Origin of the sequence: Streptomyces lothianensis (genome assembly GCF_047779955.1) — a bacterium.
GTDB lineage: Bacteria > Actinomycetota > Actinomycetes > Streptomycetales > Streptomycetaceae > Streptomyces.
On the sequence record NZ_JBLMKT010000014.1, the window covers coordinates 1 to 55,625 of the forward strand.

Below are 55,625 nucleotides of genomic sequence, written 5' to 3' on the forward strand. Positions count from 1 at the left end.
CGCAGTCCGCCTGAACCAATCAAGATCGGACTCTACGAAACTCGGGGCAGCTCACAGTGCTGGATGTCCGGAAGCCGGCCCAGTTCGTTGTGGTGTACCACCACGTGGCGGTCAACGCCGTCCGCCCGCGCCCGGAACACCAGTCGGGTGTGCACGCTCCGCTCCTCGCGGTCGGGTCCGACCTGGAATCGCTCGTGACAGCCCAGCCATTCGAGCTGGCCGTCGGCCGGCTGCTCGATCTGGCCGAGCAGCCGGCCGACGCTGCCGGGCACCGGGCAGAGATCGCGGTAGGACAGCGCGCCGGGGACGTGCCGGGCCCAGCGGCCGCGGGGGCGGGGCGGGCCGAGCTGGGCGACCAGGGATTCCTGCGGCAGGCCCAGGATCTGTTCCAGGGCGCGGACGGCGTGCAGCGAATGGGCGCGTTCCGGGCGGCAGCGTCCTCGCTGCCAGTTGGAGAGGCTGGCCACGCTGACCTGGATGCCGCGTTCCGCGAGCCGGGCGTGCAGTCTGTCGAGGCTGAGGCCGCGGGCCTGGATGGCCGTCCGCAGGGCCTCGTCGAAGGAGTCGGCGTACGGGAGCTCTGGCTGTCCGTGGCCGGGTGCGGTGCGCGTGCTGGTCACCATGTGCGGGGTCCTCCTGACGGCATACGTCCGCCCCCGGACGAGCACGAAGGTACCCGGGGGCGGAGACGCAGTCGAGATCGGCGGACCAACTAGTTCGCCGCTCAGGGATCAGAAGGTCAGGCTCCACGCGTCGACATAGCCGCTGTCGTTGACCGCTGTGTCCGTGACCCGCAGCTTCCAGACGCCGTTCGCAGTCTCCGCGGAGACGTCGACCGTGTCGGTCTCGTGAATGATGTCGCCGTCGTCGTCGGGGTCGGGGCTGCGCAGCCGGTAGGCCGTGCCGCTGGGGCCGATGAGGTCGATCCGCAGATCGCCGCGCCAGGTGTGGTGGACGTCTTGGTACACCGACAGGGACGTGGGCGCGTTTCCGCTGATCCCGCTCACGGTGATGGGTGACTCGGCCTGGCCCTGGTCAGGGATGTCGAAGTCGGCGGTGTTCTCGAAGAACCTGCCGGGGTCGCCGCCGCCTCCGTGGTTGATGAGGTTGCAGCACTGGTTGCCGTAGATGCGGACCCCGGCCCGCTCGGCGTACCCCTGGTAGGCCGACCAGCCTTCGTACCAGGTCCAGCCGCCGATCACCTTGCCCTGTACCGCCACCGGGGTGTTGCCGCCCGATCCCGACCACAGGGTCCAGTGCGTGTGGTCGCCGTTGGCCGAGCCGCCGCACGGGAGTTCCTCCGCGATCCTGCCGAGGTACTCGCCGTGGGCCACCGTGCTTCCCGAGGACTTGTTGGTGGTGTCGCGCAGGTGGTAGTAGCCGGTGGTGTAGCCGTTGTCGTGCATCACCGTCAGGTAGGGCCACCGGCCGCCGCTGGTGCAGTGCCGGTACAGCGTCCCGGCCCGCGAGGCACGCACGTTGCCGTCGCCGCCGTAGAAGTCGATCGAGTTGTACGGGCGGGACGTGCCGCTGTTGCCGTGCACACCCCAGTGGGCCCAGCCGGTGTTCTGCCGCCACGGCAGCGAGAGACCGGTGGCGGCGCGCGGCTCGGGTGACGAAGTACGGACGAACGGGGCGCGCTCGGAATCCTTGACCACCGCGGAGGGGGCGCGTTGCGACAGAGCGGCGAAGGCCGGGGTGCCCTGGAGGCCGACCTGCCAGGTGCTGCCCGAGCGCCGGGCGACGAACAGCGATACCACGGGGGAGGTTTCGACACCGCGGGGGATCAGGAACGCCGAACTTCCGAACGTCCAGGTCCCGTTGGCGGACCACCGCTGCGGCTCGACCAGGATATCCAGCTTCGCCGAGGCTGCCAGCCCGTAACCGCCCCTGGCCTGGGTGCCGAGCCGGTCCTGCATCGCACCGCTCACGGCCTGCTTCAGGTCGTGCTCCGGGGGCGGGGCCGGTGCCGCGGCCCCGGCACTGCCTGCCGGGAGCACGGAGACAGCGACGGCGAACGCCGCACCGAGGGCCGTCAGGACGGCACGTGTCCGTCTGTTCACGTTCGCTCTGTTCACGTTCGCTCCTTCTTCGGGGGTGGGGGACGCGCCTCGCAGCACGGCAGGCACCGCAGGCGCCGCCAGGTAATGTCCGCCGACCGGCAAGGCGGAGCAACGAGAGGAAGGGGCTGAGCGTGCAAAACCTGAATACCGCGCTCTAAACGCTGAAGAGCCGGCCGGCCCCGTCTCGGAGAAGCCGGCATCGTGCCTGGTGGGGGCGGGATCCAGCGTGTGCAGCGGGCCGATGCCCAAACCTGCCCAGCCAAGCGCCGCCGGCCCATTGAATCTTTAGGTTCGGAAGTCGGGCGGCACCCTCCCTGCCGAACCTGGAGAACCACGTGGAGGCTCAGAGCGGGGCGAGCATCATGAGGATCTCGTCGCGATCGTCGCTCGGGGTGAGCCGGAGAGCGCCGGGCCATCGGCCGGTCTCATGCCAGCCGAGCCGGCCGTAGAAGGCCTCCAGGCCCATGCCGCCGCGGGCCGCGAGGCGCAATTGTTCCAGACCCATCTCGTCCCTGGCGATTCTGCGCACCTCCTCCATGAGCGCCCGCCCGATGCCCAGCCCTCGCACGGCAGTGCGGGTCTGGACGTGGTGGAGGGTTCCCCAGTGCGCGATCAGTTCGAATCGGTCGCGGCGGACGTTGAGCCAGCCTGCGAGTTCGCCGTCCATGGTCGCCGTGACGATTCGGCTGGTGTCGGGGGCGAGCTGATCGATGAGGCGATCGAGGGCAGGCGTCACCGTGTCCACGTCGACGGGCGGGAAGGGGAAGCCTGCTGCACCGCCTGCGTTGGTGACCTCGACCCAGCACTCGGCAAGGGCGCTTCGGTGCTTGGCGGTGACGTCATCGGATGAGGTGAGCTGCTGAAACACGAGGGAGCCGGGAGCCATCCGGGAATCATGTCAGCGGCCTCCGACAGAAGGCCGAGGCAGGCCCTGCTGCTTGAGCAGGCCGGCTCCGGACACCACTCCCGGTCATGCCTCAGCGCTCCCCACGCCCGGCGATCAGGCCCGTCTCCCAGGCCCAGGCGGCTATGCCGACCCGGTTGCGTGCCTTCAGCTTTGCCTGGATGTTGGCGATGTGGGTCTTGGCCGTGCCTGCGGAGATGAAGAGTCTGGTGCCGATCTCGGCGTTGGTGAGGCCTTCCGCGACCAGGCGGGCTATTTCCTCCTCGCGGGAGGTCAGCGGTGAGGGGGCGGTGGGTTTCGTCGTGGGCAGGGAGCGCAGGAGGGTGACCGTGATCTGCGGGCTGATGAGGATGTCGCCCGCCATGGCGGCCCGTACGCCCTCGAGCAGCAGGCCGGGGCCCGAGCGTTTGAGGAGGAAGCCGCAGGCGCCGTCGCGCAGGGCGGTGCGGACGTAGTCGTCGTGGTCGAAGGTCGTGACGACCAGGACGCGCGTCGGGTCGGTGGCGTCCGGGCCTGCCAGGCGGCGGGTGACCTCCAGGCCGTCCGCGCCCGGCATCCGGATGTCGGCGAGCACCAGGTCGGGGCGGAGAGTACGGGCGAGGGAGAGGGCGGTGTCGCCGTCCGGCGCCTCGCCGACGACCGTCATGTCCGGCTGGGAGTCGAGGATCAGGCGGAATCCGCTGCGTACGTCCGCCTGGTCGTCGGCCAGGAGGATGCGGGTCGGGGCGGCCGGGGTGGTCATGACCGTGCCTCGGAATCTGTCGGGAGGTCTGTCGGGAGTACGGCGGTGAGTCGCCAGCCGTCCTGATACGGACCCGCCATCAGCGTGCCGCCCAGGGCCTCGGTGTGTTCGGTGAGGGCGGGGAGGCCCAGGCCGCCGCCTTCGCGGGGGCAGGGGGTGGAGTCCGCGGCATGGGTGCGGTTTGCGGGGTTCTTGGGGTTCGTGGGGTTGTTGTTTGTGATGTGGAGTTCCACCGTGGTGGGGGTCGGGGTCAGGGTGACCGTCGCATGGGTGGCGGCCGGGGCGTGTCTGCGGATGTTCGTCAGTGCCTCGGCCGTGATGCGGTACGCGGCAGCGCCCGCCTCGCGCGAGAGTCCGTCCGTAGCTCCGGCGGGCATGTCCAGGTGCGCGCGGGTGGTGCCGGCCGAGCTGAACTCGGCTATCAGGGCGGGGAGTTGGTCGATACCGGGCAGGGCGGTCGTGGTCGCCGTCTCAGGACCGTGCAGCATCAGGATCGTACGGTCCATGGAGGCCAGGGCGCTCAGGCCCGCCTTCTCGATGCGTTCGAGGGCCGGTACCGCCTGGGCAGGGTCGGTGGCCGCCAGGAAGCGGGCCGCCTGGGCCTGGACGACGATGCCGCTGATGTCGTGGGCCACGAAGTCATGCAGGTCGCGGGAGAGTTGAAGGCGCTGCACGCGGCGCGCCTCGGCGACCGCGAGCCGCCTGTGGTGCTCCTGACGGCGGGGGTAGGCGCCGACGGCCACCGCGGCCAGGGCGGGGAGCAGCCAGAAGGTGGCGATGCCCATGGACTCCAGGAAGGATTCGCCGGAGACGAGCGGGACCGGCCAGAGAGCGACGGCCAGAGCGGCCAGGGGGACGGCCACGCGGAGTTCGCGCAGCGGCGACCAGCGGGTCGTCGCGGCCAGGAGGAGCAGGAGGAGGCCCGCCTCGGCCATCTTCCAGGCGGAGTTGATGTGTTCCGCCGGGATGGCGACGGAGGTGAGCAGGGAGAGTGCCGCGCAGGCCGCCGTGGGGCGGGCCAGGCGGTGGAGTCCTGGCGGGGTGCGGCGGCGGGAGACAGCGCCCAGGGGGTGTCTCCCCAGGGCCCAGGCGATGGTGGCGGATGCGGCCACCGTCGTGACGCTGCCGAATGCGAGCTCTGCCACCGATGTTGTGTCCCCCATGCGGATCAGCGTATGGGCAGGTCGGGTGGTGGCGCCTCTGCCGATCGGCAGAGGGAGGCGCGGTGGCCGGACGCCGAGCGGGCGATCTTTATGCCGATCGGCGGATGGGCGGGGGTGCGGTGCCCGGGCGAGGCTTGAGCCGTTCGGTAAATGGCCCTGGGAACACAGGAGTTCAGCATGCGAATCAAGTCGGACGGAATGCGTATCAAGTTGATCGGGGTGGTCGGTGCGGCCGGTGTGCTCGCCACTGTGGCGGCGGGGCCCTCTCCCGCAGCGGGGCAGGGCACGCAGGCGGCGGTCGCCGAGAAGCCGGTGCGGGTCGCCAATGTTCATGGATCGGCGCGTATCCGGTACGTCGAATCGCCCGACGACGACATCCGCTTCACGGTCGACGCGGAGTCGGTGCCGTTCTCCCGGCCGCTGCCGCATCCGATGGCCCGCAACGGGATGGCCACGGATGCCCGGGGCACGGTGAAGTTCAGCCACGGCGTGCCGAACGGCGGCGAGGCCGCCGTCGCCGAGGCCCGGGTCGACTGTCTGGTGACCAGCGGGCGCACGGCCACGCTCACCGCCGTGATCACGAAGTCGAGCGTCGGGCGCGTCGGCAAGCGCATCGGCATCAGCGTCCAGCAGGGGCGCAAGGGTGAGCCGGACCGGCTCGGGTTCTCCTGGGGGGTCGTGAACGTCGACCCCGAGGGGAGCGACGAGGCGGGCGAGATCGTGGAGTCCGAGGTGGGTACGTGCATGGCTCCCGCGCCGTTCACCGTGGTCAAGAAGGGCGGCTTCAAGGTCGTACACGCCGATCTGCCGAAGACACCCGCGCCCGCGGCGGAGGCCCGTCGTGACTGACACGCTGGTCGCTCGTGGACCTGTGCGGAGGCGGAACACGCCGTCGGGCGTGGGCGGTGCGTCGTCGGCCGGATCCCTGCCGGACGGGCTGGACGGGCTGGACGGGCTGGACGGGCAAGGCCGGCAGGACGAGTTGGACAGGCAAGGCCGGCAGGACGAGCTGGACGGGCAGGGCGGGCCCGCCAAGCCGGTCGTCTCCCGGCCCGTCCGGTGGGCCGCGCACGCCGTGGCCCTGAGCGTGCTGCCCTCCGGGGTGTGGCGGTTCGCCATCGCCTTCGGGTGGGACTCCGGGTTCGACGGGTTTCTCGATCCGTCCCGCTTCCCCGGCAAGGGGTCCTTCTACCTGGTGGGGCTGAGCCTCTTCGCCGAGGCCCTCGCGCTGCTGACACTGGGGCTCGTCCAGCGGTGGGGCGAGGTGCTGCCGCGGTGGGTTCCCGGGCTCGGCGGGCGGCGGATCCCAACCATGGCGGCGGTGATCCCGGCCTCGGTGGGGGCGGCCCTCGTCACCTACCTGGGCCTCGTCGGGGCGTTCACCTGGAACAGCGCGGAGAACATGGGGGCGCCCGAAGCACCCGACGGAGTCCTGTGGTGGGTGATGACCGTCTGCTACGCACCTCTGGTGCTCTGGGGGCCCCTGCTGGCGCTCGTGACGGTGTCGTACTACCGGCGGCGGAACCGGGGGATGAACCGGGGGATGAACCGGCGGCGGAACCGGCGGAAGAACCAGGGTGGATGAACCGGCGGAAGAACGGGCGGAAGAACCGGGGCGGATGTACCGGGGCAGGCCCGAGGCCGAGGCCCGAGGCCGAGGCCCGGACTGCCGCCCCCGGCTCGTGCCTCGTGCGCTCAGTTCGGTCCCGACCAGTCGAAGGTGATGTGCTTGCTGGACTGGCCCTCGCGGCTCCAGCGGAATTCGAAGGCGTCGGCGTGGTCCTTCACCGCGCGGCCCCAGGTCGCGACCTGGCCCGGGCCGGTTTCCGAACCGGGGAGGTTGGTCGTCTGGACGCGTGCGCCCTCCGGTGTCGTCGGCCCTGTGAGGGCGACCGCGCTGGCCTCGACCCGGCCCGGGACCGCGGCCCGCCACTTGCCGAGGTCGTCGTCGACCTCGAACTCGATGGGGGCGAAGTCCATGCCGCGCATCTCGGCCCCGAACATCTCGATCATCTCCGTGGGCCAGCTGCCGGCCTGACCGCTGAAGATCATGTGCAGTGCTTCGCGCTGCTCGGTGTCGGCACGCTCGTCGAGGAAGACCGCCGCGTACGCATCGGAGTGCTCGCCCCATACGTTGCCGACGAAGGACGCCACCATCAGCACGTTGAGCCCGTCCATGACGACCTCGCCGTAGCGGCCCTCATTGATGTGCCAGGCCAGGATTCCGTCGCAGAACCCTTCGGTCGGTGGCTGCGCGAACGAACAGGGGCAGGGGACATTGCATCGACACGTGTCGAACCAGTCGCCGGACACGTGCCACTTCGGAATGGTCTGTGTCGTCTCGGACATCTCGCCGCCTCCTTGCACATGGCGCACACGGCTTTCGTACGACGCCGGGCCGTGCGGGAGGGGATCCGAGGGGAGAGTGCGATCGGGGGATTGCGCCGGTGCCGAACTCCGCCTCGGGCCCGGCAATCGCGTCATTAATCCTTATTGTCCCACCGGATACGGCAGCGGGCCAGGGCAGCGGACCACCCACGGCCTCCCCTCCGCCCGGCCACCCACGGCCTCCCGTCCGCCCTCCCTCCGCCCTCCCTCCGCCCTCGCCCCGCCCTCGCCCCGCCACCGACGCGCACCCCGCCGTTACCCGTGGTGGGCTGGAAGCATGAGGCCACGACGAGAACGGCTCACCCCGCCCCTGCGGTCCGGTGATCTGCTCCCGCCCCGGCAGCTGGCCGCCGCCTGGTTCCTCATGACGCTGATCGCCCTGCTCGCCTGGGTTCTGGTGATCGCACAGGCGGACGGCATGGGCACGGACGGGGACATGGGCATGGGCATGGGAGCGGGCGCGGGGACGATGGGCATGAGCCTGTCGCTGTTCCTGCTGCTCTGGGTGGCCATGATGGCCGCCATGATGTTCCCGTCCGTGGCGCCGGTGGCCGTCACCTGGGCCCGGGCCATCGGCCGGCAGGCATCGGGGGCCGCTCGGCTGCTGCGGACCACCCTGTTCGTGACCGGGTACCTGCTCGCCTGGGCGGTGTTCGGCCTGCTCGTCTACGGGCTGCTCGTCCTGTTCGGCGATCTGGTGCAGGGGCATCCGCAAGCCGCGCGGTGGATCGGCACGGGCGCCTTCCTGGCCGCCGCCGTGCAGCAGTTCAGCCCGCTGAAGAACATCTGCCTGCGCCACTGCCGCAGCCCCATGAGCCAGCTGGTGCGCTACGCCGGCTTTCGTACGCGGGCCAGGGACCTTCGCGTGGGGATCCACCACGGGCTGTACTGCGTCGGCTGCTGCTGGGGCCTGATGATCGTCCTGATTCCGCTGGGTTCGATGAACATCGCGGCGATGGCCGCGGTGTCGGTGATCATCTTCGTGGAGAAGCTGTGGCGCCTGGGCCCGCTGTTCGCCTCGGTGGTGGGCGTGGTGTTCCTGGTCCTGGCCGTCCTGACCGCACTGGGTCTGCTGCAGGACGTGCTGCTGCCCGGGCTGCGGGGTGCCTGACGCGCACCCTGCTGCCTGGGCTGCGGGGTGCCGATGACGCCGTACGGGGCGAGCGTGGCGGAGCCGAGCAGGGCCGGGGTCAGCGGGAGCCGGCGCGGGACGGGCCGGCCATCCGTTCAGCAACGCGTGGTGCAGGCGGGGGAGTTCGCGCGGGGCTTGGGCGGGGGGTGCCCCTATCTGTTTCTGGAGTATGGACTTCGGGGGTGCCCGATGCCCGGTGCCCGGTGGTGTGCGGCGGATCAGGCCCGCGTGGTCCGCTTCAGGAACGGGAGGAGGGCCGCGGCCGTCTCCGCGGGGAACTCCGCCTGCGGGTAGTGGCCCGCGCCCTCGAGGAGGACGATCTCGCAGGGGCCGCCGAGGGTCGAGGCGAAGGTCTCCGCCTCGGCGCGCGGGCTCTTGAAGTCGGGGTCCTTCGCGCCCATCAGGATCAGGGCGGGCTGCTGGACGCGGGGCCGGTCGGCCGCCGAGTCCTTGGCGCCGGGGGCGTTCACCGCGATGAAGGCCTCGGTGCGGCCGGCTTCGCGCAGCCGGGACTTGACCGTACGCAGGTGTGCCTTGAAGTCGGCGGGCTTGGGGCCCTTGTGCAGGGAGGCGTAGAAAAGGCCCCAGAGGAACGGGGAGCGCAGGGCGCGGCCGGTGAGCCACTTCGTGAACGCTCCCTGCTGCGGTTCCGCGGCCCATGGGGAGAGGGCCACGACTCCCGTGATGTCGTCGGGGAGTTCGGCGGCGGCGGTGACGGCCGAGTCCGGCGAGAAGGACTGGCCGACGACGGTGGCCGGGCCGCCGCCGAGGTGGCGGATCAGGGCCACGTAGTCGGCGCCGACGGCCGAGGTGGTGTACGAGCTCCAGTCCGTTCCGCTTTCGCCGTGGCCGCGCAGGTCCATGGTGGCGACGCGGTGGCCGGCGGCGACGAGGTGCGGGACGAGGTGGCGGTAGACGGCGCGCACATCGCCCATGCCCGGCGCCATGACGACCAGCGGGCCCTCGCCGGTCACGTCGTAGGCGATACGGCCGCTCGGGGTGTCCAGGTACTGCGTGGCGGCCGGGGCGGTTGAACCCTGCGTCCCGTTCGCGTTCGCCTGGTGGCTCGTACCGGTCATGACGACTCCCTCGATCCGCTCGACCCACTGACTGGCTAACTATGTTAGCCACAAGCTAACGCCGTTAGCCATCGGGCGTCAACACCCCGCTCGCCATTTACGGAGGTGATCATGGCCAGCTAGCGTCAGCCGCACGCAGACCCAGGGAGGGCCCGATGGCGAATCCGCCTGCCAGAAGCGCCGAGCAGCGCAAGAAGGACACGTTGAAGCGGCTCGAGCACGACGTCGATCTGTGGGTGGCGAGCGCGGATCCGCAGACGGGGGCGCCGTATCTCGTACCGCTGTCCTTCGCCTGGGACGGCACGTCCCTGCTCTTCGCGACCAAGGCCACCAGCCCGACGGGCCGCAGCCTCGCCGCTTCGGGACGTGCGAGGATCGGCCTAGGACCGACCAGGGACGTGGTGATGATCGACGGCCCGGTACTGACGCACACCGCCGAGGAGCTGGGCGAGGAGACGCACGCCTGGTTCGCGGAGTCGAGCGGCTGGGATCCGCGTGCGCAGTCCGACGCGGACGCGTACCGGTGGTTCCGGCTCACCCCCCGCCGCGTCCAGGCCTGGCGCGAGTCGAACGAGCTCGCGGGCCGCACGCTGATGCGGGACGGGGAGTGGCTGGTCTGACCGGCCCGCCCGGTCAGCCGTCACCCTTCGGCTTCCGGGCCGGACCGTCCCTCCTTGCCGAGCGGACCATCCCTCTTGCCGGCCGGACCGTTCCCCTTGCCGGCCGGACCATCCCCCTTCCGGGCAGGCTCGTCGCTCTTGCGGGCCGCCCCGCCCGCCTTGCGCGCGGGCTCGTTGACCTTCCGCCCCTCCGCCATCGTCGCCACCATCCGCTCGATGCGCGCCTGCCGGGTCTTCTCGGTGCGCGCGGTGATGAGGCGGTGCAGCACGGCGTAGCGGTCGGAACGGCCGAGCGAGTCGAAGAGCGCGCGGGCCGCCGGGTTCGCGTCGAGGGCGGCGATCAGCTCGGCGGGCGGCTCGGCGTTCTTCGGTGAGGCGTACGCCGCCTCCCAGCGGCCGTCCGTCCGCGCGGCCTCGACCTCCGCGAGGCCGCGCGGACGCATCCGGCCGGCATCGATGAGCGCCTGCGCCTTGCCGACGTTGATCTCGGACCAGATGGAACGCGGGCGGCGCGGGGTCACCTTCTGCAGGTAGTACGTGGCGTCGTACGAGCGGCGCTGACCGTCGATCCAGCCGAAGCAGAGCACCTGCTCGACGAGTTCCTCCCAGGTGAGGCTCGGGATGCCGGTGTGCTTCTTGGCGATCTTCACCCAGAGCGCCGTACGCTCCGTGTGACACTCCTCCAGCCAGGCCTCCAGCTCGCCCGCGCTCGCGGGGACGATGACTTCCACTCCGTCGTCGTAAGTCTCCATGGCCCGAAGGCTAGTTGGCCTATAGGTCAGTTTCTGACCTATAGGCCAACTTAGGCCAACTGGACAGCACATCGGGACGTCCGGGACTGGCGCCCGGAGCAGGCGCCGGAATCGGACCGGGCGCCGGAATCGGACCGGGCGCCGGAATCAGGCGAGCTTCGCCGCGATCTTCGCCAGCCGCTCCCCCTGGTAGCGGGCCGCGTCGAGCGTCGAGTCCGCGACGTCACCGCTGCTGCCCACGTGCACCGTGCCGTACGGGTTGCCGCCGGCCGCGTAGACCGCGCCGTCGGTGAAGCCGGGCGAGACGATCAGGGAGCCCCAGTGGTGAGCGGTGTTGTAGAGGGCGAGCAGCGTGGACTCGTTGCCGCCGTGCGCGTTGTGCGCGGAGGTGAAGCCGGTGAAGGGCTTGTCCTGGAACGTGCCCTCCTGCCACAGGCCGCCGGTCGAGTCGAGGAGCTGCTTGAGCTGGCTGGCGATGTTGCCGTAGCGGGTGGGCGAGCCGAAGGCGTACGCATCGGCCCAGGCCAGGTCGTCGAGGGTGGCGACGGGCACCTCGTCGGATACGGCGTCGATGTGGGCGCGCCAGGCCGGGTTGGAGTCGATCGCCGCGTCGGGGGCGAGTTCGGGCGCCCGCCGCAGCCTCACCTCGGCGCCGGCCTTCTCGGCGCCCTCGGCGAGGGACTTGGCGAGCTGGTGGACGTTGCCGGTGGCCGAGTAGTAGACGACGGCGACCTTGGGGGCGGTGCTGGACATGACGGGTGACCCCTTCCCGGGCACGGAGTAGGCGGTACGCAGGTGGCGGTTCGCGGTAACGGGTGCGCCGCCGGTCGAGCCGGGAACCGGATTCACATCCGGTTCGGCGCGGGCTCCAGTTAAGCGGATGGGTATCCACTCCGCAAGAGGAAGTGGATACCTTTCCGCTTCTCCGTGCGTCCCGTAATCTGCGTATATGAACGAGCCGCCGCGCATCCCCGCCGAGCCGCCGCGCATCCCCGCCGAGCCGTCGAGCTCCGCACTCCCGCCCACTGCAGGAGCGGCGCCCGTCCTGCCCATGGCCGGGCAGTCGCCCCTTCTGCCCCTGGCCGGTCAGGCGCCCCCCGAGCGCGCCGATGCCGCCCGCAACCGGCGCCGGATCCTGGACGCGGCCCGGCGGATCGTCGCCGAGCAGGGCGCGAAGGCGCTCACGATGAACGGGGTCGCGCACGCGAGCGGGATCGGCGTCGGCACGGTCTACCGGCGCTTCGGCGATGTCTCGACCCTGCTGCTCGCCCTCCTCGACGACGGGGAGCAGCGCTTCCAGGCCGCGTTCATGAGCGGGCCGCCCCCGCTGGGCCCGGGCGCCCCGGCCGCCGAACGGCTGCGCGCCTTCCTGCACGCGTACGCCGCGTACATGCTGGAGGCGGAGGAGCTGATGCTCGCCGCCGAGAGCGCCTCGGCCGCCGCCCGCTACCAGAGCGGGCCGTACCGGATCGTCCATACGCATGTGCAGCTGCTGATCCGCGAGGCCCGGCCCGATCTGGACGCCCCGGTCCTGGCCCATCTGCTGCTCGGCGCCTTCCAGCCGAGCCTGCTGTGCCTGCTGCGCAAGGAGCTGAACGTGTCCCTGGAGCGGCTCGAAGCCTCACTCGACCAACTGCTCGGCCCCATCGGCTAGTCCGGGCCCGGGCTCGGACCCGCGCCCGCTCCCCCGGGAGTCGGCGGCGGTACGGGTACGGGCCGCCCAGCGCGAGACCGGCCCGAGCGCGTACGAGGCGAGCGCCAGCAGACCGCCGGTGAGCAGCCAGCCCGCCGTGCCCAGGTCGATGAGCAGCAGGGTCAGGAGCAGCGGCCCGGCCGTACGGGCGATCGTCACGCCCGTACCGAAGAAGCCCTGGTACTCGCCGATCCGTCCGGCCGGAGCGAGGTCGAAGCTGAGCTGCCAGGCACCCGCCGACTGCCACATCTCGGCGATCACGAGGAGCACCGCACCGACGACCAGGACGGCCGCCGCCACCCACGGCGTACCCCGGGCCGAGAGCGCGAACACCGCACAGGTCGGCACCATCAGCAGGCCCGAGCGGCGCAGCGCCCGGGTGGCGGTGGCCAGCCCCGTGATGCCGGTGGCCATCCTGACCTGGAAGAGCATCACGGCACCGCAGTTGAGGATGAAGAGCGCGGAGACCAGCCACTCGGGGGCGGTGGTGCGCTCGGTGATCCACAGCGGGATGGCGATGCTGAGCAGCGGCATCCGCAGCAACAGCACCGCGTTCAGGAGGGTGAGCACGGCGTACGGGCGGTCGCGCAGCACTTGGAGGGTGGCACCCTGCACGGGTGGGGCGGGCGGCGGCGCGGGCAGCCGGAACAGGACGAAGGCGCAGAGCAGGAAGCTCACCGCGTCGAGGGCGAAGACCGCGAGATACGCGCTGTGGCCGCCGACCGAGAGGGCCACCCCGCCGAGTCCGGCGCCGATGGTCAGGCCGCCGTTGCCGGTGGACTGCAGATGGGCGAGCACCCGGGTGCGCTCGGCCCGGCCGACAAGTCCGGCGAGCAGCGCCTGGCGGGACGCGGCGAGACCGGACTGGGCGGTGGCGTAGACGCAGGCCGCGCCGACGAAGGCCGCGAAGTCCCGGACGACCAGGAAGGACGCGACCGAGACGGCGGTCGCGAGCGCCAGCAGCACCGCGGTGCCCCGCGGGCCCCTGCGGTCGGCGAGGGAGCCCAGCGGGGCCCCGACGATCGAGCCGACCGCCCAGGCGACGGTCAGTCCGAGGCCGATACGGGCGGGGGAGAGGCCCACGACGTGCGTGAAGTACAGGGCGGAGGTGACGTAGTACGCGCCGTCACCGACGGAGTTGCTCAACTGGGCCAGGGCAAGGGTGCGTTGCGGGCCTCGGGGCGGAAGCAGGGGCGTCATGGCCGCCACGGTAGGCAGCGAGTGGCTCCCTGCTGTAGGCCAATCTGTGGCTCTCTCCGTGGGCCAATCGGATGCGCCCCGCAGGACCGCGGGGCAGCACGACGAAGCCGCCGTGGAGGAGGTGAGGTCGGGCGGCGGGGTGTGATGCACGGTCAGCAGCGTGGCCGCCCCGCCGACCGCCCCCGCGCACCGTCGGACCCCCGCTCCGCCGACCGCCCCCGCGCGCCTGCCGCCGCGCCGCCGCGCCGCCGCGCCGTCACGCCGTCACGCCGTCACGCCGTCACGCCGTCACGCCAGCTCACGCGCATACGGCGGCTGGGCCCCGGCCCGGGTGCAGCTGACCGCAGCGGCGCGTGCGGCGAAGCCGAGCACGTCACGCCAGGCGTCCGCGTCCAGGGTGCCGGTGAAGCCGCCACGGCGCCCGAGTTCGTGCAGCAGCGCCGCGTACGCCGTATCGCCGGCCCCGATCGTGTCCACCACCGCCACCCGCACCCCGGGCACCGAGCACTCGCCGCCTTCCGCCGGGAACACCGTCAGCCCGTCCGCGCCCCGCGTCAGCACCACCGCCCGCGGCCCGGCCGCCAGCCACCGCCCGACCGCCTCCCGTACGGGCCTGCCGTCCGCGAGCCAGGCCGCGTCCTCCTCGGACAGCTTCAGGAGGCGTACGGAGGGGAGCCGGCCCAGGAACCGGGCCCGGTAGGCGGCCGGGTCCGGGATCAGACCGGGGCGGATGTTGGGGTCGAGCGCGGTGAACACACCGCGCCGCGCGGCGGCGTGCAGCAGCCGGTCGTAGGCCGTCGCGCCCGGTTCGAGGACGAGCGAGCAGGTGCCGAAGCAGACGGCCGACACGCCCTCGGGCACCGCGACCGGGGCGGGGAGGCCGAAGAGGCGGTCGGCCGTCCCCTCCACGTAGAAGGAGTACGAGGCCGAACCGGACCCCCCGTCGACCTGGGCCACGGCGAGGCTGGTGGGTTCGGGCCCGCGCTGCACGAGCGAGGTGTCCACGCCGTCGGCGTGCAGCGCGGCGAGCAGCGCCGCGCCGAAGCGGTCGGTCGAGACACGGGAGCAGAAGGCGGCCGGGGAGCCGAGGCGGGCCAGGGCGCGGGCGGTGTTGAAGGGGCCGCCGCCGAGCCGGGGTGCGAGGAGGGGGAGTTCCCGGTCCGGGGCACGCTCGGGGACCAGGTCGATCAGAGCCTCCCCTGCTGAGACGATCACAGGCCTCTCCTCCCCCACGGCCCCCGCCTCCGAAACGGCTCCCGTCCCCCGAAAGGCGCACCCTGCTGCAGAGGGGCGGTGGGCCGCCGGACACCCCCTTGTGGGCGTCCGGCGGCCCACCCCCTGACGCCCGCCCGTCTCGCCCCCCGTCGGCCCGGACGCCATGATGACCCCATGACGAACGAGCCCGCCGAGATCCACCTCGCCCAGAACTCCGACGCCGACGAGCTGCTCGGGCGCAGTCCGCTGGCCGCCCTGGTCGGGATGCTGCTCGACCAGCAGGTGCCGATGGAGTGGGCGTTCACCGGCCCGTACACGATCGCCGGGCGGATGGGGCGGGAGGATCTCGACGCGCACGAGATCGCGGCGTACGACCCGGAGGCCTTCGCCGAGCTGTTCAGGACAAAGCCCGCCGTGCACCGCTATCCGGGCTCGATGGCGCAGCGCGTGCAGCAGCTGTGCCGGTACCTCGTCGACGAGTACGACGGTGATGCCACCGCCCTGTGGTCGGACGTGAAGGACGGCAGGGAGCTGCTCGCCCGGCTGAAGGCGCTGCCCGGGTACGGGGAGCAGAAGGCGAAGATCTTCGTGGCGGTCCTCGGCAAGCGCTACGGCGTCGCCCCCAAGGGCTGGCGCGAGGCGGCCGGTTCGTACGGCGACAAGGGCTCCTACCGTTCGGCCGCCGACATCACGGGGCCCGAGTCGCTGGCCAAGGTCCGGGCGTTCAAGCAGGAGATGAAGGCGGCCGCGAAGGCGGCGAAGGCCGGCAAGTAAGCCGGCAAGTAAACGGCGCTACGCGGGCCGTCCCTCCCACACACAACGCGCTGGTGGCCCCGTATGCCGAGAACATGCGGGGCTAATCCGACTAAACCGAACACGAGTTGCACACGACCCCTTTCCGGGGGACCCATCGGTCGCTACCGTCCCTCCCACCTCGTTCGCACTGCCTCTGGGGAAGGGACCTCTGTGAACGCAACACCTCGTTCGCGCAGCACGATCGCCGCCATCGCCGCCGTCGCGCTCGCCACACCCCTGCTGCTCGCCTCCGCGGGAACGGCCACCGCCGACCGCGATCACGGGCGCGACAAGCCGGCCAAGGACGCCCGCAAGCTCTCCCGTGAGCTGGTCAGGGACGCCTCCGGTGCGGGGGCGTACCGCCACCTTGCCGCGTTCCAGGCCATAGCGGACGCCAACGGCGGCAACCGTGCCGCCGGTACGCCGGGCCACGACGCCTCGGCGGAGTACGTCTACGACTACTTGAAGAAGGCCGGCTACGACGTCAGCTACGACGCCTTCGAGTTCGTCTACAACGAGACGCTCGCCGAGCGGCTCTCGGTCGTCTCGCCCTCGCAGCGCGACGTCGACATCATCGCCATGTCGTACACGGCCTCGTCCCCGGTCGGCGGCATCACCGCCCCCGTCGCGGCGGTACCGGTCGACGAGGACGGGACCACCGGCTGTGACGCCGAGGACTATGCCTCCGGCACCTTCACCGGCAAGATCGCGCTGATCAAGCGCGGCGGCTGCACCTTCGCCCAGAAGCAGGCCACGGCCGCCGACGCGGGCGCGACCGGCGCCATCATCTACAACAACACCGAGGGCACGCTCAACGGCACGCTCGGCGACCCGGACGCGGGGGTGATCCCGACCGGCGGCATCACCCTGGCGGACGGCGAGGCGCTCGCCGCCGAGGTCGCGGCGGGCGAGGTCACCGTCGACCTCGAGATCCGCGAGCTGCGGGAGACCCGCCAGACGCGCAACGTCATCGCGGAGACCCCGGGCGGCAACTCCGAGAACACCGTGATGCTCGGCGCCCACCTCGACTCGGTCACCGAGGGCCCCGGCATCAACGACAACGGCTCCGGCTCGGCCGGCCTTCTCGAAGTGGCCAAGGAGCTCGCCGAGGCGACCGGGCAGGGCAAGGGCCAGGGCAAGCACAAGGGCCAGCAGCCGCACAACAAGGTCAGGTTCGCGTTCTGGTCGGCCGAGGAGCTCGGCCTGATCGGCTCGGAGAAGTACGTCGAGAAGCTCTCCGAGGAGCAGCTCGCGGACATCCGCCTGTACCTGAACTTCGACATGATCGCCTCGCCGAACTACGGCCAGTTCATCTACGACGGCGACGACTCGGACGGCGAGGGCGCGGGCCCCGGCCCCGAGGGCAGCGCCCAGCTGGAGCGCGACATCAACGCGTTCCTCGACCGGGAGGGCAAGCCCTACGAGGGCACCGACTTCTCCGGGCGCTCGGACTACGGCCCGTTCATCGAGGTCGGGATCCCGTCGGGCGGCACGTTCACCGGCGCCGAGGGCATCAAGACCCCGGCGCAGGCCGAGAAGTTCGGCGGCGAGGCCGGGGTGGCGTACGACGAGTGCTACCACGCGGCCTGCGACGACCTCGGCAACATCAGCATGGAGGCGCTCGACACGAACGTCGACATCATCGCCAACGCGGTCGGCACCTACGCGCACGACCTCAGCTCCCTGACCCGCCCCGTGGAGCCGGTCTCCACCGAGGGCTCGGGCGACGGCAGCGGCGGCGGCCTGCACGCGGGCCACGGCCACGTCAGCGAGTGAGGCACCGTTCAGCGGACACGCTGAGCTGCGCTCCGCCGAGCGGGCGCGCTGAGTGACAACCGTCCGGCCCGGACATCCCGTACGCGGGTGTCCGGGCCGGACGTTGTTGTGCCGGACGGTCCGCCCCGGGCGCTCCGCGCCGCGCGCTGATCTTCTCGTAGGCCGACTCTGGATCGACCACCTCGGCATAACGGGAGTAGAGCAGCGAGGACTTCACCGCCCGGTCGAGCGCGGCCGCGTCGACCGGCCCCATCAGGGACTCGGGCGCCCGCAGCCGGGTCGCGGCCACCGGAGTCGGTGTGCCCTTCCGCTGAGCACGGTGACCACCGCCTCGCCGGCGCCGAGCCCTTTCAAGGCTCTCGGCCCACTGACAACACTGACAACACCGATTACTCCTCGCTCTCCGGCGTCGGCGCGGGCCCGGGTGGAGCCGGATCCGGGGCCGGAGCCGTCGGGGGCCCCTGGGGCGCGGGGGCCGGGTCCTTCGCGGGAGGCGGGGTCGGAGCCGGACCGGGAGGAGCCGGGGCCGGGCGGGCCGGTTCGTTCGGCGGCGTCGGGTCGCTCTCACTCATGTCAGGCCCCTGTTCCCGGTTGTGAGGTTCCGATATGCCCCGTTCCGGGGCGTCATTTCCCAGCCTCGCACTCCGTCGCCATGGCTGCGCCCGGAGCCCCCAGCCCGGTAGGCTTTCCGTGTGATCTTCAAGCGCATCGGAAACGGCCGGCCGTACCCCGACCACGGCCGGGAAAGCACCCGGCAGTGGGCGGACGTCGCGCCGCGCCCGGTCCGCCTCGATCAGCTGGTGACCACCAAGGGCCAGCTGGACCTGGAAACCCTGCTCGCCGAGGACTCCACCTTCTACGGCGACCTCTTCGCGCACGTCGTGAAGTGGCAGGGCGACCTCTACCTGGAGGACGGCCTGCACCGCGCCGTCCGCGCGGCCCTGCAGCAGCGCCAGGTGCTGCACGCCCGCGTTCTCGAGCTGGGCTGACACCGGTCACTCCTGCCGACACCGGTCACTCCTGCCGACACCGGTCACCCCCTGGACCGACACCGGCCGCCGCCGTCGGCATTGCCCCTTTCGGGTCGGGTTCGTCCGCCACCCATTGATCATCTAGTAGGCAGACCAAGCACACGGCATTACGCTGCGACCATGAGCATGCTGACACCCCCCGGCATGGGCGGCGAATACCGCATCACGGGGGACAAGTACCCGCGAATGCGCCGCCCCCGGCGGCGCCGCCGGATCGTGCTCGCGATCGTCGCCTGCACCGCCGTCCTCGGGCTCCTCGCTTACGGGACCATCGAGCTGATCGGGGTCTTCAACGGCGAGAAGTCAGGCGGAAAGAGCGACCGGAACGTCGCTGCCGACAAGACCCCCGACTGCAAGCCGGCCGCCGCCACGCCGAGCGCGTCGAAGACGCCGGCGAAGGCGCCGAAGCCGATGGTGCTGCCGGAGCCCAAGGACGTGCAGGTCAACGTCTACAACGCCACGAACCGCGGCGGCCTCGCCGGGGAGACGGCGGACGAACTCAAGAAGCGCGGCTTCACCGTGGGCAAGGTGGGCAACGCGGAGAAGAAGTTCGACGGGAAGGTCGAGGGCAAGGCCATACTGCTCGGCCCCAAGTCCGCGCTGAAGAAGGGCATCGTCGTCCTCGGCACGCAGGTCGAGGGCGCCGAGGCGCGCACGGACGCACGCGAGGTCGCGGCGATCGACCTGATCCTCGGCGACGGCTTCACGTCCCTGGCGACGAAGGCGGAGGCGAAGCAGGCCATCGAAGCCCTGACGAACCCCGCGCCGCCTTCGCCGGCCACCCCGAAGGGCTGCTGAGGCAGCACCCCGGGGCCACCTGACGTACGGAGTGCTGCCAGGGGGTGTCCGGCGTCGGGGAACGCGGCACTACCCGACGTACGGAGTGCTACTCGGCTGCCCCGTACATACGGTCCCCGGCGTCACCGAGACCCGGCACGATGTAGCCGACCTCGTTCAGCCGCTCGTCGACCGCCGCCGTCAGAACCGTCACCGGCGTGCCCGCCAGCTCGCGCTCCATCACCTCGACGCCCTCGGGCGCCGCGAGCAGCACCACCGCGGTGACATCGTCCGCGCCCCGCCGGATGAGCTCCTTGATCGCCGCGACCAGCGTGCCGCCGGTGGCGAGCATCGGATCCACCACGTACACCTGACGCCCGGAGAGGTCTTCGGGCATCCGCGTCGCGTACGTGGAGGCCTCGAGGGTGTCCTCGTTGCGCACCATGCCGAGGAAACCCACCTCGGCGGTCGGCAGCAGCCGCACCATGCCGTCGAGCATGCCGAGCCCGGCGCGCAGGATCGGCACGACCAGCGGGCGCGGGTGCGAGAGCTTGACCCCGGTGGTCGGGCCCACGGGCGTCTCGATGTCGACCTGCTCGGTGCGCACGTCCCGCGTCGCCTCGTACGCGAGGAGCGTCACGAGCTCGTCGGCGAGCCTGCGGAAGGTCGGCGAGTCGGTGCGCTTGTCGCGCAGTGTGGTGAGTTTGTGCGCGACCAGCGGGTGGTCGACGACGTGCAGGCGCACAAGAGCCTCCAGAAGCTCCGGTCACGGTTCCGTAGTGGGGCGGCGGCCGGGGCAGCGACCCGGTACCAGGTTACCGGGGCCCACAGGGCCCGGCTCGCGCCCGTGTTCGTACGGCCGCCGCGGGTCGTGCCCCGGGCGCACCCTGATCACATCCGTTCGCGTTCGCATCAAACCGGCCATCGGAGGGAAACTGCAGGGGCAGGAAATGCCTGGAGGTGGTGTGGCCGATGCAGCAGGACGAGCCGCAAAACGAGCCAGGGGACGAGCCGCAGGGCGAGGCACCGGACGAACCGCAGGACCCACCGGCGGCCGCATCGCAGCCCAAACCGCCGGACTCACGGGCCGAACCGCAGCCCGAACCGCCGGACGAGCCGCGGGAGACCGACGCCGAGCGTCGCAGGCGCCGCGCCCGGTTCCTGCGCGAACTCCCCCAAGCTCTCGACTTCGCTCGAGCAGGGGGGACCCCCTTCGAGGCGAAGGAACTGCGCGACCGCGTCCAGCCGCGCCGCGCGCGGGCCGCCCGGATGCGTCAGGCGATGCGTATGCGCACCTTCCACTGGTGATCCGGCGAGCCCGCGCGAGGAAACCCCGGACACAGCGCCCCGAAGACCTCTCGAAAAGCCCTTGTTTCTGCCACGATTCCGATTGGGCGGGGCGGAAGTCGACTCCCCGTCCGCCACACTCCGCCGGGGAGACCCCCGACCGGCACGCCTCAGACCAGTGGGAGAGTCACGGTGTACTTCGCCGCACTGCTCGCGCGCACCGAAGACGGGTGGGAAGCGAGCGACACGGAGCTCGACGATGTGGAGACCCTGTCGGATCTGACCGAACTGGCCCTGGAAGCCTCGGTCGGTGACGTCGACGACACGGTGCTCGTCTTCATCGAGCAGGAAGACGCATGGTTCGGCCTCGTCCGCGTGGACGGCGAGGACGACCCGAGGATCTACGTCTCGAACGCGGCGGCCGCCAGCCGCAGCAGCTACGGCGAGATCCTGCTCACCGACGAACTGCTCGGCCGCGAACCCGGATCGGGCGCGGACGACCTGAACAGCCTCACCGACCTCGACGGCACCGAGGACGGCGAACCCGAGCGCGACGGGGACGAAGCCGACGACGGCGCCGACGCGCACATCCCCGCGAGCCCGCTCGGCGACACCCTGATCCTCGACGACCTGGGCCTGACCGAGAAGGAACTGCTCACCCTCGACACGGATGCCCTGAACACCATCGCCGAGGCCCTCGGCGCCTCGGAAATCCTGGAAGCGGTCCGCTGACCGCCCTCCCCACGGACCTCACGACGCCCCCAGAAACAACTGTGACCACTACTACCGATCCCGTACGAGACCGCTGGCGGCGGGCGATGGAGCACGCCCTGGAGGAAGCCGAACTGGCCCTCCAGGGCGGCGATGTCCCCGTCGGCGCCCTCGTCCTCGACCCCGGCGGAAGCCTGCTCGCCGCCGGGCACAACGAACGCGAGGCCACCGGCGACCCCACCGCCCACGCCGAGATCCTGGCCCTGCGCCGGGCCGCGGCGAAGAGCGGACAGTGGCGGCTCGCGGACTGCACCCTCGTCGTCACGCTCGAACCCTGCGTGATGTGCGCGGGCGCGCTCGTCCAGTCCCGTATCGCCCGGGTCGTCTACGGCGCGCGCGACGAGAAGGCCGGAGCGGCGGGCTCCCTGTGGGACCTCGTACGCGACCGGCGCCTCAACCACCGCCCCGAGGTGATCGCGGGCGTCCTCGAGTCCGAGTGCTCGGCCCGCCTCACCCGCTTCTTCCGCGAGCGCTGAGACCGGCTCCCGGGCCCTGATCACGCGAGCGCCGAAGCCTTGATCAGCGGTGTGGCGCGGCTCACCACGCTCCGGACGGGAACCGATTTCGGACCACGGGCCCCTTTGGGCTAAGCTCTCTCTCGGTAGCGTGTCCGAGCGGCCGAAGGAGCTCGCCTCGAAAGCGAGTGTGGCGCAAGTCACCGTGGGTTCAAATCCCACCGCTACCGCAGAAGACGAAGGGCCCGGCTCAATGAGCCGGGCCCTTCGCGCTGTTCGGAACCGGTTGCTGCTGGGTGCGGTTCACTGCCGGGCGCAGTTCACGGCCGCGCCCGGTCAGCTGCCGGGTGCGGGGTCAGACGGGGGCCGGGGTGTCCGCAGGCCGGTCCTGTTGCTTCGGCTCGGCGTCCATCTGCCGCCATACGGGGAAGAACGCCGGGCACAACGTCACCACGAGGTAGACCCCGCCGAGGATCAGGAGGGCGGCGGTCAGGCCCGCGGTATCCGTGAGGAGTCCGCTGCCGAGGACGCCGAGCGGGATGGCCCCCAGGACACCGGCCGTGGTGAAGCCCTGGACGCGGCTGCGCAGCTGCTCCGGGACCGTCTCGTAGACCACGGGCGCAAGGAGCGGGTTGAGCGCTCCGGCCGCCAGGCCGGCGATCACGGTGATCACGATCAGCGAGGCCAGGTCGGGGAACAGGGCGGGGACGACGAGCCGCGGGGCGCCGCAGATCAGGAAGACCACCGTGTAGACGGGCCAGCGGCGGAAGCGGTGCGCGATATGGCCGTACAGGAGGGCTCCGGTGAGTGCCGCCGCGCCGCTGATGCCGGAGACCAGGCCCAGGGCGGCGGGGCTGCCCAGGTTCTCGCGGACGTGCACCGGGAGCATCACCGCGTTCCAGCCGTTGTTGAGGGCGTTGGTCATCATGATCATCAGCACGATGGCGAGGAGCAGCCGGGTGCGGCGGACGAACGCGAAGCCTTCGCGCAGATCGGCGCGGTAGCGGCGGAGGCCCAGCCGGGGTGTGTCCTTCTGCGGGGCGGCGGCGGGCAGACCGCGCAGGCCCGCGGCGATCAGTACGGCGGAGAGCAGGAACGTCGCCGCGTCGATGAACAGCACCATGGCCGGCCCGAGCACGGCGATCAGGAGCCCGGCCAGCGGGGCGCCGAGCAGCCGGGCCAGCTGGCGGGCGCTCTCCAGATAGCTCGCCGTCCTGGCGACGGTCACCCCCGCCCGCTCGGCCAGATGCGGGGTCAGGACGCTGCGGGACGTGTCACCGGGCGAGACGCACAGCCCGACCACTGCCACCAGCAGGCACAGCATCCAGAACCTGAGCAGGCCGGTCAGATGCAGGAGCGGGACGAGTCCGATGGCCGTGGCGGCGATGCTGTCCGCGCCGATGCTGACCCTCCGGCGGCCGAACCGGTCCAGGAGCGGGCCCGAGAGCAGTGAGGCGACCACCATCGGCACGCCCTCGCAGAAGGCGACCAGGCCCGCGCGTGCCGCGCTGCCGGTGGTCGCGAGCACGAACCAGGGCACGGCGAGCAGGCTCATCGCGGTGCCGGCGGCGGAGACGGTGTTCGCGGCGAGCACGCTCACCAGCGGACCTCGGTCGTTCCCCACGGCGGTCCCCCCTCGGGACGTCATTCGGATTCCCGCGGGAATCCGTGCAGGTGGATACGGACCTTGCGGGCGTGCTCGGTGTGCTCGTCGACCTTGTCCTGGTAGCTCACGATCAGTTCGTGGATCTTGTCGCGGAGCTCCTCGGCGAGGTCCGGGGTGAGGGTCAGCGTGTAGTCACTGAGGGTCCACCGGCCGCGCCATTCCTCGGGCCAGGAGTGCATGGTGGCCAGGGCGGTACCGAGCTCGAGGGCGTGCTGGGCAGCCAGTTCGTGCAGATACAGACTCATTGCCCCGCGGACCTCGGGGTCCGGGTGGTCCAGAAAGTCCTCGATGCGGTCGGCCCTGATGCCCCGGTGCACGGGCCGCCACCACCGCTCCCTTCCCTTTCCGCGCTCCGGGTCGTCCTCGATGAGACCCGCGGAGGCCAGCTGACGCAGGTGGTAACTGGTCGCTCCGCTGGACTCTCCGAGCCGTTCGGCGAGCTGAGAGGCGGTGGCGGACCCTTCCCGGCGCAGTGCGTCGAGCAGACGCATGCGCAAGGGGTGCGCCAAGCCTCGCAGGGAGGTCGGGTTGAGGGCGTGCAACTGCTTCTCGGGTTCGGGCATGGGACAACCGTAGAAGTTGCAAAGCTTCTTTGCATAGGGGTTTTGCAAAATCTCTTTGCGACTTGCCGGGGCCTGCCGCGGCCTGCCGGGCCCCCGCCTGGGACCTAAGACCCGGCAAGCCGGGCCCTTTGCGGCGCCGCGGCCGCCTCCCGAGGGCGCAGGATGGTTCGTGAGCCCGGCGGATCTGGCAGGAATCCGCGGGGCCCGGGACCCGGCTCCACTGCGGGGTCCGCGCCGCGGGCTTCCCCCTGAACGCGGCGCGGACTGAAGAGCCCGGTCCTCGTGGGGGAAGCGGCTTGTCCCCCCGATGCCGCTTCCCCCTCCTCCCTCTCCCGTGGATAGACTCACCCGACTGCGCGTGGGGACAGAGGCAGGGGAGGCCGGACGTGGTGCAGGCGAAAAGGGTCGCGCTCTACATCGTGGTCGTCTTCGTGCTGTACACGATCATCAACTCGCCCGAGCGTGCGGCCGACCTCGTCCAGGTCGGCTTCGAAGGCATCTCCGACGCCGCGAAAGGCGTCGGCGACTTCATGTCGGAGCTCGTCAACTAGGCATCGGCCGACCGGGTCCCGGTCAGCCTGGACACCCCGCCCTCCACTCGAACGTGGGGGGCGTTTTTGGTTTACACGCCAACTTGCCCTGCAACACGGAGTTATTCGGTGCTTGCACACAGTGCACATGTCTTGTGATGCTATGACCGCTTTTGCGAAATGTTGATCGGTTACATCGATAAGGGGTGGCGTTGACCTTGCCGGCCAGTACTGCACCCCAAGTGCCGCCTCAGGACACCCCGGCCGCCGCCACAGCCGGCACCGCGGCCGACACCACAGCGGCCGCCCCGGACAGCGGGGAACGCCCGCTGTCCCCCGCGAAGAAGCGCACCGCGGACACGAGGGCCCTCACCCAGGTGCTGTTCGGCCAGCTCAAGCAGCTGCAGACGGGCAGCCCCGAACACACCCGCGTACGGGCCGCCCTGATCGAGGCGAACCTCCCGCTCGTGCGCTACGCGGCCGCCCGCTTCCGCAGCCGCAACGAGCCGATGGAGGACGTGGTCCAGGTCGGCACCATCGGCCTCATCAACGCCATCGACCGCTTCGACCCGGACCGCGGCGTGCAGTTCCCGACGTTCGCGATGCCCACGGTGGTCGGCGAGATCAAGCGGTACTTCCGCGACAACGTCCGCACCGTCCACGTACCGCGCAGACTGCACGAGTTGTGGGTGCAGGTGACCAGCGCGACCGAGGATCTGACCACGTCGTTCGGGCGCTCGCCGACCACCGCCGAGATCGCCGAACGGCTGCGCATCACCGAGGACGAGGTGCTCGCCTGCATCGAGGCCGGCCGCTCGTACCACGCCACCTCGCTGGAGGCGGCACAGGAGGGCGACGGCCTGCCGGGCCTGCTCGACCGGCTCGGCTACGAGGATCCCGCGCTCGACGGAGTGGAGCACCGCGACCTCGTACGGCATCTGCTGGTCCAGCTCCCCGAGCGGGAGCAGCGGATCCTTCTCCTGCGCTACTACAACAACCTGACGCAGTCACAGATCAGCGCCGAGCTCGGTGTCTCGCAGATGCATGTGTCAAGGCTCCTCGCCCGGAGCTTCGCGCGCCTTCGATCCGCAAACAGGATCGAAGCGTAGCTGGATCGGGTAACCCTCTTTCGGCCCATCCCGGCGACGGAAAAGCCGCAGAACCCCCTTTACCTGCGCAGATCCGAGCGCAACTTGTCGACAAGTCACTACAGCGCGTTGCCGACATGTGACATTCTGCGGGAACCGCGTTTGCCGCGGCCCCACGACCGGTATTCAGGTGGAGGCTGCGTTCCTCGAAGCCGGGAACGCCTGCCGCGACCGTCCGCGACCCAAAGGGGGTGGCATGTCCGCAGACCAGGGCAGCTCGAAGGTGCTCACGCGCAGTACGACGACCGCAGCCGAGGTGCTTGACCGCGCGGAAAGCCCCGCCGCAGGCCCTCAACTCCTCCCCCAGCCCACGGCCGGGAGCCACCCGCACAACGCGGCGGCCCCCACCGGGGCCCGGCCGGAGGCCATCGACACCCGCACCCTGTCCCGCTCCCTCTTCCTGCGGCTCGCCACGCTCGGCGAGGACAGCCCGGAGCGCGCGTACGTACGCGACACCCTCATCGAACTGAACCTGCCGCTCGTGCGCTACGCGGCCGCCCGCTTCCGCAGCCGCAACGAGCCGATGGAGGACATCGTCCAGGTCGGCACCATCGGCCTGATCAAGGCGATCGACCGCTTCGACTGCGAACGGGGCGTGGAGTTCCCGACGTTCGCGATGCCGACCGTCGTCGGCGAGATCAAACGCTTCTTCCGCGACACCTCCTGGTCGGTGCGCGTGCCGCGCCGGCTACAGGAGCTGCGCCTGGCCCTGACCAAGGCAAGCGACGAGCTCGCCCAGAAGCTCGACCGCTCCCCGACTGTGCCCGAACTCGCCGCCGCGCTGGGCGTATCGGAGGAGGACGTCGTCGACGGCCTCGCGGTCGGCAACGCGTACACCGCCTCCTCGCTCGACTCCCCCGCCATGGAGGACGACGGCGGCGAGGGCTCGCTCGCGGACCGGCTCGGCTACGAGGACACCGCCCTCGAAGGCGTCGAATACCGCGAGTCGCTCAAGCCGCTGCTCGCCAAGCTGCCTTCGCGCGAACGGCGGATCATCATGCTCCGCTTCTTCGCCAACATGACGCAGTCGCAGATCGGCGAGGAGGTCGGGATCTCCCAGATGCACGTCTCCCGACTGCTCACGCGCACGCTGGCCCAGCTGCGGGAAGGACTGATCGCGGACTGAGCGGGAGAGGGGACTGAGCGGGGAGAGCGGGCTGAGCCGGGAGAGCGGATCGACCGGGCAGCTCTGACCGAGCGGGAGGCGGGGCGCCGCTGCGCGCCTCCGGGAGTTCAACCGCTCCCCGGACTTCCTAATTGACGCACCGTCAGACACACTGGCGCGATGAGCGCCAGGAGTCCCCTCCGTCGTCAGCGCCGCCGCGGCATGGCCGTCGCGGCCTCCGCCGCCGTGGCCTGCCTGGGCACCCTGCTCGCCGCCTGCGGCGGCGGTGCGTCCGGCGAGGGCTACGTGGCGGTGGGCGCGGCCGGCACCGGGCCCGGCCAGCGGGTCGATCCGGTGAAGCCCACGGAGGGCGTGGAGTTCGTACCGCTGGACGGCGACGGGAGTGGGAGCGGCGAGGGTGACGGGGGCGGCGGGCAGCCGTCGTCCGGTTCACCGTCGGCGGCCGGATCCGGTTCAGGGTCCGGATCCGGCTCTGGATCTGGATCGGGGTCGGCCTCCGGCGGTTCGGGCTCCGGAGCCACGGGTTCGGGCTCGGGCGCCACGGACCGTACGGGCTCCGGCTCGGGAGGCACGGGTTCCGGTCCGGGCGGCTCGGAGGGGGAGTCGCCCGACGGGAGCTCGGGCTCCGGCACCTCGGGCTCCGGCGGTGCGGGCGGGTCCGCGGCGGGCGGCGGCTCCGACTCCGGTGGCACGTCGGGGAGTTCGGGCTCCGGCTCCGGCACCGGGAGCCCGGCGGGCCCGGCGGAGCTGAAGATCCTGGGCGAGCCCGTACTGACGGCTGCCGACGAACGCTGGTGCCAGAAGGTCACCGTCGAGTTCCACAACTCCGGTGGCACCGCAGTGCGTTCGGGCGAGGTGACCTTCGAGACGCACATCATCGGCGCACTGGGCGTGGACTGGGCGACGGTCAGGTCCACCCAGGCTCTGCTCGCCCCGATCGCCCCGGGCGCGAAGGACAAGCAGACGTACACCGTCTGCGTGGCCGCATGGCGCGTCCCCCTGGGCATGCACCTGGACACCCAGGACGTCTCCGCGACCTGGGAGTGACGCGGGGGGCGGTGGCGCGCCTCGGCCGAACCGGCGCGAGCCGGACGGAAGCCGGGACGGCCCCCGGGGACGGCCCGTCCCCGGGACGCAGAGGCTCAGGCCAGCGCCAGCCAGGCGACCGCGGCGAGGACGGCGACGGCCGCGATGACGCCCGCGATCAGGGCAATGCGGGGGCCGGAGGATGCCGCGGCGGGCTGGGCGCCCCGGCCGGGGCCGCCTTCGTCGACGAAGGCGCGGAACATCTGGGTGCTGCCGGCGGGGTCGTGGCTCTCGGGACCGTGGGAGGCCTGGGGGTTGTGTGCCATGCGGGGACCATAGCGAAGTCCGGGAACAGGCCCAACCCCGGGCGCCCGACTCGCACCCCGCCCACACGTCACGCGCACTCCACCCCTTTTACCTGACCATTACCAGACCTTTAAGCCCTTTCATCCGATTTTCCTTTGCCTGCAGCAACCATCTTGTTCTATCGTTGCCCTAAGCAACGAACTCGGCAGAGGTCCCGAATCCGGACGTCCAGGGCCCAGGTGTCCAGACCCCAGAGGTCCAAGACCCCAGAGGTCCCGGAGCCGGCGGCCCGAGCCCAGGAACCCACGAGAGGTACCAGGTGGCCACCCCGAAGCAGTACGAGGAGCTCGCCCGGCAGCTCAGCGCGGTCAACGCGGTGAAGCGGGACCTGCACCGCGCGCTGCCCGCCGACTGCCCGCCCGGCTCCGCCGCCGTCCTCGCCGCGCTCGACAAGCACGGCGCGATGCGGATGAGCCGCCTCTCCGAGCTGCTCGCCATCGACATCTCGGTGACCAGCCGGCATGTGGCGCATGTGGCCGAGCGCGGCTGGACCGACCGCGAACCCGACCCCGGCGACCGCCGCTCGCGCATCCTGCGGCTCACCCCGGCCGGCAAACAGCGCCTCGACGAACTCGCCGAGCGCTATACGCAGGCCCTCGCGCACTGCCTCGGCGACTGGTCCGACGAAGAACTCACCCAGCTCAACGCGCTGCTGGGCAAGCTGCACACCAGCTTCGGCGCCTGCCGCGGCGCCACACCCCTCGTAGCCGCGCACGCCGCGCCCCACGCGCACGCCGCGCCCCACTCGACCGCCGCACCCCACGCCCACGCACACGCCACGTGACCACACCCGCCACACCCACCCCCTCGAACCACAGCCCCAGACACACCCCCAGCACGAGCACCAGGAGAAGGACTTCCATGGCAACGACCACACCCCCCGGTGTGCGAAGCAGCGGCCACGCCGGGCAAGGAGCCGGCCATCCGCACGGCGACGGCTCGCCGATGACGCACCGCCAGATCATGGAGGCGCTCTCCGGCCTGCTGCTCGGCATGTTCGTGGCGATCCTGTCGTCCACGATCGTCTCCAACGCCCTGCCGCAGATCATCACGGACCTCGGCGGCGGCCAGTCCGCGTACACCTGGGTCGTCACCGCCTCACTGCTCGCCATGACGGCGACCACGCCGCTGTGGGGCAAGCTCGCCGACCTGTTCAGCAAGAAGCTGCTGGTCCAGCTGGCGCTCGTCGTCTATGTGGCCGGTTCGGTCGTCGCCGGGCTCTCGACCAGCGCCGGAATGCTGATCGCCTGCCGTGTCGTCCAGGGCATCGGTGTCGGCGGTCTCGCCGCGCTCGCGCAGATCGTGATGGCCGCGATGATCTCTCCGCGCGAACGCGGCCGCTACAGCGGCTACCTCGGCGCCACCTTCGCCGTCGCCACCGTCGGCGGACCGCTGCTCGGCGGTGTGATCACCGACCACTGGGGCTGGCGCTGGTGCTTCTACGCCGGTGTGCCGCTCGCGGTGATCGCCCTCATCGTGCTGCAGAAGACGCTGCGGCTCCCGGTCGTCAGGCGCCAGGTGAAGATCGACTGGACCGGCGCGTTCCTGATCTCGGCGGCGGTCTCGCTGCTGCTGGTCTGGGTGACCTTCGCCGGTGACAAGTACGACTGGATGTCCTGGCAGTCCGCGGTCATGGTCGGCGGTTCGATGGTCCTCGGCGTGTTCTTCCTGTTCACGGAGAGCCGGGCGAGCGAGCCGATCATCCCGCTGCGGCTCTTCCGCAACCGCACCATCACCCTCGCCTCGTTCGCCTCGCTGTTCGTGGGTGTGGCGATGTTCAGCGGCACGGTGTTCTTCAGCCAGTACTTCCAGCTCGCGCGCGACAAGTCGCCCACGATGTCCGGGGTCATGACGATCCCGATGATCGTCGGCCTGTTCGTCTCCTCGACCGTCTCCGGCCAGATCATCACCAAGACGGGCCGCTGGAAGGGCTGGCTGGTCAGCGGCGGTGTGCTCGTGACCGCCGGTCTGGGGCTGCTGGGCACGATGCGGTACGACACCCCGTACTGGCATCTGGCGGTCTACATGGGTCTGATGGGTCTCGGCATCGGCATGATGATGCAGAACCTCGTGCTCTGCACCCAGAACCAGGTCGACCCGGCCGACCTCGGTGCGGCCTCCTCGGTCGTCACCTTCTTCCGCTCGCTCGGCGGCGCGATCGGTGTCTCCGCGCTCGGCGCGGTCATGGCCACGCGGGTGACGGGCTACGTCGAGGACGGTCTGGCCGAGCTCGGCCCGAAGGCCGCCTCCCTCGGCCACGGCGGCACCGCCGGGGGCGGGATCCCGAACCTGGACGAGCTGCCGCCGCCGATCCGTACCGTCATGGAGACGGCGTACGGGCACGGGGTCGCCGATGTCTTCCTGTACGCGGCACCGGCGGCGCTGCTCGCCTTCCTGATCACGCTCTTCATCAAGGAGGTGCCGCTCAGGACGGCAGCGGTGTCGCAGGCACAGGCAGAGGCACAGGCAGAGGCACAGGACACGGCCGTACCGCAGGCGCGGGAAGCGGTGCCCGCGGAGAAGTGAGGCGAGGGTGGAGGGGGAGTCGCCCCTCCACCCACGCCATCGGCGTCTCGATCCCCGCGACCTCGCCCGACAGGACTGGGCGAGCGCCCGCAGGTCACACCCCGGGGCGTGACTCGTAGGTCACGTCCCCGGGGCGGTACGGCGGGTCACGCCCTCTTCATCCGGCCTTGGCGGCCGTGAGGTCGTACAGCGTCGTGCCACCCACCGTGACCTGCTCGAAGGTCGCCTCGACCCACTCGGTGACCTGGGTCGAGGCACTGTTCGAGCCCACGCCCGGGCCGGCGCCCATACCGCCGCCGCCCACGAAGTAGTGGATCCGGCCCTCGGCCACGTACTGCTTGAACCGGGCCAGGCTCGGCGACGGATCGCTGCCGTTGAAGCCGCCGACGGACAGGACGGGACGCTCGGTGGCGAGCTGGTAGGCGGCCTGGTTCTGGGAGCCGACGGCGGCGGCGACCCAGGTGTAGTCGGCCGCGTTCTCCAGCAGGGCGGACCTTGTCTCATCGTCGACGTTGGCGCCATTGAGGAGACCGCCCATGCCACCGCCACCCCGGCCCATGCCGCCGCCCCTGCCGTCGGCTCCGTCTCGGGCGCGTTCGGTGCCGTCGGGGGAGCCGCCGTTCTGCGTTCCGCTGCCGGGAGCCTGGGCGCCGCCCGGCGCCCCGCCGTCGCCCGGCAGCTGTCCGTCACCGGGCATCCCCTGCCCCTGCCCCTGGCCACCCGTCTGCCCCTGCGTGGGAGGCGCCATCCCGCCTCCGCCGGGACCGCCGTCACCGCGGGCTCCGCCACCCGGACCGCCCCCGCCCGGCCCTCCGCGACCACCCGTCACCGAGGGCCCCGCCGTCACGATCGAGCCGCCGTGTCCTTCGCCGAGGGTCGTCAGGGTGTACGCGGTGGGGCCCGCCAGGCCCGCGAAGAGCCCAAGACCCACCGCGGCCAGCGCCACTTGCCGGCCGAGCCGGGCGGCGAGCAGCACGCACACCGCGCCGAGCGCACCCGCCACGAGGACCGCCCACCGCAGCCATGGCGCGTATCCGGTGGAGCGGCCGAGCAGCTCATACGACCACCAGGCCGTACCCGCGACCGTCACGGCGAGGGTCGCCGCGGCCCCCAGGCGGCCGCGTTCCTCCCAGAGCATGGCGGCACCCATGCCGATCAGCGCCGCGATGTACGGCGCGAGCGCCACCGTGTAGTACTCGTGGAAGATCCCCTGCATCCAGCTGAACACGGCCGCCGTCGCGAGCAGCGATCCGCCCCAGGCCAGCAGGGCCGCCCGCGCCGGGTCGGTGCGAGGAGCGCGGCGGGTCAGCCACAGGCCGGCGACGAGCAGCACCAACGCGGCCGGAAGCAGCCAGGCGATCTGGCCGCCGATGTTGCCGGCGAAGAGCCGGTCGATCCCCGTCTCGCCCCAGCCACCGCCGCGCCCGCCACCGCCTCCACCACCGACACTGCCGGTCTCCTCGCCGTTGAGGCGGCCGAGTCCGTTGTAGCCGAAGGTGAGTTCGAGGAAGGAGTTGTGCTGTGAGCCGCCGATGTACGGGCGCGAGGACGCGGGCCACAGCTCCACGATCGCGACCCACCAGCCGCCGCAGACCACCAGGGTGAGGGCGGAGAGGGCGAGTTGGCCGAGGCGCTTGCGCAGCGGCACCGGCGCGCACACCGCGTAGAGCACGGCGAGCGGAGGCAGGATGAGGAAGGCCTGCAGCGTCTTCACCAGGAAGGCGAAGCCGACCGCGGCCCCCGCCCACAGCAGCCACTTGGTGCGCCCGTGCTCCAGCGCCCGCAGCACGCAGTACACGGCCACGGTCATCAGGAACGCGAGCAGCGCGTCCGGGTTGTTGAAGCGGAACATCAGCGCGGCCACGGGTGTCAGCGCGAGGACCGCGGCCGCGATCAGCCCGGCCGCCGCGGAGAAGCGGCGGCGCACGGCCGCGTACAGGACGGCCGCCGTGCCCACGCCCATCAGGACCTGGGGCAGCAGGATCTGCCACGAACCGAGTCCGAAGGCCCGTACGGACAGGGCCATCGGCCAGAGCGCGGCCGGCGGCTTGTCCACGGTAATCGCGTTCGCCGCGTCCGAGGAGCCGAAGAAGAAGGCCTTCCAGCTCTCGCTGCCCGCCTGGACGGCCGCGGAGTAGAAGGAGTTGGCATAGCCGGAGGCGCTGAGGTTCCAGAGGTAGGCCGCGCCGGTCAGGAGCAGCAGCGCGAGGAAGGCGGGCCGGGCCCAACGCGGGTCGTCGGGCCTGCCTGTCCACAGCCTGTGCAGAACGGATGCCGCTGCCGTGCGGCGGCGGGCCGTCGGCGCGGTCGGGACGGAGGGCGTGAGAGCGGTCATCGGCGTTCCTGTGGGGTCTCGGGCGCGGAGGTCGCGGAGATGGCGTCCGTGCGGCGGTCCGGGAAGACCCAGATCCGGAAGAGCAGGAAGCGCAGGACGGTGGCGGCGAGGTTGGCCGCGATCAGGACGGTGAGTTCGGTGGTGTGCGAGGGCGCGCCCGCGGCGGCGCCGAGCGCGGCGAGCGAACCGCTGGTCAGGGCGAGCCCGATGGCGAAGACCACGAGCCCCTGCGCCTGGTGGCGTACGGCGCGTTCCGGGCCCCGGATGCCGAAGGTGAACCGGCGGTTGGCGGCGGTGTTGGCGAACGCCGAGAGGAGGAGGGCGGCGGCGTTGGCGGCCTGGGCGCCCAGGCCCGTACGGAAGGCCGTGTAGAGAAGCAGGTGGAGGAGGGTGGAGAGGGCGCCGACCACGCAGAAGCCGAGCAGCTGGCGGGCGAGTCCGCGCGGGACGCCCGGCAGCGCGCGGTCGCGCGGGTCCTCGCCGAAGGGGCGGGCCAGCCGGTCGAGGGGGAGCGTCCCGACGGCGAGCGCCCGGCCCACGCGCCATACGCCCTTGAGGTCATCGGCGGCCGTACGCACGATCCGGACCGTGGAGCGCGGATCGTCCACCCAGTCCACGGGCACCTCGTGGATCCTGAGACCCGCGCGTTCCGCAAGGACGAGCAGCTCCGTGTCGAAGAACCACCCCGAATCCTCGACCATCGGCAGCAGCCGCTCGGCCACATCCCGCCGGATCGCCTTGAACCCGCACTGCGCGTCCGAGAACCGCGCCTGCAGCGATCCGCGCAGGATCAGGTTGTACGTCCGCGAGATGAACTCCCGCTTCGGCCCGCGCACCACCCGCGCGCTGCGCGCCAGGCGCGAGCCGATCGCCAGGTCGGAATGCCCGGAGATCAGCGGCGCGACCAGCGGCAGCAGGGCGTTCAGGCCGGTGGACAGATCGACGTCCATGTACGCGAGGACCGGCGCGTCGGAGGCCGACCAGACCTCGCGCAACGCCCGGCCTCGGCCCTTGCGCTCCAGGCGGTACGACCTCACCTCGGCGAACCGCTCCGCCAGGCGGGCGGCGATCCGGGCCGTGGCGTCGGTGCTCGCGTTGTCGGCGACGGTGATCCGGAAGCCGTACGGGAAGGTCGCGGCGAGGTGGGCGTGGAGGCTGCGGACGCAGGATTCGAGGTCCTTCTCCTCGTTGTACACGGGGATGACCACGTCGAGGACCGGCGGTCCCTCGGCCTCGGCGGGCAGATGGCAGCGGGCCGGAAGGGTCGGCGGGCGGGGTTCGCTTGGCATGCGGCGAGCCTCGCCAAGTGCCCTGTCACGGCGGTGTGCTGCGGCTATGTCCGGGCTGTGAGGTGCTCGGCGGGCGTGGTCGTATGCGTTGTCGTAGTCGCATCCGCGTCCGCATCCGCCTTCGGGTCCGCATCCGTCTCCGCATCCGCCTTCGGATCCGCGACCGGATCCGCCTTCGGCACCGCGTCCGGATCCGCCTTCGGCAGGTCGACGATGAACAGCGTGCGCCCGGGCGCACTGTCCACCCGTACGCTCCCGCCGTGCGCCGTCACGACGGCGCGGACGATCGCGAGCCCGAGCCCCGTCGAACCGGCCACGGCAGCGCTTTTGTTCACGGCGCTTCCGTTCACGGCGCTTCCGTTCACGGCGCTTCCGCTCACAGCGCTTCCGCTCGCAGCGCCGCCGTTCGCGCGGGCGCGGGAGGCGTCGCCGCGGGCGAAGCGTTCGAAGACATGCGGCAGCAGCTCCGCCGGGATCCCGGGCCCGTCGTCCTCCACCTCGATCCGCAGCCGCTCCCCGTCGCGTACGCGCGTGGTGACACGGCTGCCGGGAGGGGTGTGGGTGCGGGCGTTGGCCAGCAGGTTCACCAGGACCTGGTGGAGGCGGGCGGGATCGGCCCGTACGAGCGCGGGTCCGGCGGGGAGTTCGAGGAGCCAGACGTGCTCGCTCCCGGCCGCGCGGGCATCGCTCACGGCATCCACGACGAGCGGGGAGAGGTCGGTCGTCTCGTACGAGAGGGAGGGCGCGTCGGCGTGCGCCGGGGAGGTGCCGTCGGCGTGCGCCTGCGGCGTGACCTGCGCGAGCAGGTCGTTGTCGAGCCGGGCGAGCAGCAGCAGGTCCTCGACAAGCCCGGTCATCCGGGTCGCCTCGGACTCGATCCGCCCGAGCGCCCTTCGCGTGTCGGGCCCGGTCTCCTCGTGGCCGCGGCGCGTGAGTTCGGCGTAGCCGCGGATCGAGGCGAGCGGGGTGCGCAGCTCGTGGCTGGCGTCGGCGACGAACCGCCGTACCCGCGTCTCGCTCTCCTGGCGCGCGCTCAGCGCGGAGTGCACATGGCCGAGCATCCGGTTGAGCGCGGCTCCGACCTGTCCGACCTCGGTACGGGGGTCGGCATCGGGAACGCGTTCGTGCAGGGCGGGTTCGCCGCTGTGCAGAGGGAGTTCGGAGACCCGGGTGGCGGTGGCGGCGACCCGGCGCAGCGGCCTGAGCGCCACCCCGACAAGGACCGCACCGGCGATCCCGGCGGCGACCAGACCGGCCGCCGTCACACACAGTTCGACGACGATCAGCGTACGGACCGTGCCCTCGACGCCCTCGGTCGGGACACCGACGAGCAGCTCGGTCCACTCGCCCTTCATGTACATGACGCGGTAGTCGCCGAGCCCCGGCAGCGAGACGGTGTGCGGTGCGCCGTCTCGCGCCACACCCTGGAGCGCGGCCTTCTGCTCCTCGGTGAGATCGGTGAGCCGGGCCTCGAAGCGGGCGGGCGTCTCCTCGTCGCTGACCGCGGCGCGGTCCACCCGCCCGTCCGTCAGGGTCGCGCCGAGCGTCCCGATGTCCTGGCCGGTGCGGCCGAGGAACGACAGCGCGCCGTTCGGCAGCGCGTCCTTCGAGAGTGCGCCGGGCGGTGGCGGCTTGGCCGCGCGGTCGGCGATCTCCGCGAGCTGCACGTCGAGGCGCTCGTACAGGTAGGAACGCAGCGCGACCGCCGTCACCGTGCCGATCACCGCGCACACCACGGCGATCAGCGCGACGGCGGAGACGACGAGCCGCGTCCGCAGCGAACGCGGACGTCTCACGGCACGCCCGCGGAGGCGGGCTCCGGGGTTCCGGCGGGCCGGGCCGGGCGGGGAGCCGTTCCGGGCTCGGCGGGCTTGATCAGATAGCCGGCGCCACGCCGGGTGTGGATCATCGGAGCCCGGCCGGCATCGAGCTTCTTGCGGAGATACGAGATGTAGAGCTCCACGACGTTCGCCTTGCCGCCGAAGTCGTAGCTCCACACGCGGTCGAGGATCTGCGCCTTGCTGAGCACCCGGCGCGGGTTGCGCATCAGATACCGCAGCAGCTCGAACTCGGTGGCGGTGAGCTGGATCTGCTCGCCGCCGCGGGTGACCTCGTGGCTGTCCTCGTCGAGGGTCAGGTCCCCGACCGTGAGCAGCGACTCGCTGCGCTTGGCGGCCGCGCCCGAGCGGCGGATCAGCCCGCGCAGCCGGGCCACGACCTCCTCCAGGCTGAACGGCTTGGTGACATAGTCGTCGCCGCCCGCGGTGAGCCCGGCGATCCGGTCCTCGACGGCGTCCTTGGCGGTCAGGAACAGGACCGGGACCTCGGGCAGGTCGGCGCGGACCCGCCCGAGCACGGTGAGGCCGTGCATATCGGGCAGCATGACGTCGAGGATCACGGCATCGGGCCGGAAGGACCGCGCGGCACGCACGGCGCTCACACCGTCGTGCGCGGTCTGCACCTCCCAGCCCTCGTAGCGCAGCGCCATGGCGAGCAGCTCGGTGATCGCCGCCTCGTCGTCCACGACGAGCACCCGGGCGGGGGAGCCGTCCGGTCGGAACAGTTCGGTGCGTGCATCGCTCTTGATGAGGGCCATGGCGAAGAGGCTGCTGCGCTCCGCTGAGAGCCGTCTGACCCGAATCTGTGAATTCCCTGAGAAAACGTCGAGTGGTGCCCTGCCGGAGGACACCCTTTCGTTTCGTTCGTTTTGCCGTAGGCTACGAGATGGAGGCCCACCATGACGATGATCACTTCCGAGCTGACGGTCCTGCCCCCGAAGCAGCCGCTGGACGACCTCACCGCAGCCATCACCCCCAGCGCGACCCTGGTCGGCCCGGACGGACGCGCCATCCCCTTGCCGGACGAGGTCGTACACGTACTGTCCCTTGTCGTGACCGCGATGGCCAACGGCCAGGCCGTCACCATCGCACCGCACCACCAGACCCTGACGACCGCAGAGGCCGCGAGGATCCTCGGCATCTCGCGCCCCACCTTCATCCGGCTGCTCGACTCCGGTCGCATTCCGTACGAACAGCCGGGGCGCCACCGTCGCGTCCTGCTCCGTGATGTGCTCTCCTACGCCGACACGCGCCGCCACCAGAGGGAGCAGGGGGTCGATGCCCTGGTGGACCTCGGCGAGGAAGCGGGTCTGTACGCGGCGACCGACACCCCGCGGCGCACCCGATGACCGGAGTCGTCCCCGCAGCCTGCTCGACACCTGCGTCCTGTATCCGTCCTATCTGCGGGACACGCTCTTACGCCTCGCCGCAACCGGCCTCTACCAGCCGCTCTGGTCCGCCGGCATCCTCACCGAACTCGAACGCAACCTCGTGGAAGCCGGCATCGACCGGGCAGCGGTGCGACGGACCTTGACCGCGATGGACACCCACTTCGAGGACGCCGCCATCACCGGCTACGAGGACCTCATCGATGCCATGACCTGCGATCCGAAGGACCGCCACGTGCTCGCGGCGGCAGTGCGCGGCGAGGCCGACCACCTGGTCACGTTCAATCTCAAGGACTTCCCGCCCGCCGCCATGGCACCCCACCAAGTGGAGGTCATGAGCGCGAACGACTTCCTGCTCGGTCTCACCGAGGAGACTCCGGGCACGGTGTGGCGCACCCCGGCCGAGCAGGCCGCCCGCTACAAGCGCGAGCCGAAAACACCCGGCGCCCTGCTGACCGCCCTCGAACGCGGCGGAGTGCCGCGCTTCGCCGAGGAACTGCGCCGGTTCCTGACGTGACCCGCCCACAGCACCCTGCGCGCGGGCCGCCCGTCCCGCCACCGCATCCCCGTGCACCACCACGCCATAGGACCCATCCTGGTACCCATGACTGACAACGCCGTCCCGGACCGGGCACTGACCTGGCAGGTGACGCGGACCGGCGGCTTCGAGACGGCCTGGATCCGCCCGACCGGCCCGCGCTCCTTCTCGGTACGCGGCCGCGCGGTCGCCCTGCTCCCCCGGCCGCACTGGATCTCGTACGCACTCGAAACCGGCCCCGACTGGGTCACCCGCACCCTGAACGTCACAGCCGAAACCTCCCGGCACACCCGCCACTTGGAACTGACCCGCTCCCCGGACGGCCACTGGACGGCGAACGGCACAGCACTCCCGTGGGCGGGCCCCGGCACCCTGGACTGCGACCTCGGCCTGTCCCCGCTGACCAACTCGATGCCGGTACTCCGCCACGCGCTGCACCGCGGCCCCGGCAGCCACGCCTTCGCCATGGCCTGGATCTCGGTCCCCGACCTCACGGTCCACGCATCACCGCAGACCTACACGCACACGGGCCCGGCGCCGGCCGGCACCCGCGTCCACTTCGCATCGGGCGACTTCGCGAGCGAGGTGGAGTTCGACGCGGACGGCCAGGTCGTCAGCTACGAGGGCCTGGCCCACCGCCTCGCCGAGCCCTGACCCGCACCGAGGCCCGCCTCGTACCAGGACACGCCCCGTGCCGAGGCGTACCCCGCACCGAGACCTGGCCTCACCGCGGCATGACCTCACCGCCACCTGGCCTCACCGCGGCATGGCCTCACCGGCACCTGGCCTCACCGGTACAGGACCTCACCGAGACGCGGGCTCACCGCGACGTAGTCGGCCTCACTGAGCCGTGCCCAGAGCGGCACGCACCGCAACCGCCGTCTGCTTCGCGTCGTACCCCTCGGGCACTCCGCCGACGAGAATGATGTCCCCCTCTGTATGCCGCCTGCGCAGCGGCGCGATCTCCTGATACGCCGCGGAGTCCCACCACGCCCGGGCCTCGTCCTTCCCCGGGAACCCGATCATCACGACGTCCTCGTCCCAACTGCCTTCGAGCACTTCATGCGTCGCGAAATGGATGAGAAAGCGCCCGCCGTACGGCTCGAGGGTCGCGGGCAGCCGCTCGATGTACTCGGCGATGTCGGCGTGCATCGACGCCTTGCGCAGACGGGCGATGGCGTAGGCGGACATGAGGGCCTCCCGGGCTTGTGTCGTGTCCCAACGGGTTACGTGGAAGAGCCTGCCAAGCGGCGGCCGGACAGTCGATTACCTGTCAGGTCATCGGAGCACGGCGGGCAGGCACCGCCGCCCTGGTTGCTCGACCGGGGCGTTCCGGCGGATGTGGCCGACCGGGTGGCGGCGTTCCGGGAGCAGTGGGGCGGCCCGCTCCTGTCGCCGTCCCTCAGCAGGACGGCGGGCCGAAGCACTTGGACACCGACTCACCCGAGGGGGTCAAGCTGATCATGAAGGCCACGGGCGATGACTCCTTGCGGCCGCGTGCGGTGGCTCCTTGCGGCCGCGTGCGGTGACTCCCTGCGGCCACGTGCGGTGACTCACGCCGCCGCGGCGCGGAACGTGCTGGGGCTGAGGCCCTTGCGGCGTTTGAAGGCGGCGCTGAAGCCGAAGGCGTCGGCGTAGCCGACGGTCTTGGCGATCTGGGCGATGCTGAGGTCGGTGTCGGCCAGCAGTGCCTCGGCGTCGTCCATGCGGCACTCGGTCAGGTAGGCGAGGGGCGGACGGCCCATCAGTTCGGTGAAGCGCCGGGCGAACAGTGCCCGGGAGACGCCGGCTCGGGCGGCCAGCGACGCGACCGTCCAGCTCTCGGCGGGCCGCCCGTGGAAGGCGTGCAGGGCGGGGGCGAGGACCGGGTCGGCGAGACCGCGGTACCAGCCGGGCGCGTCGGCGCCCGCCCGGTCGAACCAGGTGCGCAGCGTGCAGACCAGAGCCCAGTCGAGGAGCCGGTCCATCAGCGCCTGCGAACCGGCGGAGAGCCGGGCGGCGTCGGCGGCGGCGTTCTCCAGCCAGGCGCAGACCTCGGCGTCCTCGGTGACGACCAGGACGGGCGGAAGGGCGCGCAGGAGCCGCTCGTGGCGGTGCCCCGAGGCGCGGTAGGCGCCCACGACAAGACCGGTCGCTCCCTCCGGGCCGGTGCCCCAGTGGATGCCGTCGAGTTCCTGGCCGGTGCACGCGGCGTCCGCGGTGAAGCAGTTGACCTCGTACGCGGTGTGGGGGCGATGGACCGTGGCAGGCTCATCCACGAGGCGGAACCGTGCGGGGCCCCGGACGATGGCCGTGTCGCCCGCGCCGATCGCCCGCTCGGTGCCGTCGGGCAGGACCAGCGTGCCGCCACCGCGCAGCACGCTGACCATGGTGAGCGGAGCGGCGTCGGCGAAGGTGATGCTCCAGGGCGGCGTCAGGACGGCATGGCTGACGACCGAGCCCTCGGCCCGGATGCCGCTCAGCAGTGAACTCAGAGGATCCACAGCGTGATCGTAGACGATCTCCTATGCCCTGGAGAGTTTCTCCCATGGATCATCCACCGCGCCGCGGCTGTACTGGACTCACTGCACAGATCGAGACCTCAGGAGACACCGTGCCGCAGCACCGCACCGACACCAGGACGGCCCTCGTGGTCGTCGCGCACCACCGCAGCGATTCCCTCACCGCCCACACCGCCCGCCGAGCGGCTGCCCAGCTCGAGGCCGCCGGATACCGCATCGACCTGCTCGACCTGCACGCCGAAGGGTTCGACCCGCGGATGAACGTGGAGGACCAGCCGGACTGGGGCAACCGGGAGAAGCCGTACTCGGACGAGACGCACGCCCACATGCGGCGGATCCTCGACGCCGATGTCGTCGTCGCCGTCTTCCCGGTGTATTGGCAGAGCGTGCCCGCCGTCCTCAAGGGTTGGATCGACCGCGTGTGGAACTACGGGTTCGCCTACGGCCGCAGCAAGCCCCGCCTGGCGGGCAAGCGCATACTGTGGCTGGCCCTGTCCGGCGCCACCGCCGACGACCCCATCGCGGAGTCGATGCAGTCCGTCCTCGAGACCAACCTGAGCGACGGCATCGCCTACTACAGCGGCTTCTCCCGCTCCACCGTAGGCCTGCTCGTGGACGCGGAGGAGCGACCGCAGCGCATCGACGCCGAGGGCAACCTGCTGGTCGGCCAAGCGGTCGCCGGCGCCGAGCGGGAGGCCCAGTACACCGATTTCGACCGTCGGGCACGGAAGTTCGTGGAGGAGTTCCTCGCGGACGAACTCGTCGCGGCCTGACGGCCTCCGGGGTGAACCTGGTCGAGTCGGCCTTCGAAGGGCAAGCGGCCCAGCGCTGTCGGTCACGGCTCCCCCTCCGGCTGACACGGCTGCTGTACTTCGCTGCTGTACGGGCAACGAAAAAGGCCCCGGGATGATCTCCTGGGGCCTTTGACCTGTGTGCACTCGGCAGGATTCGAACCTGCAACCTTCTGATCCGTAGTCAGATGCTCTATCCGTTAAGCTACGAGTGCTTGTTTTGTTGTTGTCACTTTGGCGGTTTTGCCCCGCTCGCGGCGACAGGAAGAACATTACATGACTGCCGCCGCCATGTGAAATCCGTTTACCTCACCCCTTGCGACCTGCGGAAACGCCGGGATCCGCAGCGGTGGGCCAGGGGCGGCTAGACGCCTGTGGCGCCGTCGATGCGTTCGCGGATCAGGTCCGCGTGGCCGTTGTGGCGGGCGTACTCCTCGATCATGTGGACGTAGATCCAGCGGAGGCTGACGTCCTGGTCCAGGAAGCGGCCCGTGGCGGTCAGAGGCCGCTCCGCGCACAGGGTGCGGGCCAAGGCGGTCTCCGTGTGCCAGGTCGCGAGGGCGGTGGCGAGGCTTGCGTCGGCGGTGAGGTCGAAGCCGCCGTCGGGGCCGTTCGGGTCCGCCTCGGGGTCGTGGATGGGCGGGGCGTCCTCGCCGGCGAAGATGCGGCGGAACCAGTTCCGCTCCACTTCCGCCATGTGCTGGACCAGGCCGGTCAGTGTGAACGGCGAGGGCGGTACGGAGGCGGTGGCCGCCTGGGTGTCGTCCAGGCCCTCGCACTTCTGCGCGAGGGTGGCGCGGTGGAAGTCGAGCCAGGCGGCGAGCGTGGTGTGCTCGTCGGCGTTCAAGGGCGGCAGGGGGCGGTCGATCGCGGACATGCGGACATCCTCGCAGTCCGCACTGACAACTCCGGCCTCCTGCCGCCCGGCTCAGGGGAGGTCGATGGCCACACAGGCTTCCTCGCGGATGCTGCAGCGTGCGAGACCGGCCGGGCCTCCGCCGGTGTCCAGCTCGACCAGCAGCAGGTCGTCGTCCTCCCAGGCCTTGGCGCGGAGGAGGTTCCCCTCGTCGGGTGGCGACAGCGTGAGCTTCTGGCTGCCCTTGGTCTGCTGCGCCGCGACCTCGGGGGCCGTCTGGGACTCACCGCCCCAGGAGCCGCCGTACGCGAGCCACGTGCCGGACGGGTTGACCACCGACTCCTCGCTCGGCAGTGCCCGCAACCGGGTCAGCGTTCCGGAGTCGGAGACCGCGGCCAGGTAGAACGCGTCGCGCCAGCCGTCCTTGGTTTCGTCGAACACGATCAGGCCGGCGGCGGTGTTGCCCCTGACCTGCTGGTCGGGCGCGGTGGTGGCGAGGTCGACGGTCCGGTCGCCCTGGTCCGCGAACCACAGGCGCTGGTTGACGCTCTCGTCCTCGTTGACGCGCCCGTCCCTGAGGAAGACCTTGCTGTCCCTGGTGACCGCGACGACGCCGAGCGCGTTCGGATCGTCGGACCCGGCGGCGTCGAACGGCAGCGTGTTGACGGTCGCGCCGGACCGCGTGTCGATGAGCAGCACCCTGCCGCCGTCCTCCGTGATGGCGCCGACGGCCAGGAGTCCGCCGTCGGGGGAGAGCCGGGGCTGCAGGATCACCGTGCCGGGGATGGCGTTCCTCTCGGGGCCGGTGCCCCACGACCAGGTCTCGTCGTCACGCTGTGCGGCCCAGGTGGCACCGGCCTGCAGCAGAGTCACCCACTTCCCGGACACCTGCTCGCCCCCGGCGTACAGCCGTCCGTCGAGCAGATAGGGCACGGTCGGCGTATCGGCGGTGAGGGGACGGGTGGTGGGCTTCTCCGTGGATGAGGTGGGCTTGTCCGTGGGTACGGAGGGGTCGCCCGTGGGTACGGAGGGGCTCTGGGTGGGCGGCGGTGTCGCCGTATGCGGCCGCCCGCCGTCCAGGAACGACAGCACCCCGAAGGCTCCGCCCACGACGGCGATGGTCACGGCGGCGACCAGCACCGGCCGCCAGGCGACCAGCCCCGGCCACCGGAAGAGCCGGAAGTGCCGGGAGAGCCGGGAGAGCCGGGAGAGCCGGAAGGGGGTGCGGCTCTGCACCCGCTCCTGCTGCGGCAGGGGCGGACAGGCCGGGATCTGGAGGCCGGAGGCCACCTCGTGGAGCTCACGGCCCAGGATCTCTTCGACGTCGTCTTTCATGTCAGCTCTCCCTCCCGTCGTTGCGTTCCGGGCCGAGGACGGCCCGCAACGCCTTGAGGGCGCGATGTGCAGTGGACTTGACCGTGCCGCGCGAGCAGCCGAGAGCGTCGGCGATCTCCTGCTCGCTGAGGTCTTCGTAGTAGCGCAGCACGATCACCGCGCGCTGCCGCGGCGGCAGGGATTTCACGTGCGGCCAGAGCATCATCCGGTCCTCGAGCCCGTGTGGCGGCCGTGCGGTGTCCTGCTCGGGCGGGGCGTCGGTCAGCAGCTCGAGGCGCCGCTTCATCGGGCGGCGGGCCGACAGGAAGGTGTTGGTGAGCATGCGCCGCAGGTACGCGTCGGGCGAGTCCGAGCCGATCACCTTCGACCAGGACCGGTACGCCTGCAGGAGCGTCTGCTGAGCGACGTCCTCGGCATCCGCGTGGTTCCCGGTGAGCAGATACGCGCTGCGGTACAGGGACGGCCATCTGGTGCCGGCGTATTCCTCGAACGTCGGTGCGTCGGCGCCGCTGATCACGGTGCACATTCTCGGACACCACCCCCTTCGCTGACCTGACTCCGGGGGGCGGCGATGAGGTTGCCTCGCAGGCTGACCCGGGCGCGGGACTCGGGGACCGAGGGCACGGAAAGAGGTGCTCCGGGCACGGAAAGAGGTGCCCCTGGCGCGGGAAGAGGGCTGACCGGGCCCGGAAACGGCTCAGGGAGTCCGCGCCGTTCGGCACGGACTCCCTGAGTCGACTGCGGAGGCGGAGGGATTTGAACCCTCGATCAGGGGGTTACCCCGAAACCGCATTAGCAGTGCGGCGCCATAGACCGGACTAGGCGACGCCTCCAGCACACCTGCGCGAACGCGTGGTGCGTTGCAGATGATGACACAGCCGAGCGGCCCGTCACCAATCGACCCCCACGGTACTAGGCACGTGGGCGGCAGGGCAAAGCATTCCGGCGCGTGCGCAACGTCGGGGGCGCGGGCGCGTTGGACAGGGTGTCCCGTTCCCGTCCGGTCCGCGGTCCCGAGGGTCCACGGAAGGGGCCGTGAAGGTCCTCGGAGTCCCGTGAAGGTCCTGGAGTACGTATGAAGGCCAGTCCGAAGATCAGTCCGAAGGTCGGCCCGAAGGCGAGTTTGAAGGCGAGTTCGAAGGTCGGTCGTCTCGCTGTCGCCGCCGCCGCTTCCCTCGCCGCGGTGACGTGCGCACCCGCCGTCGCGCAGGCCGATGCTCACGCCGGCGCGCACACCGATGTGTACCCGGATGTGCACACGGATGCGCCACCGCCGCGCGCCGCCCTGCCCGGGACGCTGCCCCTGCCGCTGCCCCTCCAGGAGACGGCGCCGGAGTCCGCGCCCGCCTCCGATGCGCTCACGATCACGGCCTCGGGCACCGCCCCCGCCCACGCCGGCCAGGCCGACCCGTACGAGACCTCCGAGACCTCCGAGACGTACGAGCTGACCTGCACGGACGGCCGGAACGTGAGCAGCAGCCGCGGGAGCGGGACTCATCCGCTGGCCGACGAGGCCTGTGCTCGGCTCGAGGCGCTCGCCGAGGAGGGGCGCGATCCGTTCGCCCCCGTGCCGTCCGATGCGCTCTGCACCCAGCAGTACGGCGGGCCGCAGACCGCCCGGGTCACCGGGACCTGGCACGGACGGCGGGTGAGCGCCTCCTTCGAGCGCAGCAACGGCTGCGAGATCGGCCGCTGGAACCGGCTCGTGCCCGTACTGCCCGAGGCCTCGGGCAACACGGACGGCGGTACGGGCACGGGCGCGGGCACAGGTACGGGCGCGGGCGCGGGCACAGATACGGGCACCGGCACGGGCGCAGGTGGTCGGGGAGGCGGCCCGGGGCGGCCGGGCGGACCGGTCGACGGGGGCTTCCCGTTCCTCCCGTGAGGACGTGAAATCCCCGCAGGGCGCGCTCACAGCTCCTGCGTCGCCCCTTCCTGGTATCTCCCTCTCATCCGGCGCCCCCACCACAACGGCTGCCCGTAGACTCCCTCAGGTGACACGCCACGGGCATGGGGGCAGGCGGCCCGGGTGAACGCAAGGTGCAGTAACAGGGAGGATCCGTCGTCGTGAGCAGCAGGCCATCGAGAGGCGCTGCTCGCCTCGCAGCCATACTCGACGCGCTGCCGGACGCGCTGATTCTCGTCAACGCCAACGGCACGGTGGTCAATGCCAACACCATCGCCCTCGACATGTTCGAGGCGCCGGGTACGGCTCTGGTGGGGCGGGGGCTGCTCGATCTGCTGCCCGCATTCGACTCCCGGCTGATCCCGGGCTCGATGCGGCGGCCCGATACGACCGACGAGCGCGGCCGGACCAAGCCGAAGCGGATGCACGCACGGCGCACCGACGGCAGCGAGGTCCCCGTCGAGGTGACCAGCGCCAGCCTGGACGGCCGGCGAGGGGGTGCCCCCTGGTCGAGCGGAGCCGGGACCTCGGGGGAGTTCGAGGCGGACAACTCCGACGAGCTGCTGATGCTGGTCGTACGGGATCTCAGCGGCACCGTGGACACCGAGGCGGAGCTCGCGCGCCAGCAGCGGCAGACCGAGATGATCCTGCGGGCCGCGGCCGAGGGCGTGGTCGGCACGGACACCCAGGGGCGGGTCGTTCTCGTCAACCCGGCCGCCGCGCAGATACTCGGCTACCGGGCCTCCGACCTCGGCGGCAAGGAGCTGCACGCACTCGTGCAGCACTCCCGCCCGGACGGTGAGCCCTTCCCGTACGAGGAGAGCCCGCTCGCCGACACCCTGCGCTCCGGCCGCAAGCACCGGGTGCGCGGGCAGATCCTGTGGGCGAAGGACGGCAAGCAGGTCGCGGTCGATCTGACGACGGCGCCGGTACGGGACGGGGACCAGCTGGTCGGCGCGGTGCTCGCGTTCACCGACCGGCGGCCGTTCGACGCTCTGGAGGAGCAGCTCGCCGAGGAGCGGAAGCGGGCGGAGGAGAAGTACGAGGCGCTGGCCGCGCGGGAGCGCGAGCGGTATGCCGATCTTGAGGCCCGGGAACAGGCGAAACGCGCCGAGCTCGAAGCCCGGTACGCGGAACTCGAAGCGCGGGAGCAGGCACGGTACGCCGCTCTTGAGGCGCGGGAGGGCGAGCGGTACGCGGAACTGGAGGCCGGAGCCCGTGAGCGCTATGCGGACCTGCAGGAACGTGAGGCCGCGCGCTACGAGCAGCTCGCCGAACGGGAACGGGAACGGCACGACGCGCTTGCCGCGCGCCACGCGCAGCTGCTCGCGGTACTGGGTGAATCGCTGCGCGGCCCCCTGGAGCACCTGCGGGCGGAGCTCGCCGCCCTCGCCGCCGATCCGGCCGGGCAGCTGTGGCCCGAGGCCAACCAGATCCTGCACCACCTGAGCGCCGGGCACCGGCGGATGACGACGCTCGTCGACAACGTACTGAACTACCAGCTCCTCGACGACGGTTCGCACTCCCTGCACAAGGTGCCCGCGCTGCTCGACCGCGTCGTGACCGCGGGCGTCGAGGGCGCGGTGGACCTGATCGGGCCCGGGCGCGCCCAGTTCGCGGTGCACGCGCCGCCGATCGAGGCCGAGGTGGACGCCGGGCGGCTCGCCACGGCGCTCGCGCATCTGATCGCGGATGTCGCGGGGATCGACTCCACGGGCAACGCACGGGCCGCCGCCCCTTCGGCGGCTCACGGCGGGTACGTCGACTCCACGATCGTGGTCGCTGCGGCGCAGCGCGGTGAGGTCGTACGGATCGAGGTACGCGGACCGTACGCGGGCGGCGATCCGGTGCACGCACCGCTGGTGACGGGCATCGTGCGGGCGCACGGCGGAGTGCTGCAGACCCATGAGGTGCCGGGCATCGGCGGGCGCGCGTTCGTGCTCGAAGTGCCGATCGGATCGGGCGCGGGAACGGTGGAGGCAGTTCCGGCGGGAAGCGAGCTGGTGCTGCCGGGACAGGGGGACCGGGACCGGGACGGTTCCGGCGCGCCGGAGGCGGGCGCTGTCGCCGGTGCTCCGGCTGCGGGACCCGTGCCGGCCGGTGGGCGGCGGCGGGCACGACGATCCTCCGTGGACGCCTTCCTCGACAACAGCGATACAGGGTCCGCTCCGGCCCCGGCTCCCCAGCCCCCGGCTCCCCAGCCCCCGGCTCCCCAGCCCTCGGCTCCCGAGCCCCCTGCTGCCGCTGCCCCGTCCACCGACGGCTCCGCTCCGGAAGCGGTGCCCGCACCGACCGGGCGGCGGCGCAGGCGCGCTGCCGCGCCCGCACCGGAGCCGGAGGCCGCGCGGGTGCCCGCGCAGCAGACCGCCACCGATTCGGACGGCGGCGGGATGGCCGTCGGCGGCGGTACGGGGCGGCGGCGCCGCAGGAGTGCGGGCGCGGCGACCGCTCCGCAGCACGAGCCAGGTACGTCCGCCGAGCCCACGGCCCACGCACTGCCGCCCACGGAGCCCGCGGCGCACATGGCCGTACCGGCGCAGGCAGCTGCATCGGCGCAGGAAGCCTCCGCGCAGGCGGCCCCCTCCGCACAGACGGACCCCGCCACCCCCGCGAACCCCCACACCGAAGCCGAGCCGGACGACACCGCGGCCGGGCTCGCGCAGCCCGCCGTCGTGAGCGCCGCCGAGCACACCGGCCCGGCGCCCGCCCAGGCGCCGGGGCTGGGTGCGCCGGTGCCCGCGCAGGGGCTGCCCGTGGACGCGCAGGCCGCACCGCAGGGCCGCAGGGCCCGGCGCGAGGTGGCCGCGCTGCCGCCGGCCGGCGGTGCGGATGAGAGCGTGATGGCAAACCCCCGTCCGGATCAGACCGAGGGGTCGGGCGCGGGTTTGCCTACACGCTCCGAGCACGCCGAGGCGAAGCCGACGGGCCGTCGCCGCCGCGCACTCGCCGCGGCCGCCGAACGCGCCGCGGCCCAACAGGACACGGCACGCACCCCGTTCGCGCTGCCGCCCGCCGAGGCGGACCGCGCCCCGGATGCCGTCGGCGAGACGGTGGCGCCCGACGGGACCGCGCCGCCCACGCCCCACCCGCAGGCGGCGCCCGAGACGCACCCGTACGACACCGCGGGCGCCCAGCCGCACGGCGCGGCCCGCGCCGACGGCTTCCCCGTGCAGCACACCCCTGACGGGCACACACCTCCGCAGCCGCATCCGGCCGAGGCGCCGACCGGGCGTCGCCGGGCCCGTCCGGCCGTGTCCGATGACGTACGGGAGCAGACGCAGCCCGCCGAAGCGGTGAACGCCCAGGAGTCCGGCGTACGGGCCTCAGCGGCCCAGCCGCTCCCCGCACCCACACCGACCCCGGCACCGGCACCGGACCCGCCCACCGCCCCTGGTCAGCTCCCGCCCGCTGCCGTGCCGACGGAGCAGAGCGCGCAGGCGCAGCCCGCGCCGGAGTCGCTCGCGCAGCCGTTGCCGGCCGAGGCGCCCGCAGAGGAGGACTCGACGCAGGGGCGTGGGTTCAGCGTGCGGACGCTCGGGCAGGGCGTGCCGTTCGCGGAGCACTTCGCCGAGCAGCAGCGCAAGCCGGGCCTGCCGCCGCTGCCCTCGGCGCGCACCGGGCACACCGTGGGAGGTCAGGCTCCGGCCGGTTCGGGGCGGCGGCGCAAGCTGGGGACTCCCCCGGACCCGCGCCATCCCGCACCGGCCCCGGAAGCGGCGCCCGAGGCGGCACCCGAAGCAGCGGCCCACCCGGCCACGGAAGCGCCCGCCCCGGAAGCGCCCGCCCCGGAAGCCGCCGGCGCCCCCGCTCCGCTGCCGGAAGCAGCACCCGCGCCCCCGGCCGCCGGGTCCCCCACGCCGCAGCCCCCCGCCGTCTCCCAGCCGCTGCCCCCCATGCAACAGCCGGAGCGCGCGGTGGCCGAGAGCCGGGGCCGGGCGTATGCGATCGAGGCGCCCGACGACGGGGCCGAGGGCCCGCAGGCGCTCGACGGTCCCGGTGGTGCGGTCGAGGTGGCCAACCAGCCGCAGCCGCTGCCGATCGACGACGAGCTGCCACCGGAGCCGCTGGACAATCCGCGGCGGCTGCTCGTGTGGCCCGCGCCGGATGTCTCCACGGAGCAGGCGCTGAGCGACCGCGGCTACCGGCCGGTGATCGTGCACTCGCGCGAAGAGGTGGACGCGCAGATCGCGGCGTTCCCGGCCGCGCTGTTCGTCGATCCGCTGACCGGGCCGATCACCCGGACCGCACTGCAGGCCCTGCGTCAGGCGGCGGTCGCCGCGGAGGTGCCGGTCCTGGTGACCGCCGGGCTCGGGCAGGCCTCGCGGGAGGCGGCCTACGGCGCCGATCCCGCCGTACTCCTGAAGGCGCTCGCCCCGCGCGACAGTGAGCAGCATCCCTCGCGGGTGCTGCTGATCGAGGAGCACGAGGAGATCGCGCTGGCGCTCACCGCTTCGCTGGAGCGGCGCGGGATGCAGGTGGCGCGGGCCGCGAGCGACGCGGACGCGGTATCGCTCGCGGGGCAGATGCGGCCGAACCTGGTGGTGATGGACCTGATGCAGGTACGTCGTCGGCGCGCCGGAATCGTCGACTGGCTGCGGGCGAACGGGCAGCTCAACCGCACGCCGCTGGTCGTCTACACCGCGGCCGTCGAGCAGTCGGACCTGCCGAACCTGGCCTCGGGTGAGACGGTTCTCTTCCTGGCGGAGCGGTCCACGAGCGGTGAGGTGCAGACGCGGATCGTGGATCTCCTGGCGAAGATCGGCACCAACTGACCGGCTGCCCTACGCGCTTGGGCCCGTGTTTCACGTGAAACATCACGCGTGAAACACGGGCCCGATCTCTGCCACAGATGCCGGGACGACCGGCTCGGTCCGGCTCAATCCAGCTCGGTCCGGCTCAATCCAGCTCGGTCCGGCTCAGTCCAGCTCAGTCCAGCTCGGAGACGTCCAGCTCACCCTCCGCGTACTGCTTGCGGATGACCTTCTTGTCGAACTTGCCCACGCTCGTCTTCGGCACCGACTCGACGATCGACCAGCGCTCCGGCAGCTGCCACTTGGCGATCTTCGTGGCGAGGAAGTCACGCAGCTGAATGAAGTCAGCCGTGGCACCCTCGCGCAGCACCACCGTGGCGAGCGGGCGTTCGCCCCACTTCTCGTCGGCGACCGCGACGACCGCGGCTTCCGCGACCTCCGGGTGGGACATCAGGGCGTTCTCCAGCTCCACCGAGGAGATCCACTCGCCGCCGGACTTGATGACGTCCTTCGCCCGGTCGGTGAGGGTGAGGAAGCCGTTCGAGCTGATGACGCCGACATCGCCCGTCTTGAGCCAGCCGTCCTCGCTGAACTTGTCCTCGGGCTTGAAGTTCTCGCCCTTCGCGCCGCCGTAGTACGCGCCCGCGATCCAGGGGCCGCGCACCTCGAGCTCACCGGCCGACTTGCCGTCCCAGGGCAGTTCCTCGCCGCCGGGGCCGATGAGGCGGGCCTCGACGCCCGCAGGGAAACGGCCCTGCGTCAGGCGGTACGCCATCTCCTCCGAGGTGCCGGCCGCCTCGGCCGGCGGGCGGGCGACCGTGCCGAGCGGGGAGGTCTCCGTCATGCCCCAGGCGTGGCAGACGGTGACGCCGAGCTTGTCGAAGGCCTCCATGAGGGAGGGCGGGCAGGCCGAGCCACCGATGGTGACCTGCTTCATGCAGCTGATGTCCCGCGGGTTCTGCTGCAGTTCGCCGAGCAGGCCCTGCCAGATGGTGGGGACGGCGGCGGCGTACGAGGGCTGCTCGCGCTCGATCATCTCGGCCAGCGGGCCGGGCTGCAGGAAGCGGTCCGGCATCAGCATGTTCACGCCGGTCATGAAGACGCCGTGCGGCAGGCCCCAGGCGTTGACGTGGAACTGGGGGACCACGATGAGGCCGGTGTCCGCGTCGGTGAGGCCCATCGACTGGGCCATGTTGACCTGCATGGAGTGCAGGTAGATGGAACGGTGCGAGTAGACGACGCCCTTGGGGTCGCCCGTGGTGCCGGAGGTGTAGCACATGGCGGCGGCCTGGCGTTCGTCGAGCTCCGGCCAGGCGTACGTCTCCGGCTTCCCGGCGAGCAGTTCCTCGTATTCGTGCACCTGGACGTTCGCGCCGTCGAGCAGCGAACGGTCGCCCGGACCGCTGATCACCACATGCTCGACGGGGGCGAGATGCGGCAGGAGCGGGGCGAGGAGGGGGAGCAGCGAACCGTTGACGATGACGACCCGGTCGGCCGCGTGGTTCACGATCCACGCCAACTGCTCAGGGGGCAGCCGCAGGTTGAGGGTGTGCAGGACGGAGCCCATGCAGGGGATGGCGAAGTACGCCTCGACGTGCTCCGCGTTGTTCCACATGAGGGTCGCAACACGCTCGTCGTCCTGGACCCCGAGGTCCTCGCGCAGGGCGTGGGCGAGTTGGGCGGCGCGGGTGCCGATCTCGGCGAAGGAGCGTCGGTGCGGCTCGCTCTCGCCGGTCCAGGTCGTCACCTGGGACGTGCCGTGGATGGTGGACCCGTGTTTCAGAAGACGGGTCACGGTCAGCGGTACGTCCTGCATCGTGCTCAGCACGGCGTCCTCCCGGTGGGCGCTACGGAGCAGTAGGGTCGCGCCGATTCTCACCACATACCTACTGGTATGTCACTAGCTCCGGGAATGATCGATCAAGCCGAAGGTTTCAGGCGCTCCCGCGCATCACCTGCGAGGTCACCGTACAGGGGACAGTTCCGGGTCCTCGCGGAGCTTGCCGAGCGCGCGGGAGACGGCGCTCTTGACCGTACCGACGGAGACGCCGAGCACCTCGGCGGTCCGGGCCTCGCTGAGGTCCTCGTAATACCTGAGGACGACCATCGCCCGCTGCCGGTCCGGCAGCTTCATGATCGCGCGCCACATCGCGTCCTTGAGCACCTGCTGCTCGGCGGGGTCCGCGACCGGCACCGGCTCGGGCTCGGGCAGCTCATCGCAGGCGAACTCGTCGACCTTGCGCTTGCGCCACTGCGATGTCCGGGTGTTGAGCAGTGCGCGGCGGACATAGCCGTCGAGGGCGCGGTGGTCCTCGATGCGCTCCCAGGCGACGTATGTCTTGGTCAGCGCCGTCTGCAGCAGGTCCTCGGCATCCGAGGGATTCGACGTCAAGGAGCGCGCGGTGCGCAGCAGCACCGGGCGGCGGGCCTGCATATACGAGGCGAAGCTCGGATACGTCTGCGCGATGCTCCCGGCGGCGGGCTTCGACGCGCTGGTGCAGACGGGTGTGGTCATGGCTTCACGCTAGAAGCCCGCCCCGCCCCGGCGGATCGGCCGCAGGGCCTGAAGACGAGTCCGCCTCAGGTTGTAGGACGGGGGCTGCCCCCACCTCCTGAGGGTGGAGGCGCCGCCGGGTCCCCCTTCGGGGTCATACCTGAGACATAGGGGATCCGACGGCCGACGGCCGACGGCACCTGGGCGCCGCGGTCGGGGTCAGCCGTCCGCGGTCGGGGTCAGCCGTCCGCGATCGAGGTCAGCCGTCCGCGCCCAGGACCAGGCCCGAGGTCGGGACCCCGGTGCCCGCGGTCACCAGGGCGGTCGAGGCCCCGGGTATCTGGTTCACCGAGGTGCCGCGTATCTGGCGGGCGGCCTCCGCAATGCCGTTCATCCCGTGCAGATACGCCTCGCCGAGCTGCCCGCCGTGGGTGTTGAGCGGGAGGGCCTCCTCGGCGACGAAGCCCGCCGCCTCACCCGGCTTGCAGAAGCCGAACTCCTCCAGCTGCATCAGCACGAACGGGGTGAAGTGGTCGTAGAGGATCCCCACATCGATCTGCTCGGGCCGGAGACCCGAGCTGCGCCACAGCTGCCTGGCCACCACGCCCGTTTCGGGCAGTCCGCTCAGGTCGTCGCGGTAGAAGCTGGTCATCGCCTCCTGCCTGCGGCCCGCGCCCTGCGCGGCCGCGGTGATCACAGCCGGCTTCTGCCGCAGGTCCCGGGCGCGCTCGGTGCTGGTGACCACGATGGCCTGGCCGCCGTCGGTCTCCTGGCAGCAGTCGAGGAGCCGGAGCGGCTCGACGATCCAGCGCGAGGCGGCGTGCTCGGCGAGGGTGATCGGCTTCCCGTGGAAGTACGCGGCGGGGTTGTTCGCCGCGTACTTGCGGTCGGTGACGGCCACGTGCCCGAAGGCCTCGGGGGTCAGCCCGTAGGTGTGCAGGTAGCGCTGGGCCGCCATCGCCACCCAGGAGGCGGGCGTGAGCAGTCCGAACGGCAGCGACCAGCCGAGCGCCGCCCCCTCCGCGGACGGCTCGCGCTGCTGCACCCCGGAGCCGAAGCGGCGCCCGGAGCGCTCGTTGAACGCCCGGTAGCAGACCACGACTTCGGCCACCCCGCTCGCCACCGCGAGCGCCGCCTGCTGCACGGTCGCACAGGCCGCGCCGCCTCCGTAGTGGATCCGGGAGAAGAAGGACAGCTCGCCGATGCCGGCCGCCTGGGCGACGGTGATCTCGGGGCTGGTGTCCATGGAGAACGTGACCATGCCGTCCACGTCCGCCGGGCTCAGACCGGCGTCGTCGAGCGCGGCCCGCACGGCCTCCACGGCGAGCTTCAGCTCGCTGCGCCCCGAGTCCTTGGAGAACTCGGTCGCGCCGATGCCCGCGATGGCGGCCCTGCCGCCGAGGCTGTCCCGGTTGCGGACGCTCACGCCTTCGCCTCCTCGTCCATGACGGGCAGCCCGACCGTCACCGTGCCGGTCACATGTCTGCCGATGCCGTTGGCCCCCACCACCGCGACCTGGGCGGTGCCCTCCGCGACGGAGACGACCCTGCCGGTCAGCACCATCGTGTCCCCCGGGTAGTTGGGCGCCCCGAGCCGGATCGCGAGTGTGCGCAGGCTCGCGTCGGGACCGAAGTGGTCGGTGATGTAGCGGCCGACCAGGCCGTTGGTGGTGAGGATGTTCATGAAGATGTCGGGGGAGCCCTTGGCCTTGGCGAGCTCCGCGTCGTGGTGCACGTCCTGGTAGTCGCGGGAGGCGATCGCGCCCGCGACGATCAGGGTGCGGGTGACGGGCACTTCGAGCGGCGGCAGCTCATCGCCCTCGGCCCACGTCCGTACCTCGCTCATCGCGCCCCTCCGCCCGGCGTCCGTACGCCGCTCATCGCCCGGCCTCCGCCCGCATCCGTGCGGTGCTCATCGCGTACCCTCCCCCGGCTCACCGCGTGCCCTCCCCCGCGGGCGCGGTGCCCGCGATCAGTCCGCCCAGTTCGGCCAGCAGCTCCGCCCCGCAGCCCAGGTACGCGGCGAGCTGGCGGCCCCACAGGAAGTGCCGGTGCACCGGGTGGTCCAGATCGGCGCCCATGCCGCCGTGCAGATGCTGCCCGGCGTGCACCACGCGGGTGCCCGCCTCGGCCGCCCACCAGGCCGCGGTCAGCGCGGCCTGGTGGTAGCCGAGCAACTCGTCCCGGCGCCAGGCCGCCTCGTAGGCGGTGACCCGTATGGCCTCGGTGTCCATGTAGGCATCGGCGGCGCGCAGGAGCACGGCCTGCTTGGCCGCGAGCGGCTTCCCGAACTGCTCGCGTACGGAGGTGTACTCGACGGCGCGGGCCAGCGAGCCCGCGCACACCCCGGCCTGCACCCCGGCGAAGGCGGTCCGCGCATCGGCGAGCACCCGCTCGTAGGCGCCCTCGCCGCCGATCCGCTCGGCCCGGGTGGCGTCCAGGACGAGCCGCCCGGCCGACCAGGGCGCGGTCAGCTCCACGTCCTCGATCCGGGCGTCGGCCGTCCGCACCATCCACAGGCTGTGCACGGCGTCGGCGACGAGCACATGGGTGGCATCCCGCAGCCAGGGCACTACGGGCACCGTGCCGGTGAGTGTCGCAGCCGAGCCGAAGCGGGAGCCATCGCCGGAGCCGCATGCGGATCCGGTGCCGGTGACGGCTCCCGTGCCGGTACGCACCGGGCCCTCCGCCCGTATGCCGGAAGCGGCCGGAAACACCCCCGTCGCCACCGCCGAGCCGTCCTCGAAGGCCGGGAGCAGGCGGGCCCGCTGCTCCCGGGTGCCGTGTGCGTCGACCGCGAGCAGCCCGTA

General features: G+C 71.8%; 52 protein-coding genes, 3 tRNA genes and 2 pseudogenes (1 of these 57 running past the window's edge). 25 read left to right on the forward strand and 32 right to left on the reverse strand.

What is annotated here, in order from left to right; genetic code table 11:
• Positions 1-32 precede the first annotated feature (32 nt).
• The 5 genes from ACLF6P_RS01800 to ACLF6P_RS01820 form a co-directional block, all read right to left on the reverse strand.
• Entirely contained in the window at positions 33-623 is a 591-nt protein-coding gene (locus ACLF6P_RS01800) for a helix-turn-helix domain-containing protein (protein WP_415947505.1), read from the reverse strand.
• A 108-nt stretch (positions 624-731) separates the two neighbouring features.
• On the reverse strand, positions 732-2,078 hold the full coding sequence (locus ACLF6P_RS01805; protein ID WP_415947507.1) for a proprotein convertase P-domain-containing protein: 1,347 nt from the start codon (positions 2,076-2,078) through the stop codon (positions 732-734).
• Positions 2,079-2,406: 328 nt separating this feature from the next.
• A complete protein-coding gene (locus ACLF6P_RS01810; protein WP_415947508.1) occupies positions 2,407-2,949 on the reverse strand; it encodes a GNAT family N-acetyltransferase in 543 nt (180 codons plus the stop codon).
• 91 nt (positions 2,950-3,040) lie between these two features.
• Entirely contained in the window at positions 3,041-3,709 is a 669-nt protein-coding gene (locus ACLF6P_RS01815; RefSeq protein WP_415947509.1) for a response regulator, read from the reverse strand.
• Positions 3,706-4,872: a sensor histidine kinase gene (locus ACLF6P_RS01820; protein ID WP_415947511.1), complete on the reverse strand. Its 1,167-nt coding sequence runs from the start codon at positions 4,870-4,872 to the stop codon at positions 3,706-3,708. Before ACLF6P_RS01820 ends, ACLF6P_RS01815 begins: the two co-directional genes overlap by 4 nt.
• 177 nt (positions 4,873-5,049) lie before the next feature.
• On the opposite strand from ACLF6P_RS01820, the gene ACLF6P_RS01825 reads away from it, so the two are divergent.
• Positions 5,050-5,721: a hypothetical protein gene (locus tag ACLF6P_RS01825; protein ID WP_415947512.1), complete on the forward strand. Its 672-nt coding sequence runs from the start codon at positions 5,050-5,052 to the stop codon at positions 5,719-5,721.
• Between the two features lie 49 nt (positions 5,722-5,770).
• Complete coding sequence (locus tag ACLF6P_RS01830; protein WP_415947513.1) at positions 5,771-6,457, forward strand: hypothetical protein; 687 nt, start codon at positions 5,771-5,773, stop codon at positions 6,455-6,457.
• Between the two features lie 110 nt (positions 6,458-6,567).
• Here ACLF6P_RS01830 and ACLF6P_RS01835 read toward each other — a convergent pair whose 3' ends face one another.
• Positions 6,568-7,221, reverse strand: coding sequence for a DUF1326 domain-containing protein (locus ACLF6P_RS01835; protein ID WP_415947515.1), 654 nt, complete (start codon positions 7,219-7,221; stop codon positions 6,568-6,570).
• A gap of 316 nt (positions 7,222-7,537) precedes the next feature.
• Between ACLF6P_RS01835 and ACLF6P_RS01840 the strand changes: the two genes are divergently transcribed.
• A complete protein-coding gene (locus ACLF6P_RS01840) occupies positions 7,538-8,371 on the forward strand; it encodes a DUF2182 domain-containing protein (RefSeq protein WP_415947516.1) in 834 nt (277 codons plus the stop codon).
• Positions 8,372-8,610: 239 nt separating this feature from the next.
• On the opposite strand, the gene ACLF6P_RS01845 is transcribed toward ACLF6P_RS01840, so the two are convergent.
• Positions 8,611-9,471: an alpha/beta fold hydrolase gene (locus ACLF6P_RS01845; protein ID WP_415947517.1), complete on the reverse strand. Its 861-nt coding sequence runs from the start codon at positions 9,469-9,471 to the stop codon at positions 8,611-8,613.
• A 155-nt stretch (positions 9,472-9,626) separates the two neighbouring features.
• On the opposite strand from ACLF6P_RS01845, the gene ACLF6P_RS01850 reads away from it, so the two are divergent.
• On the forward strand, positions 9,627-10,091 hold the full coding sequence (locus ACLF6P_RS01850; RefSeq protein WP_415947518.1) for a pyridoxamine 5'-phosphate oxidase family protein: 465 nt from the start codon (positions 9,627-9,629) through the stop codon (positions 10,089-10,091).
• Between the two features lie 20 nt (positions 10,092-10,111).
• Here ACLF6P_RS01850 and ACLF6P_RS01855 read toward each other — a convergent pair whose 3' ends face one another.
• Together ACLF6P_RS01855 and wrbA are read right to left on the reverse strand one after the other, a co-directional pair.
• A complete protein-coding gene (locus tag ACLF6P_RS01855) occupies positions 10,112-10,843 on the reverse strand; it encodes a YdeI/OmpD-associated family protein (RefSeq protein ID WP_415947519.1) in 732 nt (243 codons plus the stop codon).
• A 147-nt stretch (positions 10,844-10,990) separates the two neighbouring features.
• Complete coding sequence (wrbA, locus tag ACLF6P_RS01860; RefSeq protein ID WP_415947520.1) at positions 10,991-11,596, reverse strand: NAD(P)H:quinone oxidoreductase; 606 nt, start codon at positions 11,594-11,596, stop codon at positions 10,991-10,993.
• A gap of 196 nt (positions 11,597-11,792) precedes the next feature.
• On the opposite strand from wrbA, the gene ACLF6P_RS01865 reads away from it, so the two are divergent.
• Complete coding sequence (locus tag ACLF6P_RS01865) at positions 11,793-12,497, forward strand: TetR/AcrR family transcriptional regulator (protein WP_415947521.1); 705 nt, start codon at positions 11,793-11,795, stop codon at positions 12,495-12,497.
• Here the strand turns inward: ACLF6P_RS01865 and ACLF6P_RS01870 are convergent.
• A complete protein-coding gene (locus ACLF6P_RS01870) occupies positions 12,465-13,736 on the reverse strand; it encodes an MFS transporter (RefSeq protein ID WP_415947522.1) in 1,272 nt (423 codons plus the stop codon). The two genes, ACLF6P_RS01865 and ACLF6P_RS01870, sit on opposite strands and share 33 nt — an antisense overlap.
• Positions 13,737-14,024: 288 nt before the next feature.
• Complete coding sequence (locus ACLF6P_RS01875; protein ID WP_415947524.1) at positions 14,025-14,951, reverse strand: carbohydrate kinase family protein; 927 nt, start codon at positions 14,949-14,951, stop codon at positions 14,025-14,027.
• A 174-nt stretch (positions 14,952-15,125) separates the two neighbouring features.
• On the opposite strand from ACLF6P_RS01875, the gene ACLF6P_RS01880 reads away from it, so the two are divergent.
• Both ACLF6P_RS01880 and ACLF6P_RS01885 read left to right on the forward strand, forming a co-directional pair.
• Entirely contained in the window at positions 15,126-15,725 is a 600-nt protein-coding gene (locus tag ACLF6P_RS01880) for an HhH-GPD-type base excision DNA repair protein (protein WP_415947526.1), read from the forward strand.
• Between the two features lie 222 nt (positions 15,726-15,947).
• Positions 15,948-17,522: a M28 family metallopeptidase gene (locus tag ACLF6P_RS01885; RefSeq protein ID WP_415947616.1), complete on the forward strand. Its 1,575-nt coding sequence runs from the start codon at positions 15,948-15,950 to the stop codon at positions 17,520-17,522.
• Positions 17,523-17,622: 100 nt separating this feature from the next.
• On the opposite strand, the pseudogene ACLF6P_RS01890 reads toward ACLF6P_RS01885, so the two are convergent.
• Positions 17,623-17,876 (reverse strand): annotated as a pseudogene (locus tag ACLF6P_RS01890) (helicase HerA-like domain-containing protein); the annotation flags it as partial.
• Positions 17,877-18,214: 338 nt separating this feature from the next.
• On the opposite strand from ACLF6P_RS01890, the gene ACLF6P_RS01895 reads away from it, so the two are divergent.
• Positions 18,215-18,511, forward strand: a complete 297-nt coding sequence (locus ACLF6P_RS01895; RefSeq protein WP_003955420.1) for a type II toxin-antitoxin system VapB family antitoxin — start codon at positions 18,215-18,217, stop codon at positions 18,509-18,511.
• Between the two features lie 162 nt (positions 18,512-18,673).
• Complete coding sequence (locus tag ACLF6P_RS01900; protein ID WP_415947527.1) at positions 18,674-19,351, forward strand: LytR C-terminal domain-containing protein; 678 nt, start codon at positions 18,674-18,676, stop codon at positions 19,349-19,351.
• An 88-nt stretch (positions 19,352-19,439) separates the two neighbouring features.
• On the opposite strand, the gene upp is transcribed toward ACLF6P_RS01900, so the two are convergent.
• Entirely contained in the window at positions 19,440-20,075 is a 636-nt protein-coding gene (upp, locus tag ACLF6P_RS01905) for a uracil phosphoribosyltransferase (protein WP_415947528.1), read from the reverse strand.
• 227 nt (positions 20,076-20,302) lie between these two features.
• Between upp and ACLF6P_RS01910 the strand changes: the two genes are divergently transcribed.
• The 4 genes from ACLF6P_RS01910 to ACLF6P_RS01925 all read left to right on the forward strand — a co-directional run bounded on the left by ACLF6P_RS01910 (position 20,303) and on the right by ACLF6P_RS01925 (position 22,073).
• A complete protein-coding gene (locus tag ACLF6P_RS01910) occupies positions 20,303-20,638 on the forward strand; it encodes a hypothetical protein (RefSeq protein WP_415947529.1) in 336 nt (111 codons plus the stop codon).
• Positions 20,639-20,809: 171 nt separating this feature from the next.
• On the forward strand, positions 20,810-21,349 hold the full coding sequence (locus tag ACLF6P_RS01915; protein ID WP_415947530.1) for a tRNA adenosine deaminase-associated protein: 540 nt from the start codon (positions 20,810-20,812) through the stop codon (positions 21,347-21,349).
• Positions 21,350-21,435: 86 nt separating this feature from the next.
• Positions 21,436-21,864 carry a tRNA adenosine(34) deaminase TadA gene (gene tadA / locus ACLF6P_RS01920; protein ID WP_415947618.1) on the forward strand — a complete coding sequence of 143 codons (429 nt, stop codon included), beginning with the start codon at positions 21,436-21,438 and terminating at the stop codon, positions 21,862-21,864.
• Between the two features lie 124 nt (positions 21,865-21,988).
• Positions 21,989-22,073, forward strand: a tRNA-Ser gene (locus ACLF6P_RS01925).
• A 125-nt stretch (positions 22,074-22,198) separates the two neighbouring features.
• Here the strand turns inward: ACLF6P_RS01925 and ACLF6P_RS01930 are convergent.
• Positions 22,199-23,467, reverse strand: coding sequence for an MFS transporter (locus ACLF6P_RS01930; RefSeq protein ID WP_415947531.1), 1,269 nt, complete (start codon positions 23,465-23,467; stop codon positions 22,199-22,201).
• A gap of 20 nt (positions 23,468-23,487) precedes the next feature.
• Positions 23,488-24,072 carry an ArsR/SmtB family transcription factor gene (locus ACLF6P_RS01935; RefSeq protein WP_415947533.1) on the reverse strand — a complete coding sequence of 195 codons (585 nt, stop codon included), beginning with the start codon at positions 24,070-24,072 and terminating at the stop codon, positions 23,488-23,490.
• Positions 24,073-24,458: 386 nt separating this feature from the next.
• Between ACLF6P_RS01935 and ACLF6P_RS01940 the strand changes: the two genes are divergently transcribed.
• From ACLF6P_RS01940 to ACLF6P_RS01955, 4 genes are all read left to right on the forward strand, one after another.
• Positions 24,459-24,623, forward strand: a complete 165-nt coding sequence (locus ACLF6P_RS01940; protein WP_415947534.1) for a hypothetical protein — start codon at positions 24,459-24,461, stop codon at positions 24,621-24,623.
• 185 nt (positions 24,624-24,808) lie between these two features.
• Positions 24,809-25,711 (forward strand): RNA polymerase sigma factor SigF, encoded by a 903-nt coding sequence (locus ACLF6P_RS01945; RefSeq protein WP_415947535.1) that lies wholly within the window; start codon positions 24,809-24,811, stop codon positions 25,709-25,711.
• 235 nt (positions 25,712-25,946) lie between these two features.
• Entirely contained in the window at positions 25,947-26,876 is a 930-nt protein-coding gene (locus ACLF6P_RS01950; protein WP_415947537.1) for an RNA polymerase sigma factor SigF, read from the forward strand.
• Between the two features lie 159 nt (positions 26,877-27,035).
• A complete protein-coding gene (locus ACLF6P_RS01955) occupies positions 27,036-27,923 on the forward strand; it encodes a hypothetical protein (RefSeq protein ID WP_415947539.1) in 888 nt (295 codons plus the stop codon).
• A 95-nt stretch (positions 27,924-28,018) separates the two neighbouring features.
• On the opposite strand, the gene ACLF6P_RS01960 is transcribed toward ACLF6P_RS01955, so the two are convergent.
• Positions 28,019-28,228 (reverse strand): hypothetical protein, encoded by a 210-nt coding sequence (locus ACLF6P_RS01960; RefSeq protein ID WP_415947541.1) that lies wholly within the window; start codon positions 28,226-28,228, stop codon positions 28,019-28,021.
• A gap of 299 nt (positions 28,229-28,527) precedes the next feature.
• Here ACLF6P_RS01960 and ACLF6P_RS01965 point away from each other — a divergent pair, with 299 nt between their 5' ends.
• Both ACLF6P_RS01965 and ACLF6P_RS01970 read left to right on the forward strand, forming a co-directional pair.
• The gene (locus tag ACLF6P_RS01965; protein WP_415947543.1) at positions 28,528-29,052 is read left to right on the forward strand and encodes a MarR family winged helix-turn-helix transcriptional regulator; all 525 of its coding nucleotides are present in this window, start codon (positions 28,528-28,530) and stop codon (positions 29,050-29,052) included.
• A gap of 161 nt (positions 29,053-29,213) precedes the next feature.
• Positions 29,214-30,785 (forward strand): annotated as a pseudogene (locus tag ACLF6P_RS01970) (MDR family MFS transporter); the annotation flags it as partial.
• Positions 30,786-30,951: 166 nt separating this feature from the next.
• On the opposite strand, the gene ACLF6P_RS01975 reads toward ACLF6P_RS01970, so the two are convergent.
• The 4 genes from ACLF6P_RS01975 to ACLF6P_RS01990 are packed head-to-tail and all read right to left on the reverse strand — an operon-like array spanning position 30,952 to position 37,014.
• Positions 30,952-33,129, reverse strand: coding sequence for a glycosyltransferase family 39 protein (locus ACLF6P_RS01975; RefSeq protein ID WP_415947547.1), 2,178 nt, complete (start codon positions 33,127-33,129; stop codon positions 30,952-30,954).
• Positions 33,126-34,418 carry a bifunctional glycosyltransferase family 2/GtrA family protein gene (locus ACLF6P_RS01980; RefSeq protein WP_415947549.1) on the reverse strand — a complete coding sequence of 431 codons (1,293 nt, stop codon included), beginning with the start codon at positions 34,416-34,418 and terminating at the stop codon, positions 33,126-33,128. The genes ACLF6P_RS01975 and ACLF6P_RS01980 overlap by 4 nt, the downstream gene beginning before the upstream one ends.
• Before the next feature lie 44 nt (positions 34,419-34,462).
• Positions 34,463-36,214, reverse strand: coding sequence for a sensor histidine kinase (locus ACLF6P_RS01985; protein WP_415947551.1), 1,752 nt, complete (start codon positions 36,212-36,214; stop codon positions 34,463-34,465).
• A complete protein-coding gene (locus tag ACLF6P_RS01990) occupies positions 36,211-37,014 on the reverse strand; it encodes a response regulator transcription factor (protein WP_415947553.1) in 804 nt (267 codons plus the stop codon). Before ACLF6P_RS01990 ends, ACLF6P_RS01985 begins: the two co-directional genes overlap by 4 nt.
• A gap of 141 nt (positions 37,015-37,155) precedes the next feature.
• Here ACLF6P_RS01990 and ACLF6P_RS01995 point away from each other — a divergent pair, with 141 nt between their 5' ends.
• The 3 genes from ACLF6P_RS01995 (at position 37,156) to ACLF6P_RS02005 (ending at position 38,836) form a co-directional block, all read left to right on the forward strand.
• Positions 37,156-37,605: a helix-turn-helix domain-containing protein gene (locus ACLF6P_RS01995; protein WP_415947555.1), complete on the forward strand. Its 450-nt coding sequence runs from the start codon at positions 37,156-37,158 to the stop codon at positions 37,603-37,605.
• Positions 37,535-38,161 (forward strand): PIN domain-containing protein, encoded by a 627-nt coding sequence (locus tag ACLF6P_RS02000; RefSeq protein WP_415947557.1) that lies wholly within the window; start codon positions 37,535-37,537, stop codon positions 38,159-38,161. The genes ACLF6P_RS01995 and ACLF6P_RS02000 overlap by 71 nt, the downstream gene beginning before the upstream one ends.
• Before the next feature lie 87 nt (positions 38,162-38,248).
• Positions 38,249-38,836 (forward strand): putative glycolipid-binding domain-containing protein, encoded by a 588-nt coding sequence (locus tag ACLF6P_RS02005; RefSeq protein WP_415947559.1) that lies wholly within the window; start codon positions 38,249-38,251, stop codon positions 38,834-38,836.
• Between the two features lie 186 nt (positions 38,837-39,022).
• Here ACLF6P_RS02005 and ACLF6P_RS02010 read toward each other — a convergent pair whose 3' ends face one another.
• Together ACLF6P_RS02010 and ACLF6P_RS02015 are read right to left on the reverse strand one after the other, a co-directional pair.
• Positions 39,023-39,373 carry a DUF1330 domain-containing protein gene (locus ACLF6P_RS02010; protein ID WP_415947560.1) on the reverse strand — a complete coding sequence of 117 codons (351 nt, stop codon included), beginning with the start codon at positions 39,371-39,373 and terminating at the stop codon, positions 39,023-39,025.
• A 362-nt stretch (positions 39,374-39,735) separates the two neighbouring features.
• Positions 39,736-40,665, reverse strand: a complete 930-nt coding sequence (locus ACLF6P_RS02015) for an AraC family transcriptional regulator (protein WP_415947562.1) — start codon at positions 40,663-40,665, stop codon at positions 39,736-39,738.
• A gap of 44 nt (positions 40,666-40,709) precedes the next feature.
• Between ACLF6P_RS02015 and ACLF6P_RS02020 the strand changes: the two genes are divergently transcribed.
• Entirely contained in the window at positions 40,710-41,456 is a 747-nt protein-coding gene (locus ACLF6P_RS02020; protein WP_415947563.1) for an NAD(P)H oxidoreductase, read from the forward strand.
• Between the two features lie 160 nt (positions 41,457-41,616).
• Here the strand turns inward: ACLF6P_RS02020 and ACLF6P_RS02025 are convergent.
• The 5 genes from ACLF6P_RS02025 to ACLF6P_RS02045 form a co-directional block, all read right to left on the reverse strand.
• Positions 41,617-41,689: transfer RNA gene (locus tag ACLF6P_RS02025), tRNA-Arg, on the reverse strand.
• 149 nt (positions 41,690-41,838) lie between these two features.
• On the reverse strand, positions 41,839-42,351 hold the full coding sequence (locus ACLF6P_RS02030; protein WP_415947564.1) for a DinB family protein: 513 nt from the start codon (positions 42,349-42,351) through the stop codon (positions 41,839-41,841).
• A 51-nt stretch (positions 42,352-42,402) separates the two neighbouring features.
• Positions 42,403-43,665 carry a WD40 repeat domain-containing protein gene (locus ACLF6P_RS02035; RefSeq protein ID WP_415947565.1) on the reverse strand — a complete coding sequence of 421 codons (1,263 nt, stop codon included), beginning with the start codon at positions 43,663-43,665 and terminating at the stop codon, positions 42,403-42,405.
• A gap of 1 nt (position 43,666) precedes the next feature.
• A complete protein-coding gene (locus tag ACLF6P_RS02040) occupies positions 43,667-44,182 on the reverse strand; it encodes a SigE family RNA polymerase sigma factor (protein WP_415947567.1) in 516 nt (171 codons plus the stop codon).
• 224 nt (positions 44,183-44,406) lie between these two features.
• Positions 44,407-44,498: transfer RNA gene (locus ACLF6P_RS02045), tRNA-Ser, on the reverse strand.
• 242 nt (positions 44,499-44,740) lie between these two features.
• Here ACLF6P_RS02045 and ACLF6P_RS02050 point away from each other — a divergent pair.
• Together ACLF6P_RS02050 and ACLF6P_RS02055 are read left to right on the forward strand one after the other, a co-directional pair.
• Positions 44,741-45,550 carry an SSI family serine proteinase inhibitor gene (locus tag ACLF6P_RS02050; RefSeq protein ID WP_415947569.1) on the forward strand — a complete coding sequence of 270 codons (810 nt, stop codon included), beginning with the start codon at positions 44,741-44,743 and terminating at the stop codon, positions 45,548-45,550.
• 182 nt (positions 45,551-45,732) lie between these two features.
• The gene (locus tag ACLF6P_RS02055) at positions 45,733-50,343 is read left to right on the forward strand and encodes a PAS domain-containing protein (RefSeq protein WP_415947570.1); all 4,611 of its coding nucleotides are present in this window, start codon (positions 45,733-45,735) and stop codon (positions 50,341-50,343) included.
• A 154-nt stretch (positions 50,344-50,497) separates the two neighbouring features.
• Here the strand turns inward: ACLF6P_RS02055 and ACLF6P_RS02060 are convergent, their stop codons facing one another.
• The 5 genes from ACLF6P_RS02060 to ACLF6P_RS02080 form a co-directional block, all read right to left on the reverse strand.
• Positions 50,498-52,150: a long-chain fatty acid--CoA ligase gene (locus tag ACLF6P_RS02060; protein ID WP_415947572.1), complete on the reverse strand. Its 1,653-nt coding sequence runs from the start codon at positions 52,148-52,150 to the stop codon at positions 50,498-50,500.
• A 135-nt stretch (positions 52,151-52,285) separates the two neighbouring features.
• Positions 52,286-52,837 (reverse strand): SigE family RNA polymerase sigma factor, encoded by a 552-nt coding sequence (locus ACLF6P_RS02065; protein ID WP_415947573.1) that lies wholly within the window; start codon positions 52,835-52,837, stop codon positions 52,286-52,288.
• Between the two features lie 238 nt (positions 52,838-53,075).
• Positions 53,076-54,242: a lipid-transfer protein gene (locus ACLF6P_RS02070; RefSeq protein WP_415947575.1), complete on the reverse strand. Its 1,167-nt coding sequence runs from the start codon at positions 54,240-54,242 to the stop codon at positions 53,076-53,078.
• A complete protein-coding gene (locus tag ACLF6P_RS02075) occupies positions 54,239-54,661 on the reverse strand; it encodes a MaoC family dehydratase (protein ID WP_415947577.1) in 423 nt (140 codons plus the stop codon). Before ACLF6P_RS02075 ends, ACLF6P_RS02070 begins: the two co-directional genes overlap by 4 nt.
• 88 nt (positions 54,662-54,749) lie before the next feature.
• On the reverse strand, positions 54,750-55,625 hold the 3' portion of the coding sequence (locus ACLF6P_RS02080) for an acyl-CoA dehydrogenase family protein (RefSeq protein WP_415947578.1). It continues 246 nt past the right edge of the window; the window shows 876 of its 1,122 coding nt (coding positions 247-1,122); its start codon lies off the right edge, out of view; the stop codon is at positions 54,750-54,752.

Coding starts and splice junctions, on each gene's coding strand:
- ACLF6P_RS01800 (WP_415947505.1), bottom strand. CDS start 623: ATGGTGACCAGCACGCGCACCGCACCCGGCCACGGACAGCCAGAGCTC.
- ACLF6P_RS01810 (WP_415947508.1), bottom strand. CDS start 2,949: ATGGCTCCCGGCTCCCTCGTGTTTCAGCAGCTCACCTCATCCGATGAC.
- ACLF6P_RS01815 (WP_415947509.1), bottom strand. CDS start 3,709: ATGACCACCCCGGCCGCCCCGACCCGCATCCTCCTGGCCGACGACCAG.
- ACLF6P_RS01820 (WP_415947511.1), bottom strand. CDS start 4,872: ATGGGGGACACAACATCGGTGGCAGAGCTCGCATTCGGCAGCGTCACG.
- ACLF6P_RS01825 (WP_415947512.1), top strand. CDS start 5,050: ATGCGAATCAAGTCGGACGGAATGCGTATCAAGTTGATCGGGGTGGTC.
- ACLF6P_RS01835 (WP_415947515.1), bottom strand. CDS start 7,221: ATGTCCGAGACGACACAGACCATTCCGAAGTGGCACGTGTCCGGCGAC.
- ACLF6P_RS01840 (WP_415947516.1), top strand. CDS start 7,538: ATGAGGCCACGACGAGAACGGCTCACCCCGCCCCTGCGGTCCGGTGAT.
- ACLF6P_RS01845 (WP_415947517.1), bottom strand. CDS start 9,471: ATGACCGGTACGAGCCACCAGGCGAACGCGAACGGGACGCAGGGTTCA.
- ACLF6P_RS01850 (WP_415947518.1), top strand. CDS start 9,627: ATGGCGAATCCGCCTGCCAGAAGCGCCGAGCAGCGCAAGAAGGACACG.
- ACLF6P_RS01855 (WP_415947519.1), bottom strand. CDS start 10,843: ATGGAGACTTACGACGACGGAGTGGAAGTCATCGTCCCCGCGAGCGCG.
- wrbA (WP_415947520.1), bottom strand. CDS start 11,596: ATGTCCAGCACCGCCCCCAAGGTCGCCGTCGTCTACTACTCGGCCACC.
- ACLF6P_RS01865 (WP_415947521.1), top strand. CDS start 11,793: ATGAACGAGCCGCCGCGCATCCCCGCCGAGCCGCCGCGCATCCCCGCC.
- ACLF6P_RS01870 (WP_415947522.1), bottom strand. CDS start 13,736: ATGACGCCCCTGCTTCCGCCCCGAGGCCCGCAACGCACCCTTGCCCTG.
- ACLF6P_RS01880 (WP_415947526.1), top strand. CDS start 15,126: ATGACGAACGAGCCCGCCGAGATCCACCTCGCCCAGAACTCCGACGCC.
- ACLF6P_RS01900 (WP_415947527.1), top strand. CDS start 18,674: ATGAGCATGCTGACACCCCCCGGCATGGGCGGCGAATACCGCATCACG.
- ACLF6P_RS01910 (WP_415947529.1), top strand. CDS start 20,303: ATGCAGCAGGACGAGCCGCAAAACGAGCCAGGGGACGAGCCGCAGGGC.
- tadA (WP_415947618.1), top strand. CDS start 21,436: ATGGAGCACGCCCTGGAGGAAGCCGAACTGGCCCTCCAGGGCGGCGAT.
- ACLF6P_RS01935 (WP_415947533.1), bottom strand. CDS start 24,072: ATGCCCGAACCCGAGAAGCAGTTGCACGCCCTCAACCCGACCTCCCTG.
- ACLF6P_RS01950 (WP_415947537.1), top strand. CDS start 25,947: ATGTCCGCAGACCAGGGCAGCTCGAAGGTGCTCACGCGCAGTACGACG.
- ACLF6P_RS01955 (WP_415947539.1), top strand. CDS start 27,036: ATGAGCGCCAGGAGTCCCCTCCGTCGTCAGCGCCGCCGCGGCATGGCC.
- ACLF6P_RS01960 (WP_415947541.1), bottom strand. CDS start 28,228: ATGGCACACAACCCCCAGGCCTCCCACGGTCCCGAGAGCCACGACCCC.
- ACLF6P_RS01975 (WP_415947547.1), bottom strand. CDS start 33,129: ATGACCGCTCTCACGCCCTCCGTCCCGACCGCGCCGACGGCCCGCCGC.
- ACLF6P_RS01980 (WP_415947549.1), bottom strand. CDS start 34,418: ATGCCAAGCGAACCCCGCCCGCCGACCCTTCCGGCCCGCTGCCATCTG.
- ACLF6P_RS01990 (WP_415947553.1), bottom strand. CDS start 37,014: ATGGCCCTCATCAAGAGCGATGCACGCACCGAACTGTTCCGACCGGAC.
- ACLF6P_RS01995 (WP_415947555.1), top strand. CDS start 37,156: ATGACGATGATCACTTCCGAGCTGACGGTCCTGCCCCCGAAGCAGCCG.
- ACLF6P_RS02000 (WP_415947557.1), top strand. CDS start 37,535: ATGCCCTGGTGGACCTCGGCGAGGAAGCGGGTCTGTACGCGGCGACCG.
- ACLF6P_RS02005 (WP_415947559.1), top strand. CDS start 38,249: ATGACTGACAACGCCGTCCCGGACCGGGCACTGACCTGGCAGGTGACG.
- ACLF6P_RS02010 (WP_415947560.1), bottom strand. CDS start 39,373: ATGTCCGCCTACGCCATCGCCCGTCTGCGCAAGGCGTCGATGCACGCC.
- ACLF6P_RS02020 (WP_415947563.1), top strand. CDS start 40,710: ATGGATCATCCACCGCGCCGCGGCTGTACTGGACTCACTGCACAGATC.
- ACLF6P_RS02030 (WP_415947564.1), bottom strand. CDS start 42,351: ATGTCCGCGATCGACCGCCCCCTGCCGCCCTTGAACGCCGACGAGCAC.
- ACLF6P_RS02035 (WP_415947565.1), bottom strand. CDS start 43,665: ATGAAAGACGACGTCGAAGAGATCCTGGGCCGTGAGCTCCACGAGGTG.
- ACLF6P_RS02050 (WP_415947569.1), top strand. CDS start 44,741: ATGAAGGCCAGTCCGAAGATCAGTCCGAAGGTCGGCCCGAAGGCGAGT.
- ACLF6P_RS02065 (WP_415947573.1), bottom strand. CDS start 52,837: ATGACCACACCCGTCTGCACCAGCGCGTCGAAGCCCGCCGCCGGGAGC.
- ACLF6P_RS02075 (WP_415947577.1), bottom strand. CDS start 54,661: ATGAGCGAGGTACGGACGTGGGCCGAGGGCGATGAGCTGCCGCCGCTC.